The sequence below is a fragment of the uncultured Cedecea sp. genome (genome assembly GCF_947498825.1).
In the GTDB taxonomy this organism is placed as follows: Bacteria; Pseudomonadota; Gammaproteobacteria; order Enterobacterales; family Enterobacteriaceae; genus JGM124.
The window spans coordinates 634386-692056 of sequence record NZ_CANMLV010000001.1 but is presented as its reverse complement, the minus strand read 5'-3'; the positions used below and the strand labels follow the sequence as shown (position 1 = coordinate 692056).

The window sequence follows — 57671 nt, the reverse complement described above, 5'->3', positions numbered from 1 at the left end:
GGCGGGATGTTTGGTGCCATGAGTCTCTACGGTTACACCACAAAACGTGATTTAAGCGGTTTCGGTAATATGCTGTTTATGGCACTTATCGGTATTATTCTTGCTTCACTGGTTAACTTCTGGCTGAAAAGTACTGCACTGATGTGGGCTGTTACTTACATCGGGGTAATTGTATTTGTTGGCCTGACTGCCTACGACACACAGAAACTGAAAAATATCGGTGAGCAAATTGATACGCGTGATACCAGCATGATGCGTAAGTATTCCATTGTTGGTGCGCTGACCTTGTATCTTGACTTTATTAACCTGTTCCTGATGCTGTTGCGTATTTTTGGTAATCGCCGTTAGTCAACGCTACTCTTCACTGGATAAGTGCGAACAATAACTTATCCAGTGAATGATTAATCTGACTGAATATAATGGATTAATAGAGCGCGTAATTTTTTCGTTGTTAATATCGAGATCGCAGATCGCCTCATCCTGCAGTAAAATTCCGGATCGTCTGTATAGCGCGCTGGCGACAGAAATACGTTGACGCTGCTTCCCTGACAGTGTACTGCCCATATCGCCACTCATTCTTTGTACTCTAACAGTCCGTTTTTCTGTTTGAAATAGAGTGGCTCACCGCCATTAAAATTACCTGTTCTTATTTGTTATTAATTAATATGATAAGTCATGTGATGATTGCTTGGGATAATATGATTTCTGATTTAAATACGGAGTGTTGATACAGAAGAGAGTATTTTCTTTTATCATATTATCTCTCTTGTTTATTGTTCTTTGAATACCAGAGAAACTATTCTCGACAGAAGGCGATATATTTATTTTATAAACGCTGAGTTGCAATTTCAGCTGGTTCTTAAAATATATATTTTATAATAATTGGTAAAGTTAAAGCACTCCAATATAGCGAAAGAACAATACGATTTTTGATGTTTATACCAAATTATACCCAGAATAATTCAAGTTGCTTGTAGGTTCCCAGTTCAGCCCGTTGATAAGCACAGATAAACTATGTGATTCGGCGGGCTGTATCATTATTTTGAACTGTTCAAAAACATGACTCGCTTCACGCTTCCATACAATTCCCCGTCGCCCGAAGGGATTCAAGTTGAATTGTTATCTTAGTCACAGACCTTTTACATTTGTAGTGTCATATTTTACATATGTAAACGACTGGTGAACGAGAAGATGAGGGTTTGTGATGTCAGCACAACAAAACAACATCATTGAAATACGCGGCATCAAGAAGCAGTTCGGCACAAACATTGTTTTGCACGAGATTAATTTAGCGCTACAAGGTGGGGAGATACTGGCCTTAATGGGGGCTAATGGTGCAGGAAAATCAACTTTAGTAAAAATTCTCAGTGGTATTTATACTGCCGATCAGGGCGCGATATATATCAATGGTGAAGAGTGCCAAATCAATACACCGCAGGCTGCACGCAAAGCCGGGGTCATCACGGTTCACCAAATTATTAATGACGGTGTTGTGCAGGATCTGACGATTGCAGAAAATCTGTTATTAGACAGATTATGTGATGGGCGCATTCCACATTTTATTAATAAAAAAGCGTTACACCAGCAAGCAAAGGAAGTTGCCGATAACCTCGGATTACATTTTTCGTTAGACCAACCGGTTTCTGAATTAGGACAAGCTGAAAGGCAGTTGGTTTCTATAGCCCGTGCAGTATCGGAAAAGCCCCGGTTATTAATTCTTGATGAACCCACTTCCAGCCTTTCAGACAAAGAGGCTGCAAATCTGTTTCGTGCAGTGAAAAAGCTACGTGAGCAAAATGTGGCCATTATTTATATTTCGCATCGCATGTCAGACTTGCGTGCTTTAGCTTCAAGAATTGCCACATTACGTGAAGGACGCATTGTCGGGTTATTTGAGCAACCTCTTGATTACGATGGCGCAGTTGACTCAATGCTCGGACATGCTGTCGGCGAAATTCGCCATCAATATGTAGCAGGTAATAAAGAAGTCATTAGCCTTAAAGGCGTGCGTTTAACGGAAACCTCACGTCCTTTTGATATGCAATTCAAAACCGGAGAAGTGGTGGTATTAACCGGGTTGCTGTCTTCCGGTTGTACCTCCGTAGTGGAAGGCATTTTTGGTATGCAGCCATTTTACGCGGGTGAAATCCTGCTTAATGGTCAGCCGTGGTCAGCAAAGAACCCGAGACATGCCATTGAAAATGGCATTTTTATGGTGCAGGAAGACAGGGGGAATAATGCGATTATTCCTGACTTTACTATTGAGCAGAATGTCAGTTTACCCTTTCTTGCCAGATTCTGTCGCGGTGGAGTTGTAAACCGTCAACAAGAAAAACACACCGTCGAAGCGGCAATTAAACGGACGCATGTTAAATACACTGATGCCGATGCATTAATGTCAACCTTGTCAGGGGGGAATCAACAAAAAGCCATTATTGCCCGCTGGATGCTAGATGATTGTCAGGCTTTATTATTAAATGAACCGTTCCAGGGGGTCGATATATCCTCACGTCGACAAATTGGTGAGTTATTAAGAAATACTGCGAAAAATAGAGTCACTATTGCTGTCTGTACCGATATAGAAGAAGCATTAGAAATCGCTGACAGAATTATTGTTTTTAACCATAACAATCTCGCTGGAATTCACCGCGTTGATGAAATAGAGATGCCAGTACTTATCAAACAAATAGCAGCTGCACCAGAAAAAGACATCGTTGAATAATAAGCACCTGAAGGAATGGCTAATGAAAAATACACGTGAAATAGCGATTAGATATGGTCTAATCGTATTATTAGTGACGCTTTTTATTATATTTTCACTTGCGGAACCGGCATTTGTCAGCACCATCAATATGATGATTATCCTGCAATCCGTATCGATTGTAGCCATTCTGGCATTAGGTGTGACGGCAACACTGGCTGTTAATGGATTTGATCTTTCTATTGGTTCTACGGCTGCATTTTCGATGATGACCGCCAGTTATGTCATGGTGGTATTTGATGGTGGCACCACACTGGCGATTGTTTCGGCGATAGGTGTTGGGGTGATTGTCGGGTTAATTAACGGTTTCCTGACGGTACAAATGCGTATTCCCGATCTGCTGACTACGCTCGGCATGATGTTCCTGCTATTAGGTCTGCAACTTATTCCGACTGAAGGACGCTCTATTTCTGCGGGTATGACACTCAGCAACGGTGAATCAGCACAAGGTAATTTTACTGAGGCCTTCTTATTTCTTGGGCGCGCGCGTCTGTTTGACATTATTCCGGTGCCCGTTGTCATCATGCTGGTTCTGGCCGTTGTGACTTACTTCTTCCTGGAAAGAACGCGCCATGGCCGTGTGATGTATGCGATTGGTTCTAACGAACAGGCTTCCCGACTGGCAGGGGCCAGAGTCAAATTCTATCGCTACGTTGCTTATGTATTATCCGGAGTATTTGCTTCAATCGGCGGTATTTTGCTGGCCGCGCGTATTGGTCGCGGCGATGTGAGTTCCGGTAACTCACTGTTAATGGATGCGGTTGCGGCAGCGCTGATTGGTTATGCGGTACTGGGGGCCGCGCGACCTAATGCGCAGGGCTCTGCTATCGGTGCGTTGTTTGTCGGAGTACTGCTTAATGGTTTAACGATGTTGAATACGCCTTACTACACCCAGGATTTTATTAAAGGTTTAGTACTGGTTGCTGCACTGATGTTCACCTTTGGTCTATCCAAGAATCGTCGATAATAGAGGACACCATAATGAAAAATATCAAGAAATTTGGTTTGTTATGTACGGTTATGTTGGGCGTAATGAGTTCGGTTGGTGTTCATGCTGAAACTAAAGCCCCCTTTGAGGGGAAACAAAAACGCATCGCTCACGTCAGATATCTGTCACAGGGTGATTTTCCTGAGCTGTATCTGAAAGGGGTTAAGCGTCAGGCTGATGCACTGGGTTTTAAAGTCGATGTTTATGATGCGCGCCAGGATGCAGCACTCCAGCGTAATCAGCTGGAACAAGCCATCATGAAAGGATATGACGGTATTATTCTGCAGCACGGTTTTACCGACTCACTGAAAGACCTGGCTGATACTGCGGTTAAAAATGGTATCAAAGTTGTGGCTTTCGATATCAACGCGCAAAACCCAGCTATTCCACAAATTAACCAGGACGATCAGTTAATTGCTGAGCTCTCTCTTGAGCAAGCGATGAAAGATAATGGCAAGGACTGGAAAGCTGCCTATGTATATGTTCCGGGTATTCCTCCCCTTGACAGAAGGGATGAAGTCTTCACGACGCTGAAAAAGAATAACCCCGGTATTGTTGAAGTTGCCCGTTTCGGTACGATGAGCAACCCGATCCCAAATCAGGTTGCCGATCAGGCAGCAGCGGTTCTGCGTGCGAATCCAGATATTAAAGTGATTTTCTCCCCGTATGATGAGTTTGCCAAAGGCGCCAAGATTGCGGTCGATGAAGCGGGTTTATCCAATAACGTTAAAATCTATAGCGCGGATATCTCTAACTCAGATATTCAGGCGATGCGCGAGCCGGGAAGTGCATGGGTAGCAACGGCCACGACGAACCCGTCAGTGATGGGAGAGGTGAGTGTGCGTGCTTTGGCGATGTTGCTTAAAGGTGAGGATGTTCCTCCATTGGTTACTGTACCACCCGTATTAATTACCCAGGAAACACTGAAAGCTAACGATATTAAAAATATGGATGATTTACTGGCTAAAAATCCGGAATTCTCAAAATCATCTGTTTTAATGCCAGAATGGATGCCACAGCCATAATAAAATATCCGTCATACTTCAAGTTGCTTGGGTGTTGTCGACACCCATGCTGTCGAATCACATAGTGTATCTATGCTCATCGGCGGTCTGAGTTTGGTGACTACAAGCAACTAGAATTATTCAGGATATAAGTGGTCATTCTGAACTGTTTAATTTTTGATGATTAAGTCGAGTGGTATTATGACAAACACTATACCTGATGGCTACATGCCTCAAACATGTGAAACGCTGCCTTACTATTTAAGTGATAAATTACCGCAGGGCCTAATTTTAGGCGGTCAACCTGAAACCTGGACGGTCACTGAGGTGGGAGATGGTAATTTAAATCTGGTATTTATTGTCTCCGGTAGCGAACGAACTATTATCGTCAAACAGGCATTGCCTTATGTTCGTGCTGCAGGAGAAAGCTGGAAACTTTCCATTAATCGGGCATTTTTTGAATATAATGTTTTATTGCAAGAATATAAATATGCCGGACATGCGCTAGTTCCAGAAGTCTATTTTTATGATCCTTTGATGGCCATTTTTGCTATGGAGTATCTGGCCAGCCATATTATTTTAAGAAAAAAACTCATTGCGGGTGAAAAACAACCCCGGCTTGAACAAGAGATAGGCTCTTTCCTGGCAAAAACGTTATTCCATACTTCAGATATTGGTATGGATGCGGCAGAGAAGAAAGCGTTAACCGCAAGCTTTGCTAACAATCATGAGTTATGCAAAATTACAGAAGATTTAATTTTTACTGAGCCCTATTTTGATGCTCCGCGCAATAACTGGACGTCTCCGCAGTTGGACGAGGATGTTCATGCCATTTGGCAGGATGTCGATGTCATTCATATTGCGATGAAATATAAATATAAATTTATGACTGAGGCTCAGGCTCTGTTACACGGAGACTTGCACTCTGGCTCAATTATGGTTTCGACAACGGATAGCAAAGTGATTGATCCCGAATTTGGTTTTATGGGACCAATGGCTTTTGATATTGGTAATTATATCGGCAACCTGTATATGGCCTATTTTGCTCAAGCGGGACTCCAGCCAGATATCCGTTGTCGTCAGGATTATCAGGCATGGCTATTAGAGCAAATTGAACAAACATGGTCGGTATTTGAGCAGGAGTTTCGTCAGCTCTGGAATACCAAGCTGCAGGGTGAAGCTTATCCTCACACCTTGTATCAGCGCCATGACAGCGGGTTATTACAGCGCGCTCAGGATGACTTTTTCAAAACATTATTAGAAGACACTTTGGTCAATGCTGGCCTGGAAATGAACCGCCGTATTATTGGTTTTGCCGGCGTCGCTGATTTTAAAACCATTGCTGATGCAGATCTCAGAGCACAATGTGAACGCTCAGCATTAAAAATGGCTCGGGAATTGATTGTTAATGCCTCTGTGCATACCAATTTTTCACAACTCAAACTTTATGCATCCATGTGTTAAGAGGTATTTATGAAGATTAAAGGAACCCACTACCGTTCAGTCTGGCTTGCAGAGGATGGTTATACGGTTGAAGTCCTCGATCAAACCAAACTGCCTTTTGAGCTGGCAGTCATCCAACTGACAGATTTGCAGCTGGCAGCAACAGCAATTAAAGATATGTGGATCCGTGGTGCTCCTCTGATTGGTGCCGTGGCGGCTTATGGTGTTGCATTGGCGATGAAAGAGGATGCCAGTGATAAAAATCTGCAGCATGCCTATGACACTCTGGTAGTTACCCGCCCGACGGCCATTAACTTGAAATGGGCGTTGGACAGAATTTGTCCTCAGCTCAAAGAATTACCGGAAACTGAACGTCAGGCTGAGGCCTACCGTATTGCCGGTGAAATTGCAGATGAAGATGTTGAACTTTGCAAAAGTATTGGTCGAAATGGTCTGGAAATTATTCGTGCCATTGCCGCCAGTAAGCCAAAAGGTGAGCGAGTAAATATTCTGACCCACTGTAATGCAGGCTGGCTGGCAACGGTTGACTGGGGGACGGCACTTTCACCTGTTTATATGGCACATGAAGAAGGCATTGATATTCATGTCTGGGTGGATGAAACGCGGCCACGTAATCAGGGCGGGTTAACAGCCTTTGAACTGGGATCGCATGGTGTGGCACATACTCTGATTGCAGATAATGCCGGTGGCCATTTAATGCAGCATGGTGAAGTCGATATGTGCATTGTTGGCACCGACAGAACCACTGCCCGTGGTGATGTATGTAATAAGATTGGTACTTATCTGAAGGCGTTAGCAGCCAAAGCAAATAATGTTCCTTTTTATGTGGCGCTGCCGTCTCCGACCATTGATTTTACCGTTTATGATGGGATAAAAGAGATCCCTATTGAAGAACGTAGTGGTGAAGAACAATCCCATGTTTATGGAATTGATGCCTCAGGCAAACGTAGCTGGGTCGATACTGCCCCTTCTGGCACCGTTTGTGGAAATTTTGCTTTTGATGTTACACCGGCAGAATTAATCACCGGTTTGATTACTGAGCGTGGTATCTGTCAGGCGAATGAGTCTGCATTGCGAGCGCTCTTTCCTGAGCATGATTAATTAGTATTGAGGGAGTTTTATCCCTCAATAACTCATCTGATAAGGTTTTTGCCATGAACAGAGCGTGTTTAGCGCAAGAAATCATTGATAGTTGTCTTGAGATGTCACGTTTAGGGCTCAACCAAGGGACTTCCGGAAATATCAGTGCGCGTTACCAGAATGGTATGCTGATAACCCCAAGCGGTGTGGCTTATCATAAATTAACCCCCGAGCAGATTGTATTTGTCAGTTATGAAGGGAAGGCGGAAGCCAATAAAGTTCCTTCAAGCGAGTGGTTATTTCATCTCGCCTGTTATCACGCGCGTCCGGAACTGAATGCTGTGGTACATAACCATGCAGTAAACGCCACCGCTGTTTCAATTTTGAATCAGGATATTCCGGCAATTCATTATATGGTTGCTGTTACTGGCGGTAATACCGTCCCCTGTATTCCTTATGCTACTTTTGGTAGTTCTGAATTGGCTGATAATGTTGAGCATGGAATAAAAACCAGCAAAGCTTTATTGATGCAACACCATGGTATGATTACCATGGAAGTGAATTTAGAGAAAGCGTTATGGCTGGCGAATGAAGTAGAAGTTCTGGCAAATATGTATTTAAAAATACTTTCAGTAACGGATGAGGTGCCGATATTATCTCATTCTGAAATGCGTCGTGTTAACGAAAAATTCAAAACCTATGGTTTAAAGACGGATAGCTGACCAAGATATTTAAAATTTACTCTGGGAAAAAGGATTTCTTATCTGAGAAATCCTTTTTATATAATGACTAAGGCTGACAAGTATTAAGATAATTAGCTGTTGTTTCATCAATAATCAAGTCAGAAACATAGCCACCACGGATTGCGCCGAGCGTTGCGGCAAAGTTTTCCTCACCAATGGCAAGGAATATACGACGCTCAATATTACGTAACTGGGCCAGACTTATCCCTAAAATACGTAAATCCACTTCGGCAGGGATATGATTGCCATCTTTATCATAAAAACGCCCACAAATAACCCCAACGGCACCAAGATCACGATAAGTCTGCATCTCTATTTTAGAGAGGACACCGCTTGAGATCAGTGGATTGCTGTCCTGTACATTACCGACGACAAACAACGCCTTATTACATTTATTCAGCGCGGAAAAATTGGCCTGAATAATAGGTTCTGCCTGTAATTCCGCAGCCAGCGAGGCACTGGAAACAACCGCCGGGACATGCAGGTTCACACAACTGCCGGAAAATTTATTGGCGATCAAGGACGAAGACTCAATCGTTGTAAAATCAGGTTGAGCAGGCATTGAGCCGAGCATCTGTAACACGGTGACATTATTGGAGGGTTTCGGTGACATAATATGCCCCATTCTGTGAATGGTTCTCCCCCAGGCAACGCCCAGGAAATCATTGTCTTCGACAACCTGACTCAAATACATACCACCCGCTCTGGCCAGATGCTCGCGACGGGCGGCATTACCCAGACTACTATTATCCTGCTGGCTGTCAGGAATAATAATGACATTGTATAGATTAAATTTGTTTTTTATATTGATAGCGAGCTCAATAGATGAAAATGACTTGGCATCAAGGCTAATATTCACATAACCTTTTTCACGCGCAGTCTGCAGATATTTTACGACCGTGACTCTTGAGATCCCCATCGCATGGGCAACCTCAGTTTGACTGAGGCCATCCTGATAATAAAGCCATGTAGCATAAAGAATGGGGTCATTATCAAATAAACTACTACTTTTTTTCTCATTCTCGTCCATTGCTATGTTCCAGTCTGTCGGGATAGATACCATTATTACATTGATAATAATAAACTAATAGCGGCAACTGTATTTATCATTTTGTACATCGCACAATAAATTTCAGGTGTCATTGTTATGTTAAAAAGTAATAAATTATCATCATCAGTGTGCTGTTCTGCTTCAAATTATTGGTTTTTTGCTGGCGGGTACTTGTTGAAGCAGATATTTCAGGTGTTTTGGTTGTCTCTGTTTTACATCTGCAATGAAGCCTCATTATAGAGTGGCCGTCGCCTTACCCGCCATATCAGGGATGCGGCATGCTCTGGATTTGTGGAAAAACGCTCATACCAAGCAGAGTCGGCAGAGGGTTACCTGGTCAAACTGATTCAGTGGTTCGCCAGTTCGAAAAACTGTCATTGCTGCGGTCACAAGATGCCAGAAATGCCGCTAAAGGTGCGGGAATGGAAGTGTTCCGGCTGTAATGCCAGTCATGATCAGGATATCAACGCGGCGATCAGTTGTAGACTGAAAATCACGTGAAAAAGATAATTAAAAGAGAGGTTGCGTTGACAGATTGAATCTACAATTGTGGGGTGCAGCAAATACGAAGACATTCCGAATAAAAAATCGTCATTATGACTTGACAATTATCATTATTAAGTAGTAAATGATTCAAATAACTTATCACCAAACTGTTCAATCCTGGAATAGAGGCTGTTCGCTTTTATCCACGTATAGCGTCGTTCATATATTATTAATTAAATACCGATGAGAATGATGCGAATATTGTTTTTATCAATATATATTTTCAATAAACAAGCATAGACGGTTTTCTTGTAGGAAACATAACTCATTGTTATTAAATATAAGTGAGTGATTATATTGTTGTTTAGCATATGACTATATTTATTATAGTTCACCATGTCATTTTGATATGTATATTATGAGGAGTGAATTATGGTTATTGGTATAATAAGTGATATTCATCAAAACTCCGATGAAGACAGAATGGTCTTGCATAAATCAATTACTAATATTGTTGGCCATGGTGCAACAGGACTACTGATGGGGGGGGATATTGGTGATTACCATCACGACAGGCAGAAGGCTTTTGCTACTTTCATGAATGAATTTCCATCAAAATATCATGCTAACTTACTATTAATGCTAGGGAATCATGATGTAAGAACAGGAGCCAAAGCTGATAAATCCTTAGACCCAGATTTAATTGAATTATATCATTCATATCTTAAACAATGCGGGATTGTATATCAGGAAGGGACTATGTGTATTGACGCATGGATTGAAGGATATCATTTCCTGCTTTTAAATACCGATCTCGGCCTTAGAGAAAAAATGGAGTTAAATGAAGAATCCATGATTTTTTTGAGGGAGAAACTTGCTGAAAAAGCGGAGAGTGGTAAACCTATATTTGTCATGACTCATCAAGCTTTCAACTCGACTCACTGGAGAGCGGGGCTGTTCGGTGGTTTTGGCGATCAAGATGAAGAGTTAAAGGAAATATTTTTAGCATATCCGCAAATAGTCATGTTAAATGGACATATTCATAATGGTTTTGGTGTTATTGAATCAATACAAAGACCTTTTGGAACATTAATCGAAATACCTAGTTTAACCAGAGGCGAAAATGGTATAACTAAAAAAGGGACAGGCTATTTGTTAAAAATACACAATGATAGATTGGTGTTTAATGCATGGAATTTTTATGAAAATACTCCTTTGCCTGAACACGATAGTACAATATTATTACCGACCCTGTCTGTGCTTGCAAAGGGCATATCCCATGTTGTAGGTGAAGAAACAAAAAAAATATTCCTCAAAGCTAATGTCTTAATGAATAAAAAATACGAAAATGATATTCCAAGTAAAGATAGCACGTATGGTTCTCAGGAGTACTACGGTATCGAAAAAATTTATGGGAAAACAACATGGAATGAAATTAACGCCCTGAGAAATAAAATCGTTAAAATGAATACAGATAACAAAGTTATTTACCATACTCTTGAGTTTGAAAATGCTACAACAATAACAGCTAAAATGATAAATGATGCCGTGAAAAAATATCGCTATGTTGAAATAGTTATGCGTAATGCTTTATGGTCAGAAAAAATTTATATGCCATCAGTTGTTATGACTACTCAACGAGTTAGAATATTCACAATGGCTGGATATAATAGTACGGTGTTTGTTGACGGGAAAGAAATTCGTCTCGTTAAAGGGGACGAAATTATTTTCGTCGCTACAGGATTCTGGCGTTCATAAAAATAAAAGATCTCTGTATCTGACAGTAAGAGGCACCCGTTAGTTAATCGGAAAAATTGCATGATGGGGATTTAATTCAATATTGATATAGCGACCAGTGAAACATTTCTAATGTAAGCGAGCATCTCGGTTATCCAGGAAAAGCATTATGCCCATCATCCTTTAAGTTGTTCTGGCCTTAGTGGTATCCATGTTGCCCAAAAGTGATTTAAATTTTTAGGAGAATGATGATAAATCCGGATCGACAAAATGTGTGGAAATGAGTGAAATTTGTTCTTCAGAGGGTGCGCGATGCCATATTTTTCACTTTTTTGGTAAATAAAATGTAATTTTTGTCACAAAAAGGACGTATACGGATGATTTTTCCGTACACTCGCGTACTCTGAATAGCAGTAAGAAAGAACGCAGGAGAGAGAATATGAAGTGGCAACAACGGATACGAGTGACTACCGGGTTAAGTTGCTGGCAGATTATGCTGCATCTTGCCGTTATCGGTGCGTTGCTAGTTGGCTGGAAAACGGCCTCCCTGATCCCCGTCGGGATTGGTTTGTGTCTGCTTTACATCTTTACTGTCATTTTGATGTTTGCCTTTCAGCATTTTCGTAGTGGTATGCTACGAGATATCGGTGATTTTCTCGAAGAGTTAACCACCACTTGGTATTTTGGCACAGCCTTGATAGCTCTTTGGTTGCTGTCACGTGTGGTACACAGCCCTTTATTACTGAGTATCGCAGGTCTGGCAATGATAGCGGGTCCCGCTATTTACTCCTTGGTCCATAAAGAAAAATCAGGCAATTTTTCGTCGAAACAGCCAGTACGCCGCTGAACCCGTTGTGGCCGCTATTACCAATAGTGGCCACAAGCTATTCCAGATAATTCCAAAATCTGCATCCTTTAAATAAATTTGCTTAGTGATGTCTGTGAAATGCCGAATAGGATTTACCCAGGTGATATCCTGTAACCAGACCGGCATATTCTCAACGGGCGAAACATATCCTGATAACAGGATTGCTGGCATCATAAACACAAATACCCCAATAAAGGCCTGTTGCTGAGTTGAACAGAGCGTTGAGATCAGCAGTCCAAATCCCACCAGTGAAAAACCATAGACAATCATGGTGAAGTAGAACAGTAGCAGTGAACCTGAGAAGGGGATCTGATAACCCCAAATGCCTGCCGCCAGGACGATGGTTGCCTGAGCCAGCGCCACCACTTGAGCTGGAACCGCTTTGCCAATAAAAATCTGCCAGGTCGCCAGCGGCGAGACAATCAATTGGTCCATCGTACCCTGCTCACGTTCGCGGGCAACTGAAAGCGAGGTGACAATTAAAATACCAATGGTGGTTATCAGGGCAATTAAAGAAGGCACCACAAACCATTTATAGTCCAGATTCGGGTTATACCAGTTACGAACGATTAACTCACTATTATTTATTTTCGGCTGACCAGCCACTAACTCCTGCTGATAATTTTTGACTATCTGTTGTAGATAATTAGCCGCTATTTGAGCGCTGTTTGAGTTACGTCCATCCAGCAAGATATTTAATGTAGTGGGGCGCAATTGTGTCAGATTACCGGAAAAATGCTCTGGAAAACGGATAACCAACAGTGCTTTCTGATTATCAATTACAGGCCCAATCTCGGCACTGCTCCTTAATAATAGTACTTCGCTGAACGCACTCGCCTTAGCAATGCGCTGGGTGAGTTCAACAGAATGGTTGCCATTATCTTCGTCAAAGATAGCGATGGTGGCATTTGTCATTTCGAGCGTTGCGGCAAAAGGAAAGATGATGACCTGAACCAGCACAGGAATAATCAGCAACGCACGTGTCTGAGGTTCGCGCAACAGCGATTGTAGTTCTTTACGGATTAAGGTCCATAAACGATAAAACATCTCTTCTCCTACTCGAGCCGACGCTTAGTGATTAAAGCTGTCAGGCCGATAAATAGCACTGCGGCAGCCATCAGGAACAGAGTATTCACCAGCATTATTGAGACGATATTTCCGGCCAGAAACAGACTCTGTAAGGTACTGACAAAATAACGGGCAGGAATAATATAGGTTACTGCGCGAATAATAGCGGGCATACTGTCTATCTGAAAAATAAAACCCGATAGCATAATGGCAGGCAAGAAAGCCGCATTTAGCGCGACTTGGGCAGCATTAAATTGGTTACGTGTCAGGGTTGAAATTAACAGCCCCATTCCCAGGGTGCTGAGTAAAAACAGACTACTGATGACAAACAGTAATAACAGCGATCCGCGCCAGGGAACATCAAGAATAAATACGGTGACGACCATACACAGCGTCATCGCCAGCATACCCAGGACGAAGTAAGGCAGTAATTTACACAGTAATAACTCGGTACGGGTTATCTGTGTGGAAAGCAGGGCTTCCATCGTTCCACGTTCCCATTCCCGGGCGATAACCAGTGAAGTTAAAATAGCGCCGATAACCGTCATAATAATCGTGATGGCGCCGGGTATAATAAAATGGCGGCTGATCGCGGCAGGATTAAACCAGTAGCGAGTTTGTACCTCAATAAGAGGCTCAAAGACTTCTCCTCTGTTTTCTGCGCGTTGTTGCAACCAGATTTGCCAGATCCCCTCCATATAACCTTGAATAAAGTTAGCGGTATTGGGTTCGCTTCCATCGGTGATTATCTGGATAGGGGCGGTATCGCCCGGACGCGCCATTTTCTGATTAAAGTCAGGAGGAATAACCACAAGGCCACGGATTTTTCCGGCTTGCATTAGCTGAGTCAGTTGCTGACGATTATCACTGATAGTGGGTTGAATAAACGGCGAAGCGCTGATGGTATGGGTAAAATCAAAGGCATCGCCATTTTGTTGTTCTACCAGCACGCCAACATGCAGGCGGCTGGAATCAAGATTAATACCATAGCTGAAGATAAACAGCAGAAGTAGAGGGATCACGACAGCAATCAGCCAACTGCTCGGGTCACGAATGATCTGTCGGGTCTCTTTGATGCAAAGCGCACGGACCCGCCGCCATGATAGCAGAGGATTATGATGGCTCACGGCTGTGCTCCTTATCCCACTGATCGATAAGCCCGATAAATACCTGTTCCATCGTCGGATCGGGGGTTATCCTGTCTGCAATCTGATGTTTCAGCGCATCTGGAGTGCCGGTCGCGATCAGCTTACCGTGATAAACCAGACCAATACGATCGCAATACTCGGCCTCATCCATAAAGTGAGTCGTCACCATTACGGTAACGCCTTTGTTCACCATACTATTAATATGCAGCCAGAATTCACGGCGGGTAACAGGGTCGACTCCTGATGTAGGTTCATCAAGAAACAGAATATCGGGTTCATGCATCATCGAACAAGCAAGAGCCAGACGCTGTTTAAATCCCAGAGGCAGAGAATCTGTGACGCTATTGACTATGTCATGTAAGGCAAAGGCCTTACACATATTCTCAATTTGCGCAGTCTGTTTTTTACCACGAAGGCCATAGATACCTGAAAAAAAACGCAGGTTTTGCATTACGGTTAAATTACCGTACAGGGAAAATTTTTGCGCCATATAGCCCAGATGTTGACGTGCTTTTCCGGAGCTTTTTTTTAAGTCCATTCCCAGTACTTGCGCATCCCCTGAGCTGGGTACCATTAATCCGCACATCATTTTAAAGGTTGTCGATTTACCCGCACCATTAGGCCCCAACAAACCAAAGATCTCCCCTCGCTTAACGGCAAAAGAGACACGATCGGTGGCGGTAAAATCACCAAATTTTTTGCTCAGCGTTCTGGCTTCAATTACTGTTTCATCAGGGTTGTGTGGCAGGGGGCGTAGCATATTCCCCAGTGCGGACTCGACAAGTGCCATCCCCCCGAGTAAATCGATAAAGGCATCTTCAAAGCGTGGCGTTGTTTCAGTGATATGCAATCCGGGTAAATCAATAGCGTGAGAAAATGTGTCAATGGCGGTATTTTTGGCCAGCATTAAACGTACCGCATGACCTTGAATCACGGCATCCGAAACTTGATCCAGTTTCAGTAAACGCTGCATCAATTGACGATTATTTTCAGCGGGATGGCTGACCAGTAATGACCGACCAGTCACTTTCTGAGTCAGCTCCTGTGGCGCGCCCTGGTAAAGTAGTTTACCGCCATTCATTAAGAGAATTTCCCGGCACTGTTCCGCTTCGTCAAGATAAGAAGTACTCCACAGAATAAGCATGCCTTCATCGGCCAGTTCGTGCACCATTTGCCATAATTCGCGTCGGGAGATGGGATCCACGCCTACGCCAGGCTCATCAAGTAGCAGGACTTTAGGTTGTCCCACCAGGGTACAGGCCAGACCGAGTTTCTGTTTCATTCCGCCGGACAACTTGCCTGCCAGCCGTTCTGTAAAGGGTTTCAGTGAGGTAAATTTTAGCAGTCGCTGAAAGGTTGCTTCCCGGACCTCATCTGCGACATCGCGTAATTCTGCGTACAGCGTCAGGTTTTCCATCACAGTCAGGTCTTCATAGAGACCAAACTTTTGTGGCATATAACCAAGAATAGCGTGCAGGGCGCGATCGTTTTTTATGGGATCGAAACCGGCAACGGCTATCTCACCGGAAGAGGGGGCGAGTAAACCGGCCAGCATGCGCATTAACGTGGTTTTTCCTGCACCGTCCGGTCCTACCAGCCCGGTAACACCTCCGGCATTAATTTCACAGTCGAGACTGTAAACCGCGGGATGCTCAAGTGAGGGGAAATTTTTGACCACCCTCTGCAAACGAATCAGCCTGTCAGTGCTGACCATGGGAAGCACCATCGTCAAAGGTTAAGGTCACGGGCATACCCTGACGTAAAATATCATCGGCATCCGTGACAATGATGCGCAGACGATACACCAGGTCAGTACGCAAGTCCGGCGTTTCCACCGTTTTTGGCGTAAATTCAGCGGTAGGTGAAACAAAACCGACTTTGCCTCGATAGGGTTTATCAGGACGACTATCGGTATAGATAAGTACCTCTCGACCGGGTTGTACTTGGCCAAGACTGGCTTCATTTACATAAGCGCGTATCCATACCGGACGCGTCAGAGCCACAGTCAGAACAGTGTTACCCGCATTCAGTAGGGTGCCAGGCTCAACGCTGCGAACCAGAATAGTGCCATCAGAGGGGGCAAGTAGTGTTGTATCTTGTAAATTAAGCTGGGCCTGTGCCAGTTGAGCTTTAGCCTGTTGAAGAGCAGCCTGGGCCTGGGCGATTTCTTGCGGTCGATTACCGCTGCGGTACTGATGTAGTTTATCTTTTGCGGCCGCTAATGTGGCTCGGGCTTGTTCACTGGCGACGCGTGCATTCTGTAAATCATTGGCAGATACTGCATGTGTTGCCCACATAGCTTGTTGACGCTGATAAAAGCTTTGCGCGTAGTCATATGCAGATTGGGCGCTATCGACCTGGGCTGCAACTTGAGCAATTTCTTCGTCACGATAACCTGCAATAATCAAGTCATATTGTGCCTGAGCAGCATCAACATTGGCTTGTGCCTGATGAACGGCAATCTGAAACGGGGCATCATCCAGCAGCCCTAAAGGCTCACCTGACTTGATAATATCGCCTTCATCGACATTCAGGGCAGCCAGACGTCCCGTAACCCGAAAACTCGTATTGACGCTACGAATATCAACATTACCGTACAGAGTGAGATGAGATGTTTGCTGGCTCTGATACATTTTCCAGCCGCCAAAAACGGCTGCCAGAATAATGACTATAACGATAATGGCAACAAGCATTTTTTTACTGTTCATCACAGCTTCCTTGAGCAGAGCGATAACTGAAGTCTTTTTTGGCTGATACCTCAGAAGTCATACGTGATTCATCGTTAAAGAGCGATTTGTTCCGTATTGTTTGGCATCGATAGTTTATCGTTGATTATTTCTACTGTATTCAGTGCGTCACGAGATGTCCTATAAGAACGTTTAGCACGGTATAAGAGGTTAAATATGCCGCTATCTTTTTTATGGCGACTTATTAAAAATCAAGAAATTGATTCATTAAGCGTAAGTTTATTTATGATGTCTGTCCAATCCATTTAATGCTTCTTTTGCTGACAATAATGGGATGAGAATATATGCGGAAGATCACAAAAAATGTTATGCTGCCCGCAGTCGGCACCGTGGTTTGTGTCCCTTTCTTTCGCCAGCGTAAAGCTGGTGCTTGATGTTCCCCCTGGAAACTACACCGTATAAGCGGTCAGGGCGGTTCTGGAGTTCCTATGTCTTTTGATTCTCTCGGCCTGAATGCCGATATTTTGCGTGCCGTGAAAGAGCAGGGCTATAACGAGCCTACGCCAATTCAACGTCAGGCAATTCCGGTGGTATTGGCAGGTCGTGATTTGATGGCCAGTGCTCAAACGGGTACGGGTAAAACGGCAGGTTTTACACTTCCGTTATTGCAGCGCCTGCTGGATAGCACGCCGCAACAGAAGGGACGCCGTCCGGTGCGTGCTCTGATCCTCACTCCGACGCGTGAGCTGGCGGCTCAAGTGGGTGAGAACGTGCGTGAATACAGTCAGTATTTAAATATTCGCTCACTGGTGGTCTTCGGGGGTGTGAGTATTAATCCACAAATGATGAAGCTACGTGGTGGGGTTGATGTGCTGGTCGCGACTCCGGGTCGTTTACTGGATCTTGAACATCAGAACGCCGTAAAACTCGACAGCGTTGAGATTCTGGTACTGGATGAAGCTGACCGTATGCTCGATATGGGCTTTATTCACGATATCCGCCGTGTGCTGGCAAAACTACCGGCTCGCCGTCAGAACTTACTGTTTTCGGCAACCTTCTCTGATGAGATCAAGTCTCTGGCAGAGAAACTGCTACACAACCCGGAAGAAGTTGAAGTTGCCCGTCGTAACACGGCCTCTGAGCAAATTACCCAGCATGTGCATTTTGTTGATAAAAAGCGTAAGCGGGAACTGTTATCACAGATGATTGGTACAGGCAACTGGCAGCAAGTGCTGGTCTTTACCCGAACCAAACATGGCGCTAACCATCTGGTTGAGCAGTTGAAGCATGATGGTATTACTGCAGCCGCTATTCACGGTAATAAGAGCCAGGGGGCACGTACCCGTGCTCTTGCGGATTTTAAAAATGGCGCTATCCGTGTGCTCGTGGCAACCGATATTGCGGCTCGTGGTCTGGACATTGAAGAGCTACCTCATGTCGTTAACTATGAGCTGCCGAATGTGCCAGAAGACTATGTGCACCGTATCGGCCGTACCGGACGTGCGGCAGCGACAGGTGAGGCACTCTCTTTAGTCTGTGTCGATGAGCACAAATTACTGCGTGATATCGAACGTTTATTGAAGCGCGAAATTCCACGCATGGCTTTGCCTGGTTATGATGTTGACCCGTCTATTGCGGCCGAACCTATCGTCAATGGCCGTCAGCAACGTGGTGGTGGCGGTCGTGGTCAGGGTGGACGCGGAGGCCCTCAAGGCGGACAACCTCGTCGTAGCGCTAATGGCAATACGGGGTCAGAGCGTCAGCATGCCCCGCGCCGTAGTAACCAGAGCGACGGCGGAGCAAAACCTGCAGGGGGCAACACACGTCGTCGCGCACCTCGCAAACCTGCTTCTGCTTGATATAAAATAAGTTTTACCATTATTCAGGGGAGCCTCTCTGGCTCCTCTGACTGCTAACCACAAAGAAGGATAAAACGTGTCTTTTCCTTTTTTGTGGTTAGCAGATGAAAATCAATAAATTGATTTTCTTGGTTTTTATTAGGTAGCCTCTGTTTATTCAGAGATAACCTAAGGTTTATTATTATCCTCAGGAGCCTTTCAGGCTCTTCTTTTCTGGAATAAATTCATGCGTGTACTGCTGGCGCCAATGGAAGGTGTTCTTGACTCGCTGGTGCGGGAATTGTTGACGGAGGTGAATGATTATGACCTCTGTATTACCGAATTTTTACGCGTCGTTGATCAACTTTTGCCTGCGAAATCCTTTCTGAAATTATGTCCTGAACTTCATCATGCCAGCCGGACACCTTCCGGAACCCTGGTACGTGTTCAACTATTGGGGCAACATCCCCAATGGCTGGCAGAGAATGCTGCACGTGCTGTGGAACTGGGATCCTGGGGCGTTGACTTAAATTGTGGTTGTCCGTCAAAACTGGTCAATGGTAGTGGTGGTGGTGCGACTCTGCTTAAAGATCCGGAACTGATTTATCAGGGAGCCAAAGCTATGCGTGCCGCAGTACCGGCGGAGTTACCGGTGACGGTCAAAATTCGGCTTGGCTGGGACAGCGGGGCGCGTCAATTTGAAATCGCCGATGCTGTACAACAGGCGGGAGCCAGCGAGCTGGTTGTCCACGGGCGTACTAAGGAAGACGGATATAAAGCAGAGCGAATCAACTGGGCAGCGATCGGTGATATTCGCCAACGCTTGTCGATTCCTGTCGTGGCGAACGGTGAAATATGGGACTGGCAAAGTGCCCAGGACTGTATGGCAGCGACCGGTTGCGATTCAGTGATGATTGGCCGGGGCGCGCTTAACGTTCCAAATTTAAGCCGGGTAATAAAATACCATGAACCCCCTATGCCGTGGCCGGAGGTCGTGAAATTACTGCAAAAGTATGTGCACTTAGAAAAGCAGGGCGATACAGGTATGTATCATGTGGCACGTATCAAACAGTGGCTAGGCTATTTGCGTAAAGAGTATAGCGAAGCGACTGAGTTATTTGGCGAAATTAGAACACTCAAACGCGCCGCTGATATTGCTCAGGTTATTGGAAAGTTATAACGATACTGCCGTCGCTGAAACCAGCTGCTGAATAGTCTCAGCCAGCCACATCAGGGGAGTATCACTATTGTGGCGCTGATGCCAGAGTAAAGCGACTTCCAGTTCCGGAATATCAAGTGGCAGTGGGCTGCTTTGCAGGGCATAGCGTTGCTGCCATTGACTCGCTAATGCCGAGGGAAGCGTAGCCATCAGCGGCATTTGTTGTACTAAGCCCGGGAGGGAAGCAAAGTGGGCGGTGGTGTAATCGATCTGGCGAGTTTTGCCTTGTTTGTCCAGTGTTCGGTCTAACAGACTGCTGGTTGCCTCCCGGTTGCTGAGCTGAATATGCGGCCAGGCGACATAATCTTCAAGGGTTAATGGCGAGGTGACATGGACGTGTTGCGGATCCCAGAGTACTTGATAGGGCATATTGATGAGATGTTTTTTCTCAAGCCAGCGAGCACTGTGCTGCGTAACACTGAGAGCCATATCCAGTTCTCCCCCTTCCAGTTGTTGCATATCGGTCAGCGGTGTACTGGTGACCACATGGATATGCAGACCGGGAGCGGTTTGTTTGAGTGCGGGCAGTAACGTTGGCATTAGCCACATTTCCAGCCAGTCGCTCATCCCAAGCGTAATGCTGGTGGTTGTCGATCCTGGACTGAATTCACTGGACTGAAATAAAGTGCTTTGTAGCTGTTCAAGCAGAGGCATTAATTCACGGTGTAGTTCGCAGGCTCGAGCGGTCGGTTGCATACGGTGGCCACTACGAATAAATAACGGATCGTCGAACATTTCTCGCAGGCGTGCTAACGCCCCACTGACGGCAGGCTGCCCAAGGTGCAATTTATCTGCAGCCAAGGAGACACTCTGTTCACGAAACAGCACTGTAAATGCAATCAGCAAATTTAAATCAATTTTACGAAAATCATGTTCTTTAATGGTCATTTATGCTCCTGCTTGATGCCCCTTATTCTACACTGTTTCTTTTGTGTCAGTAAGCATCTGGAGGGCACATTCTGTTTTTTCGACAAATAATCACTGTAGTCCGCTTTTCCTTGCGTGTAAGTTTTGTTGCAGTAAAGAATATCGGTAATAATTATAATTCTGTATATAATTAATTTTTTATATATTTGTTTTCACTGTGTAATTAATTGATGTATTTAAATTAAGTGATGTTTTTCCTGACTTTGTGACGGATGTCTTTATTTTTGCATCTAAAAACATTAGACTCAATAATAGTTTGACGTTCAGTCTTCCCATTGTTCAACGTTAGTTTGTCTGTCTTCTTTTTCGGGATGTAAAAACACGCATTATTATAGCCAAGCGGCTGTCATTTTGTAATGATGCTATATATAACGGTGTAATTAATTTCTCTTCTTTTTTTATTAGATGAATTTTTCTGGAGATTAAAATGAAGTCACTAATTATGAGTAATATTAATGAATTTATTTTACCTAAAACACTTACAAATCTAAAAAACGAATCACATATTATGCCACAGGGAGATCCCTCAGTAGGATATCCTCAAATTTGTTTACGCTGTAATCGGAAACCTGAACCTACAGATTTAGACGCTATTTGTGATATTGCTGATGAGGCTGCATCTGCCTATCCTGATGACAAAAATGCCAGAGCCAGGGCAGTAGTCAAAGCATTAAATCAGATTTTGGGTGGCGGGAATCTGGGGCATGCATGGATTATCGTTTTTGAAAACCAAAATGTGACTAATGAAAATAGCCATAGATATGGATACCATGAGGGCTATGGTTTTACTAAAAATAAAAGTAACGATCGCCCAGAGCGAGGATTTGCTTATCAGTTCTGTTTAAAAATAATGCCAGAGCAATTTGCCTATCTTGAAAATGAAATAATCCCCGCGTTAAATGAAGAAAGTAGCGAAATAGCTAAGAATTTTAATATGTCTCCAGGTGTCGGGCAGCAAGGTGTATATACTCCGGTCACGAATTGTACATGGTTTGCGGGAAATGTATGGAACAGAACGATGAATCAATCAATAGAATTTAAACAACCATTTTCAGGTAAATATCATGCCGATGATTGGGGCATTGACTATCTGTATAACGTCAATGATGTTGCAGACCCTGGGTATCTTTCAATGAAAATGCAAAGGGAGATATCTAAAAACAATGATTTTATAAACCTGAATTTCATAAATAATAAAAAAATAACAGAGCATCAAATTAGTGAGGCGTTAGAAAAAAACAGTTACATTCATATTGGGCTCTGTAACGGAAACTGGTCTCCAAATATTTATATACCAGATGTCGCTCCATTTGATAATGCAACCATTTATATAACAAGTGAAGCAGACTATGAATCAAAAATACATACAGTTGATCACGTTCATATTATATCGAAAAATCAAGACCTCATTTTATTAGGTCGGGCTACTGAACGATGGCTGGTTATCTTTTAATGATTCACTATGAGCCTCTGAACTTCAGTCGACAATTTTTTATCATCATCGCTGGAGTTCAGATTAAAACATGGCTCGTTATGTACATCACGTTCCTGTTATTAACGCTTTTTGTTACGTGATTTAAACCACAATCGGATCGCAATCACAAACACCAAAGCAATAATGACCCAAACGGCATACTTTAAGTGACCGTCTAAATATTCAAGCCACGGATAAATAATTTCTCCGCCAAGATAACCTAAGCTAACAAACAGTGACGCCCAGACGATGGCTCCGATAATATTTAATGCGATAAAGATACCAGGAGTGAGCCGACTGGCACCAATGATGACCGGGCCGACAATACGAAAACCGTACATAAACCGGCAGCCGATCACAAATAAGTAAGGATGACGTCGTATGAGTGCCTGTGCTTGCTCTATTTTATCCTGATAGCGAGGAAAGCGTGCCAGAATAGACTGACCAAAATAGCGCCCAATAAAAAACAGAACCTGGTCCCCCACCATACCGCCAAACGCTGCTGCTGCAATCACTAAGGGAAGTGTCAGTAGCCCCTGATGAGCGGCCACGCCACCCAGAAGTGTGATGGTTTCGCCTTCAGCAATACTGCCGATAATAACGGCAAGGTAGCCATACTGTGTAATAAGTCCATTGATATCCATGGAACCAGAGAGTCTCCATCAGCGAAAGAGTATTCGTGATTATAGCTTACCCACCTCCTGCCACCGCGGCAACACTGATTAAAAAATTACCGCAAATATTCTATTCAGATACAAAGAGATACAAAATAGCCTCTGATTTACAAAGTGGGTTTAATGATTAGCTGGCGATGTTACTTGCTGTCAGAGTATTATTTCTTTCGCACCGCCAGGGGGACGTCATTTCGGCGAATACACAAGCGCGGGCCGTTACTTTGAACATTTTCACAGAAGTGTCACCATGCCGAAAAAAATCCGTTTATCTTTGCTTAGTCTGGCCCTCATGATGACTGTGCCTTTTACCTCGCAGGTAGAAGCCGCTAAAGCCACTGTCCAGAAAGCGGTTCTTGAGCAAGAAATTGCTTCAGGTAGCGCGATGATTATCGATTTAGAGACCCATAAGGTCTTATATTCCAGCCATCCGGATAATGTACGTCCTATTGCTTCTATTACCAAACTGATGACGGTAATGGTTGTGCTTGATGCCGGATTACCGATGAATGAAAAGCTTAAGGTGGATATTAGTCAGACCCCCGAAATGAAAGGAGTTTATTCCCGAGTGCGCCTTAATAGCGAACTCAGCCGCAAAGATATGATGTTATTGACGTTGATGTCGTCAGAAAACCGGGCTGCCGCAAGCCTTGCCCACCACTACCCGGGGGGCTACAAAGCGTTTATCCGGGCGATGAATACTAAAGCAAAAAGCCTGGGTATGACGAAGACGCGTTTTGTTGAGCCGACAGGTTTATCAGTCAATAACGTTTCGACCGCCCGTGACCTGACTAAACTCCTGATGGCTTCAAAATCCTACCCACTGCTCGGGACTCTCAGCACCACGAAAGAAGATACTGCAACGTTCAGTAATCCGGCTTACTCGTTGCCTTTCCGTAATACCAATCATCTGATGTTTCGTGAAAACTGGAAAATTCAGCTGACTAAAACCGGTTTCACTAATAATGCCGGTCACTGTCTGGTTATGCGTACCATGATTAATAATCGTCCGGTGGCGCTGGTGGTACTGGATGCATTTGGTAAACAGACGCATTTTGCCGATGCCAGCCGTTTGCGTACCTGGCTTGAAACCGGAAAAGTGACTCCGGTCCCGCAGGAAGCGCTGAATTATAAACGCGCAAAAAGTTTACAAACAGCGAGTAATTAGTTATCGATTATTAATGCCATCAGTTATTGACGCAAAAAAGTGCGGGAGGGTCAAATGACCTTCCCGCACAGAACATTCTTGTCGATAATAATTAATGCGTAGGCTTTGAGACTGTCGCTTCGCTTTCATGAGAATGTGAGCAACCACATTCTGCCCAGCCTTTATATTTGCTGGTTTTTCCGATACCCGGATTCATGCTATTGGTCGGATCGTTACTCTGATAGAACTGCACTAGTGCCTCGGGGGCCTGATACAAATGTCCGACGTTATGTTCCGCAGGATACTGTGCTCCGCGCTGATTCAATAATTCAAGCATCTGCGCCTTTAACTCGTGAACATCGACTCCTTTTTTAACAATGTAATCCTGATGGAATACATGGCACATAAAGTGTCCGTAATAGAGGCTATGGCTAATTTTATCACTGATTTCAGGCGGCAACTGTTCCAGCCATTCAGTATCATTACGACGCAGGGCAATATCCAGGGCCAGGATATCTTCGACTTCATCGGCATGGACTGCATGATAACGAATCGCAGCGCCAGCCGCGGCAAAGCGGTGTAGAAATGCTTTAGCCCCTTCTTGTGCTGTACAGACAAAAAAGCCGCCCTCAGCCTGTTGAAAATAGTGATTTAGCCAGTCGCGAGCTTCCTGAATACCTTCACCTGACATCTTCAACAATAAGTGGTGCTCGTACTGATCCCGGTATTGTTTCATCCGCATAGGTAAGTGTGCCGGGAACAGGGAGCAAAGGCGCTGCATGAAGCGATCGGTGAAATAGGGCTTCACAAAGGGCACTTTCTCCAGTAACGCATCGGTACGGCCTTTCAGATTAAAAAACAACGGCATTTTGTCCGTGCCGAGTTTATCTATCATCATAAACGTATCTTTACCGTAGACCGCGGCAATATCGTAAATATCACGATGCATATATTCGCCCGCGACCGGTAAATGCTTAAAGTTCGCCAGGATATGACGGCGGAGCTCAGTCAGAACATTCGGATTGTTGGTTCCGATATAAAAGACTTCATTTTGTTTTTCGCTGGGGAAGGTATCCAGACGCACAGCAAAAACAGCCAGTTTGCCCGCACAGCCTGAGGCCTCAAACAGACGACCAGGATCGGCATTAAAACGTGAAGGGGTATCAGCATCGACATCACGTACGCGTTGGGCATATTCACTATCTGAGGCCTGACGACCATCATATTTTACATCTTCGGGCCTGATTCGTTCATCGTCGAGTTTACCGAGGATCTGCTCCGGAGTGGTGCCTAAATCGATCCCCAGATGGTTAACCAGCGTTAGGTTGCCTTGTTCGTTAATCCGCGCATAGAGCGCCATCTCGGTATAGGCCGGTCCACGTTGCACCAAAGAGCCACCGGAGTTATTACATACTCCGCCAATCACTGAAGCGCCAATACAGGAGGAGCCAATGACCGAATGTGGCTCACGACCTAAGGGTTTCAGTGCTTTTTCAAGCTGGTACAGACTGCTTCCAGGGAAAGCAAGTACCTGCTTTCCTTCATCCAGTAACTGCAATTTATCCAGACGACGCGTGCTGATAATCACGATTTCACGATCGTAGTCATTACCGTTGGGTGTCGAGCCTTCTGTCAGACCGGTATTGGCCGCTTGCATCAAAATAATTTTATCCGCTGCCACACAGAGACTCAGCACACGCCATAATTCAAGTAATGATCCTGGGAAAACTACTGCCAGAGCATCACCTTGTCCGGATCGGAAGCCTTTACGATAACGGGCTGTTTTATCTGGGCTGGTCAATACATGTTGAGAACCAAGCTGACTGGTAAGGTCTTTTATCAATGTCTTATTATCAATAGTATTTTGAACAGACATGTCCACTCCTTGTGGGGCATAAATTATTGCTGTTTAGCATAGCGCTGAAAAAACTTGATGCAATGCCAAATCATATCTAAAACAACAGAGAGTCGGAGCATTATCCTTCTTCCTGTGTCGGCAATGTGGCAAACTGCAGATCCTAACGTAGCATGGATAGAAGAGAATAAATTCGATGAAATGGCTCTGTTCTGTAGGTATTGCAGTAAGTCTGGCTCTGCAGCCAGCTCTGGCCAATGAGATGTTTACCCAGCATCCACTCACCCCTGAAGCGCGTGATGCTTTTGTGACAGATTTACTTAAGCAAATGACGCTGGATGAAAAAATTGGCCAGCTACGCTTGATAAGCGTTGGCCCAGGTACGCCGAAAGAGGCGATTCGCGAAATGATCAAGGTGGGGCAGGTCGGAGCTATTTTCAATACTGTTACGCGCCAGGATATTCGTGTTATGCAGGATCAAGTGATGGAACTCAGTCGCCTGAAAATCCCCCTGTTTTTTGCCTATGATGTTCTGCATGGTCAGCGTACCGTCTTTCCAATCAGCCTTGGGCTGGCCTCGTCTTTTAACCTTGATGCAGTCAGTACCGTTGGGCGCATATCCGCTTATGAAGCGGCAGATGATGGGCTGAATATGACCTGGGCACCGATGGTTGATGTTTCCCGTGATCCTCGCTGGGGCCGTGTCTCTGAAGGATTTGGTGAGGATACTTACCTGACTTCGGTGATGGGCAGTACGATGGTTAAAGCGATGCAGGGTAAAAGCCCGGCAGACCGCCACTCGGTGATGACCAGCGTGAAACACTTTGCTGCTTACGGTGCCGTAGAAGGGGGTAAAGAGTACAACAGCGTTGATATGAGTATGCAGAGTTTATTTAATGACTATCTGCCGCCTTTCAAAGCAGCCCTGGATGCGGGGAGTGGGGGCGTGATGGTGGCGCTTAACGCTCTGAATGGAACGCCTGCAGCCGCAGACACTTGGTTACTGAAAGAAATTTTGCGTGATGACTGGAAGTTTACCGGTATTACTATTTCCGATCACGGAGCGATTAAAGAGCTGATTAAACATGGCGTAGCCAGTGATCCTAAAGATGCGGTGCGTGTCGCGCTGAAAGCTGGTGTGAACATGAGCATGAGCGATGAGTATTACAGCCAATACTTGCCCGAACTAGTGAAGAGCGGCGAAGTTTCAATGGCCGATCTTGACGACGCGACGCGACACGTTCTGAATGTGAAATACGATATGGGACTGTTTAACGATCCCTACAGCCACTTGGGACCTGTTGGCTCAGACCCGGTTGATACCAACGCGGAAAGTCGTCTTCATCGCACTGAAGCACGCAGCGTAGCCCGGGAAAGTATGGTGTTACTGAAAAATCAGCAACAAACCCTGCCGCTAAATAAAAACACCACCGTTGCAGTGATAGGGGCGTTAGCTGACAGTAAACGAGATGCGATGGGTAGCTGGTCTGCTGCGGGCGTAGCTGCTCAATCCGTGACGGTATTAGAGGGCATTAAAAATGCTATCGGACCTAAGGGGACTGTGCTGTATGCCAAAGGTTCGAATGTCACCAATGATAAAGCAATTGTTGAGTTTCTGAATCAATACGAGCCTGCGGTTGTCGTTGACCCGCGTTCAGAGCAGGAAATGATTGATGAAGCTCTTGAAGTGGCAAAAAAATCGGACGTGATTGTTGCAGTGGTAGGGGAAGCCCAGGGCATGGCGCATGAAGCTTCCAGCCGTACCGATCTGACTTTACCCCTTAGCCAGCGTAATTTAATTGCTGCACTGAAAACCACGGGTAAACCGCTGGTACTGGTGCTGATGAATGGACGTCCACTGGCACTGGTGAATGAAGACAAGCAAGCAGATGCCATGCTGGAAACTTGGTACAGTGGTACCGAAGGTGGTAATGCCATTGCCGATGTGCTGTTCGGTGACTATAACCCATCGGGAAAACTGCCGATGTCGTTCCCGCGTTCAGTAGGGCAAGTTCCTACTTATTATAATCACTTAAATACTGGCCGACCTTTCAATCCTGAAAAACCGAATAAGTATACTTCACGTTATTTTGATGAAACCACAGGGCCGCTGTATCCATTTGGTTACGGTTTGAGCTATACCACTTTTACGCTGTCTGATGTGAAAATGTCTTCTCCGGTTATGAAGGCTGACGGTAGCGTGGAGGCGAGTGTAACCGTAACTAACTCGGGTAAACTTGAAGGCGCCACCGTAGTGCAGATGTATTTGCAGGATGTGACTGCTTCAATGAGCCGTCCGGTTAAAGAACTGAAAGGTTTTACCAAAGTCACATTGAAGCCGGGCGAAAGCCAGACGGTCAATTTCCCGATTGATGTCAATGCGCTGAAATTCTGGAACGCCAAAATGAAGTATGTCGCAGAGCCGGGCAAATTTAACGTCTTTGTTGGTCTGGATTCTGAGCAAGTGAAACAGGGGGAATTTACTTTAGAGTAAGTTTCTGACAAGCCATACCGTTGAGTATGGCTTGTCTCTTGTATCCGTCATACTTCAGTTTTCTTGGCTGTTGCCTGAGTCCGGACAGCGGAATCACACAGTCTCTCTGTGCTCATCGCCTGCCGAAGCTTTACGCCTGGGAGCAACGTGAATTATTTTGGGTATCAGCAGGTAAAAGCTGGGGGAATTTACGGTAAATGGAGGTTTATCACCCTGCCGGAGGTTTTAAACTGTACGCACAATGATGATATAGCCAGCCAGCATAACTCCACTGATCCCGCCCAGAGCCATAACAACCATTCCACTTACCAGCACAATTTTTGACAATTTCATTTTTTACTCCATCGCTTGATGCCGCGATTATAAAGGGAAATTGGGGGATAAATGAACCTTTTAATGCTTAAACAGGGTGTGTACCCGTCATACTTCAAGTTACTTGGGTGCTGCGTGCGTGAGGCGCACTGAATTGCACGCCTCATTCAGGTGGGAATTAATTATCAAAATACCAGTAGCCCTGATTAATCAGGGCGGTGAGTTCGCGAATAAATTGCAGGTCGTCCAGCGCATCTCCCAGTTCTTTATGGGTGAGGCGGGTAAAGCGGCATAAGGCACTGGCGGCTTTCTGGTGGCTGATTTCCAGCGGTTCACTGTTAACAAAACAGGCGCTATCAATTTCCAGTACGCGTAATCCACTCAGGCGGATAAGCACGTTGCCTTGGCGTAAAACGGTGGCGACTTCACTTGCGGTGTAAGGCGGCTCAGCGGCAGCAATATCCAGTTCATGGCGAGGAGTCGTAATAAAGCTTCCGAACCACTGATTAAAGGCTTCGGGCTGTTGTATTAAACCTGTCATCATACTGCGTATTTTATCCACTTCACTGACTTCTATGCGGCCGGGATTAGGGCGAAGCGTGAGTTCAGGGTCCGCATAGTGCTCGCCGCCAAAATCATTCTCTAGCACATAGTCGGCAAAACTGCTTATTAAGTCCCGGCTGTTTGGGCCACGAAAACCGACTGAATAGTTGAGTGAAGTCTGATGGCTATAACCATCGTGCGGAAAACCTGGTGGAATATAGAGAATATCGCCAGGTGCTAAATCATCATCAATAATCGGTGTGAAAGGGTCAACATGCAGCAAAGCAGGGTGCGGGCAAAACTGTCTCATTGGCAGTTTATCACCCACGCGCCAGCGGCGACTTCCCATTCCCTGAATGATAAAAACATCATAATTGTCAATATGAGGACCGACACCACCGCCAGGTACGGAGAAGGAGATCATCAGATCATCAAGACGCCAGTCAGGCAGTGTACGGAAAGGTTTTAGTAGTTCAGCTGCGGGCATATGCCAGTGGTTTACTGCCTGAACCAGCAACGACCAGTGACTCTCACCCAGATTTTCAAAATCTTCAAATGGTCCGTGACTGGCGTGCCATTTACCTTCGGTAAAGCTGACCAGACGACTATCGATTTCATTTTCCATCGCCAGGCCTGCAAGTTCATCAGGACTAATAGGATCGATAAAACCAGGTAAGGCATTTTTAAGAATAACCGGCTTCTTTTGCCAGTAAGTGGCCAAAAATTCAGTCCAGTCGATATTTAATTGATAGTCCACCGTGAGTCACCTGTATAACCGTTATACTTCAAGTTGCTCAGGCGGCTAATGAAGACGGCGCGATAAGCGACTCGAATTATTTGGGAAAATAAAAGAGAAACAATTATAACGGCAGAAAGACAGGCCCTGCCTTGTCATGGGTCAAGCGGGTTATAATCTGTGGGGAGTTCTCAACTTATGGTCAGCATAAAAAAAGCTACAGCCAAGCCACAAAAAATGAAACAATAGTGGTTGTTTATACAGTAAATGTGGTGTTCATGGCTTTGTCGTCCGCGCAGAAAGCGCAAATCGGTGCCTGGTATAAGGGCTTACAACAGCAAATAGCGGATTTTATTCCACGGGCTCCCCAACGCCAAATGATAGCCGAAGTGGCTAAAACACTTGCAGGAGATGAAGGGCGTCATTTGGCTATTGAGGCACCAACCGGGGTGGGTAAAACCTTCTCTTATCTGATTCCGGGGATTGCAGTGGCGCGGTCGGAGCAAAAAAAGCTGGTGGTGAGTACTGCGAACGTTGCGCTGCAAGATCAAATCTTCAGTAAAGATCTGCCCTTGCTACGAAAAATTATTCCGGATTTAAAGTTTACTGCTGCGTTTGGACGCGGCCGTTATGTTTGTCCGAGGAATCTTTCTGCACTGGCGACCGATAATCAAACCCAGAGCGACTTACTGGCATTTCTTGAAGATGAACTCGCCCCGAGCAGTAAAGAAGAGCAACAGCGCTGCGCGAAACTACAAGTCAGCCTTGATAACTCTAAATGGGATGGGTTGCGCGATCATACTGATGAAATCATCAGCGATGAGCTGTGGCGTAAACTGAGTACTGACAAAGCTAGCTGCTTAGGACGCAATTGCCACTGGTATAAATTTTGCCCATTCTTCCTGGCGCGCAGGGAAATTGATGATGCTGAAGTCATCGTTGCTAATCATGCATTAGTGATGGCGGCGCTGGAAAGTGATGCAGTATTGCCAGAAGCGAAAAATATGTTGCTGGTACTCGACGAAGGGCACCACCTGGCGGATGTCGCGCGCGATGCATTAGAGATGAGTGCGGAAATCACCGTCAGCCACAGTCTGCTGCAACTGGACTTGTTCAGTAAACTGGTTGAAACCTGTATGACACAGTTTCGTCCGAAAACGCCCCCTCCATTGGCGCGAGCCGATCGCCTGGTACTCCATTGCGAAGAAGTTAATGAACTTATAAAAGCATTTAATACCTGTGTATCGGCTTGGCTGCCTGAAGGACAGATCGGAGAATATCGCTTTGAAATGGGATTGCTGCCCGAACAAATGATGGATATTTGTCTGCGGCTGGCAAAGTTGATGGAAGGGCTACGGAGCTTGTCTGAAGCACTGCTTAATGATTTAAGTGAGAAAACGGCCCAGCACGATATTGTTCGTTTATATCGTGCTCTGTTACAGATGAATCGGGCACTGGGGTATTTTGAAGCGCAAAGTAAACTCTGGAAACTGGCTTCGATGGAGCAGGCTTCCGGCGCACCCGTGACAAAATGGCTGACCCGTGAACAATGGGACGGGCAGTTCCATCTTATTTTTCATTGCGTCGGGATCCGCGTGAGTAGTCAGCTGGAAAAACTACTCTGGCGGAAAGTTCCCCATGTCGTTATCACTTCAGCCACACTTCGCTCTCTCAACCGTTTTGATCGCTTACAGGAGATGAGTGGTCTGAGCGAAAAGGCCGGAGACCGTTTTATTGCACTCGACTCGCCGTTTAACCATGTTGAGCAGGGTAAAATCGTTATTCCTCAAATGCGATTTGAGCCCGTGATGGCCAATGAAGCCGAGCATATCGCTGAAATGGCAGCATTTTTTCGTGCTGAACTGGTGAAAGGGGAACATAAAGCGATGCTGGTATTGTTTGCCAGTGGGCGTGCGATGCAGCAGTTTTTAACCTATGTAACTGACCTGCGCCTGATGCTATTGGTCCAGGGCGATCAGCCTCGTTACAGGTTGGTTGAATTACACCGTAAGCGTATCGAGCAAGGAGAGACCAGTGTCTTGATCGGATTGCAATCTTTTGCTGAGGGTCTGGATTTAAAAGGCAAGTTACTCACTCAGGTACATATCCATAAAATAGCTTTTCCTCCGATAGACAGCCCGGTTGTTCTGACGGAAGGTGAGTGGCTGAAAAGTCTTAACCGTTATCCTTTTGAAGTACAAAGCTTACCCAGTGCCTCTTTTAACTTAATACAGCAAGTAGGGCGTTTAATTCGTAGTCATGCCTGTTATGGTGAGATAGTTATTTATGACAGCCGTTTGCTCAGTAAACGCTATGGTGAGAGGTTACTGGCAGCACTGCCTGTTTTCCCTGTGACGCAGCCAGCTGTTCCTGAATCTAAACTGATGACGACGATACCTGAACCCAAAAGACGGGATCGACGTAAAAATGTAGGCAAAAAATAATAAGGAGAGTCTGCATGGACTATCGCAAAATTATTAAAGAAGTCGGTCGCGGGAAAAATCATGCCAGAGATCTTGATTATGCTACAGCACATGAACTCTATGGCAAGATGCTTAGCGGCGAAGTCCCTGATCTTGAATTAGGGGGGATCTTAATTGCTCTGCGTATCAAAGGGGAAGGTGAAGAAGAACTACGGGGCTTTTATGATGCCATGCAACAGCAGGTTATCCGTTTAACTCCACCTGTGGGCAAGCTGATGCCTGTTGTTATACCATCCTATAACGGAGCACGTAAGCAAGCTAATTTGACGCCATTACTAGCGATGCTACTGAGTAGGTTAGGCTATCCGGTGGTTGTACATGGTATCAGCGTAGATCAAACTCGGGTCTTGACCGAAACGGTATTTACTTTGTTAGGCATCCATCCGGTTCAGTATGCAGGCCAGGCTCAGGCCCAGCTTGAATCAAAGCATCCAGTGTATATTCCTGTCGGGGCCTTTTGCCCGCCACTGGAAAAGCAGCTGGCACTTCGCTGGCAAATGGGGGTGCGTAATAGCGCCCATACGTTGGCGAAATTAGCGACGCCGTTTGCGGAGGATTCCGCATTACGTTTGTCCAGTGTCTCGCATCCTGAATATTTAGCCAAAGTCGGGACTTTTTTCTCGGATATTGGCGGACGTGCATTAGTGATGCATGGCACCGAAGGGGAAGTCTATGCTAATCCATTGCGTTGCCCGCAAATTGCGCTGGTCGATAAGCATGGGACACGGATCTTGAGTGAAAGGCAGCAAAGTATTACTGATAATGAAGTTGCCTTACCAGAAAGCAAAGATCCGGAAGTGACCGCGCGCTGGATTGAACGTTGTCTGGCTGGCGTGGAAGCCGTCCCGGAATCATTGAAAATTCAAATAGCTTGCTGTTTACTGGCGACAGGAGAAGTCGACACGCTTGAGCAAGGCCTGCTCAGATTGGGCGATATTCTCTAAGCATAAAAATACTTTCTGACTGAGAGTATCAGGCGGTTTGAGTGATTGAGATAAAAAGAAAAAACCACCGTGAATATTCACGGTGGTTTTTTTGTCAAACTCAGTTTTTAAGGCTGAGAGGATAAAGCCAGCCTCAAAGAAGATGCTTTATTACTTATAGATAACCGCAGTTCCGCTCATTTTACCGGCGGTATTAGCAGAGGTAATAGAGTAAGAGGTTGCGCCTGCAGCTTCAGCTTTAGCAGCCAGTTTGGCTTCCAAAGAATCCAGAGTTGAAGCTCCGGTTACCGCAACACTGCCCATACGCTGTAAGTTGTGAGCTTCAACAGAGGTTACTGGTTGGGCAACGGCCATTGCACCAAAAGAGACAACAGAAAGAACCAGGGCAGCTGCTGTATATTTAATCGTTTTCATGAAGTGTTCCTTTTATTTTAATTTAAATTTAGTGACGTTATTTCCGTCGATGTAATAATGATGACACTAAATGTTTTCTGATAAAATAAAATTTATTTGAACGCCTGATTCAAATTTTTTGATTTCAAGATAACTTGTTGATATGTATCAAATATATATGTAATAATATATTTCGTGAATATAATAATGACATGATATTACACTTCTATACTTGGCAGGGTTATTTATTTACTTCTGATTCAGGTTTGTTGTTTTATATATTATGCGGGTGTGTTGGGGTGGTTTTTTAACAGAATTATCTGATTGCTTCTTAGGCTGTTAATTGATAATGATTTGAATAAAGAATAAGAAATCTGTGGGTCTTAACCACGGTGATATTTTGACAATGCTAAGTCAGTCGGGGCATTGCGTTGTTTAAATAAAAAAAAGCCCATATTCATCATAAATACGGGCAAAAAGGTAACAAGGGTATTATCAGGGTGTAGCGGATTTTAACGTTGCTGTAAGTTGCGATCTTAAAGGTAGACCATGACTTACGTACCAATCACAGAGTACATTTTCGCGACTTAATCAAAAAAGAAAGCGCATCGTTTATGTTTTCCAGGCTGTTTTTAACTCAGGTGACCGTGTTTTCGTCGATGGAGTAATCTTGACATTTAATGATAAAATAAGAAATTGAATATATTTGATGTATTCTTTCAGTTTTTTGATTAAACCTAACGATTTGACAGTTAATGGTTTTTTATCGTTCTTAGTCTGAAAGGTAAATCAATGAGTAAGATGTTTAATCAATAAAACGATCATGATGGAGGTGGGTAAAAAGACAATGGAATACTTCAAGGCAAGTAACTCTGAAGACTACAGAGAAGAGTCGTCTTAAAGAAGAGAACTTATTGCGGGTAGATAGCGGTAGTGTTCCCAGTCTGCCTGCGTACAGGTCGCTGTTGTATCCGAAAAGTGATTGAATATACCTTTACCCGGTGCAAGCAGAAAGAATCAGATTAATCGCTATCGATTTAACGATCTTCATTATTCATTTTTTTGACAGATAATCATGCTGGTTTTTGTGTGTGGAATCAAATTATTACTGCATTTCATCTGTTGATGTATTATATGTCCGATATTCTGATTCAGTTTTTTTGATGGTCTCAGGTGATTATTTTTTGGAGTATTTTCTAGTAAAATAAAAGGTGATAGAGTATTTGCGTAGAGATTTATCTCACCAAATAGATCTCTATTAAGCTTACTCGTAATATGACGTGAAATTCTATGAACTGCGCGTATTGTCAGCGAATATCTGTAGGATAAATTAAAGTTTTTATCCCTGAGTTAGATAATATATTAAAGTGTATGCGTAACGATATTCGTATTGCAGAAACATTCAGTTTATCAGAATGGTGCGATGTTTAGTTGGGCATGATTCGCTATCCAGGCATCATAATATTCTGTATTGTAAGTATTAAGTTTAAAAGAGAAAGCAGTAACGTATTTTCATTAAGTGATGTGTGCTAAATACAAGGAATAGTTAATATGACTAACAGAGAGAAACAAATATTAAAACTATTAAAAAAGAATACATTAATTAAGCAGCAAGAGATAGCTGAAGCATTAGGTATCAGTCGTTCAGCTGTTGCCGGGCATATTATGAGACTGATAAATAAAGGTCATATTAAAGGCAGAGGCTACATCCTTGCTGAGAGCAACTATTAAAAGGTAGCAATAAATAAAGTCAATACACCTGTCTGTCGTTGTCTTTATGCTAAAAGTTATTCGGGGGAAGACAAGTATTGACTGAACCTGTAAACAGGAACGACGATTTACGATTTTACCAGAAACCCCAAGAAATACGCAGTTATCTACCTCTATACCCAAAATAATTCGAGTGGCTTGTAGGCGCCCCGCCCAGCCCGTCGATGAGCATAGATAAACTCTGTGATTCGGCGGGCTGAACGCAGGCAACCCCAGTCAACTTGAAGTATGACGGGTATATATCATCCCGGAAGATCGTTATTAATGCTATTTAGAGGTTATCTGAATGAGCGCAATCTGCAACTCGAATTATTTTGGGTATTTACCCGGACTACAGAGCAGAGTATCTTACGCGCCCACACTAGGAGAAGCTTTAATGAAAACCCCTGTTGCGACTAAACCCGGTTTACACCCTCGAAATCGTCACCGAAATCGTTATGATTTTGCTGAGTTAACACACATAAGCCCGGCGTTGAGCGCTTTTTTACGTCAGGGGCCTCATGGTGAGTCCACGATTGACTTCGCATGCCCGCAATCGGTTAAGGCGCTTAACCAGGCACTGTTAGCCTACTTCTATAAGGTCACTACATGGGATATTCCAGAGGGTTTCCTGTGTCCACCTGTTCCTGGGCGTGCCGATTATATTCACCATCTGGCAGACTTACTGGCAGATGATAATGCAGGAGTCATTCCTTCTGAGGCTTCAGTGCTGGATATTGGTGTTGGAGCTAACTGTATTTATCCGCTTATTGGTCAGCATGAGTATGGCTGGCGTTTTACTGGTTCAGAGACAGATGGTGCAGCGTTGCGCAGTGCTGCACGTATTCTGGAGGCTAACCCAACATTACAGCGAATGATCCGTTTGCGTCGTCAGAAAGATAACCGGCAAATTTTTACGGGCATTATTCATAAAAATGAATTCTTTGATGCGACTCTGTGTAATCCACCCTTTCATGATTCTGAACAAAATGCACATCAGGAAAATGAGCGCAAAAGACGCAATCTGGGACAGAGTTCTGATGTCAGTCTGAATTTTGGCGGTCGTCAGCACGAACTGTGGTGCGAAGGGGGAGAAGTTGCTTTTGTGAGCAAGATGATTAATGAAAGTCGGGCTTTTGGATCTCAGGTGCGCTGGTTCACCTCACTTGTCTCCAAAGGAGAACATTTACCCGTACTTTATCGGGTGATGCAGGAGGCTGGCGTTGTTAAGGTTGTCAAAAAAGAGATGGCACAGGGACATAAGCAGAGCCGTTTTATTGCCTGGAGTTTTTTGAATGATGAACAGCGTGCTCGCTGGGTTAAACGGCGAGTCGCATCTTGATTCATTCAGTTTGAAAAGGAAGAGCGAGTCATCAGACTCGCTCTTCTTAGCACGTTATACTACATGCAATAAGAATTCACGCAGACGAGCACTGGGTGGATTATCGATCAGCTGTTGCGGATCGCCATCTTCTGCAATTCGGCCTTTATCAATAAAGATCAGTCGAGAAGCAACTTTAGCGGCAAAACCGACTTCGTGAGTGACAATAACCATTGTCATTCCTTCTTCCGCCAAATCCTGCATCACTTTCAATACTTCATGGCGCAGCTCTGGATCAAGTGCTGAGGTTGGCTCATCAAACAACATCATTTTCGGTTTAACAGCCAGGGCGCGAGCAATAGCAACACGTTGCTGTTGTCCGCCTGACAGTTCAGAAGGATAGTGATGCGCACGTTCAGCGAGGCCAACTTTAGCCAATAATTCTTTCGCCAGTTTATCAGCCTCTGCTTTTGTCATACCACGAACACGCAGGGGACCAAAGGCGACGTTTTCCAGGGCCGTCAAATGAGGGAACAGATAAAACTGTTGGAAAACCATTCCCGCTTCCTGGCGGATCAAGCGATCGTCAACTTTTGGATCATTAACTTTCAGCCCATCGACGATTAAATCGCCACTGGTTATCTCTTCCAGTTTATTGATACAACGTAGTAGGGTCGATTTACCTGAACCACTCGGGCCGATAATCACGACAACCTCGCCTTTATTAATATTCAGGTCGATGTTGTGTAGCACCTGTGTTTGACCGAAGTGCTTAGAGACATTTTTAAATTCAATCACAGGATTTTCATCCTTCCTTCAAGGCGACGCAGCACGAAGCTCAACATCAACGTAATAATCAGATAGAAGACCGCAACGGCACTCCAAATCTCCAGTGCACGGAAATTACCGGCAATAATTTCCTGCCCTTGACGGGTCAGTTCTGCTACACCAATAACGATAAACAGTGACGTATCTTTGATACTGATAATCCATTGGTTTCCCAAGGGGGGCAGCATACGACGCAACGCCAGCGGCATAATTACATGGCGAATGGTTTCGCGTTTAGACAGACCTAAAGCCAACCCTGCTTCCTGAAAACCTTTGTGGATTGAGAGTACCGCGCCACGGGTAATTTCTGCAATATAGGCACCAGAATTGATCATAATGGTGACCACCGCTGCACTGATGGGGTCGATACGCAAGTCAGTAAATGCCATAGGAAGGGCGAAATAGATAAACATGACCTGCACAACAATAGGTGTGCCGCGAATGACTTCAATAAATACGAGAGCGATATGGTTGGTTATCCAGCCACCATAAATACGCGCAAAGCCCGCGATCAGGCCGATTACTAAGCCGCCACATAACCCAAGGATCGAGATCCATAGAGTCATTTTGGCGCCTTCAAACAAAAGGGGAATGGCAGGCCAAATAGCGCTCCAATCAAACTGCATGATATATTCCTGTTCTTTACCGTGGTTCAAATGATAAGGGGCGAAGACCGCCCCTTAGGTGCTACTTAATAAATTATTGTTATTTTGGTTCGGTACCAAACCATTTTTTATAAATTTCGTTATACGTTCCGTTCTCTTTCAGTTTTTTCAGAGCGGCGTTGATTTTTACACGCAGGTCATCGCTGCCCTTCGGCAGAGCAATACCATACTGTTGGGCTTCCAGGGAATCACCGACAGTTTTAAACTTGCCTTGGCCTGCAGTCTGAATGAAATAGAGAATGTTCGGTGTATCATGCAGAACGGCATCAGCACGGTTGGTGCCGAGCTCCATATAGGCATTATCGATGTTCGGGAACTGACGCAGATCTTTAGTTTTGATATTTGCTTTAGCATAATCTACTGAACCCGTACCACTTTTTACAGCCACAACTTTTCCGTCCAGATCCGCAACGCTTTTTACGTCATTGTTGTCTGCTTTAACCATCACAAGTAAGCCACTTTTGTAGTAGCCGTCAGAAAAATCGATAGCTTTTTGGCGCTCAGGAGTAATGGTGATCCCTGCCAGCGCGACGTCAACGTTTTTAGTTTGCAGGGCAGGAATGATGCCGCTGAAATCCATAGGTTTCAGGTCATAATCTACTTTTAGTTCTTTAGCGATAGCGTCCCATAAGTCGATATCAAAACCGACATATTTATCACCTTGTTTAAACTCGAAAGGAACAAATGCGGTATCAGTCGCAACGACCAATTTCTTGTCAGCAGCATGGGAAGAGACTGCAAAGGCAAGAGTGAGTGCAGCCAGAGACACTTTTAAAATCGACTTCATAGCATATCCTTTATTAATCACGGGGCTATCCCCCCTACATAAGCCTGCACACCATGAAATATTCGTGCCAGATTTACAACTTGCTGTTTTGCAAGGATGTGAATTTGTAACATTGTACTATACAGGTTGCAAGTTCATGATGACGCACTGAAATGGTGCTTTATCTTGGTGCAATAAACTAGATATTCCGATGGAAACTAGTTTTACCGCGAAATGAGGGAGGAAAACAATCCATATTTGACGTTTTTATGAGGTCTCAATTACAAATCGGCAACATTTGTTAGGCTGATTGCGTTATTCGTGCACTTTTTTTGTGCATCCCTCTTCTATGAAGAAGAGGGAATCATTGAGTAAAGATTTACGACTATTCAATATTTGATTCAATGAACCACAGGAATTTATCAAGGTCACGTGAAGCTGCGGTGAAAATATCAGCAGTATCTTCATCTGTTGCTTCAGAAATCGCTGCACGGATCCCGTTAGCAACGATAGCGTAACGATCTGCCAGCTCTTTAAGGTGATCCTGAACGGTATGAATTTCTAATGGATAACTTTTCAGTGAGGTTTTTGAATTAATTACCTGAGAAGTACCCAGTGCGACGCCACCAAGCTGAACGGCACGCTCCGCCATGATATCCAAGTGCTCAACCAGCGCGCTACGGAATCCATCGAGCATTTCATGGACGGCAATAAAGTTGCCGCCGCGCATATTCCAGTGTGCTTGCTTGGTAATCAGCGATAAATCGATGAAAAGAGCAACCTGGTGATTAAGCTGCTCAATAGCCACTTTCTTGTCGCTATCTTTGACATCATTGCGGGTATATAGCAGGGGAGTCGATTTATTTTTTACCAGTTTAGCGGTGCCCATAATTTCTTGTCCTCTAGGTTACATCTACATGAATAAATTTAACAAGAACAAGTATAGCCGCTGAAATTGATTTGCTAAGATGATTTGTCCTATTAAATAAATAGTTTTTTTTGATGAGGGTTAAAATTACGCAGGTTTCCTCATAACCTGTTGATATTTTTTGATTTGATTCAGAGGTTTGTTATTGTTAATAAAAGTAACTGCAATTTTCAGTTATTTTTATATCCATTGAAAATCATTGCAATATGTTTCTTTATAATATGTCAGCCCTGAACAGATAGGTTTTGGGCTGACGAGCTCTTAAGAAAATAATAATTGAAAATGAATGTCATTCTCAATGATATTATATATTCACTCTTTTCTTAAATTTATTCTTTGACATCGATTCGCGTAACTTTTGGTTCAGGTTTTATGGTGAGGGTTGAGCCTGCTGACGCCACGATAATAAAGAACAGAGCGATCCACTGAACAAGGGTTAGATGCTCACCTAAAAAAATGATTCCCGAGAGTGCTGCCAGTGCAGGTTCCACACTCATCAGTGTGCCAAAAGTTCGTGTTGGAAGGCGCGTCAGCGCAATCATTTCCAGCGAGTAAGGTAAGGCCGTAGAGAGTATTGCAATGGTAAGTCCGATGGGAAGTACTGCCCAACTCAATATGCTGCTACTGGCTTCCAGCGCACCAAGAGGCACAAAAATGATTGCAGCAATCAAAGAACCAGCAGCAACGGTCGCAGGACCGTGTTCCGTTCCTGCTTTTTGCCCGGCAATAATATAAATTGCCCAGCAAGCGCCTGCACCTAAAGCGTAGGCAGCTCCAGCTAAATCGACATGTGTAATATCCTTACCGAGTGGAAGAAGAAACCACAGACCGACAACAGCTAAAATCACCCAAATAAAATCCACGGTCCGACGAGAGGCAAATAAGGCCACGGCTAACGGCCCGGTAAATTCCAGTGCGACAGCCACGCCTAAAGGGATCGTTTTGAGAGATAAATAGAACAGATAATTCATCGAACCGAGTGCCAGACCATAAAAGAATAGCGGTAAACGCTGCTCTGGGCTAAATCGAAGACGCCATGGTTTGAAGATAATAACCAGAATAAGTGTGCCAAGTCCTAGTCGTACTGCTGTCACACCTTGTGGGCCAACCAGCGGGAAAAGAGTTTTGGCCAGTGCGGCGCCGCCCTGAATTGAGATCATGGCGATAAGCAGTACCATAATAGGTAACCAGCGTGGCATTTTGTCAGCAGTAAATTGCATTTTAATCCTGTTCAGGTTGCTACCTGTCTTCGCTCTGTGCCTGCTGATAACCCAATAATTCAGGGTATATCGCTGGCAAAAATAAAGTTGAATCACTTTAAATGATTCATCGATAAAATAATGACATTAATTAATGAGAAATGATGTCATTTAGTCAGATTTATTGCTTTTTTGGTCATATCTCAAACAGTTTCAATTCGGATTCATCTGAATGATAGGTTGGGGGAATTACCTGATAATAAGCAAGGATAACTTAAAAAAGCGCTATAATTTAATAACATAATTGATGGTGGAAACGTTATGTTACATCATTAGCGCCCTTAGACAACATAAATTACGAAGAGTTTCTCAAAAAAGTTTGTTATATTCGTCATTAAGCTTTAATTGGAATTATTTGAGTTTTTGAGGTTGTTATGAAAAAAATCGTATGTCTTTCAGCACTCGCTTTCGCTTTAACTCTTTCTGCAGGCAGCGCTTTGGCAGCTAGCACCGTAACTGGTGGTTATGCTCAGGGCGACATGCAGGGTAAACAAAATAAAGCGAAAGGCTTCAACTTGAAGTATCGTTATGAAAACGAGAGCCCACTGGGTTATATCGCTTCTCTGACCTATATTGAAAAAGACGCTACCCGTGGTGGTGTTTATCAGAAAGGTGAATACTACGGTATGACCGCTGGTCCAGCTTATCGTATCAATGACTGGGTAAGCGCTTACGGTGTTATCGGTGTGGGTCAAGGTAAATTCCAGACAGTTGAAGATGTCTTCTACCGCCGTTCACATAGCGACGTAGGTTTTTCCTATGGCGCTGGTTTACAGTTCAACCCAATCGAAAACGTAGCTTTGGACTTCTCTTATGAGCAGAGCCGCATTCGCCACGTTGACGTGGGCACCTGGATTGTTGGTGCAGGTTACCACTTCTAATTCATCTTTACTGATGATGTGAAGATCCGCAATTATGCGGTGAATAAAAAACGCCCTGTGAGCTTTGCTGACAGGGCGTTTTTTTAGCCTAAAAATCAGCTAACTAAGTATAGATTTAACGCTTTGTTGGTAAATCAGGTAAGGTGACTGGCAGGTGTTTTCTGTCATTATCAGATAAGCCAGATATTATACGGATGGTTAACGTCAGCTAAATTGTGCAGAGTCATTAGGTTGTGCGCGTCCAAATTGACGGCAGACAGTGAAGGATTTACAGAAACAGAGCAGAATGATGCGGCAACAACCATTGCGGAGAACTGAGTGAAGGGAGTTAAAAACCCGTCGGGCTAAAGCTCTGCCCGACGTTATGCTTTTTCTTCGTCCTGCTGACGTGTGTTTTTGTTGCCCAGATAGTTGCAGATAGCGGTTAGCAACATCAGTCTGTTCTGGAATGGTGAGTTAGTAAACATACGCAAATGTCTCTTTAGTGTGTTCATAAGTGCCCCCGTAATAAATTGTGGGCTGGTTTTATCCGATAGTAATAACCGGATAAAAAGTACGACTGCAATACATACAGATATAGCATGAGCTATACTTTATAGCTATGGCTATTTTGGGTTTTTTTGTAGATATGCGATGCTGGTTTACAATGATGGCTTGTGTCGTCATACGACGATATTGAAGTGACTGGAAGAGGAAGCATTATGAGCCGTAGGGCAGGGCAAAAAAATAACGAAAAAGTTATGCCATTACCCAATATTGAGGAGCATGTTGAGGGCTTCCGGCAAGTACGTGAGGCTCATCGTCGTGAATTGATTGATGATTACGTTGAGCTCATTTCGGATTTAATCCATGAAGTGGGAGAGGTTCGTCAGGTTGATATGGCCGCTCGTCTCGGAGTGTCGCAACCGACAGTCGCCAAGATGTTGAAACGACTGGCTACTGCCGGTTTGATCGAGCAGATCCCATGGAGAGGTGTTTTCTTGACACCGGAAGGTGAAAAACTGGCACAGCAAAGCCGGGAGCGTCATCGTATTGTTGAAAATTTCTTTCTTGCGTTAGGTGTGAGCCCGGAAACCGCTCGTATTGATGCTGAAGGTGTGGAGCACCATGTGAGTGAAGAGACGCTGGAATTATTCCGTAAATTCAGTGCTGAACGAGGCTTGATCTGAGGGCTGGTATTTCTGAAATGCTTCGTTGTGGATACAGACATTCAGAATAGCTTTTGTTGCCATTCTGAATGTCTGATTGAGCGAGAATAAAGTATTATACCCAAAATAATTCGAGTGGCTTGTCGGCGTGAAGTGAGGCCCGTCGATGAGCATAGATAAACGCTGTGATTCGGCGGGCAGGACGCAGGCAACACCCAGGCAACTTGAAGTATGACGGGTATAGTCACGCTGACAGAGTCTAAGATGTAACAGTGGGAAAGGGTTACCTTCGCCATCTAACTCAGAACGACCCACTGATTCGAAACCCATATGCAAATAAAAACCCACCGCTTGTGGATTCTGTTCATTAACGTCTACTTCGCTGAGGGCTTGCCCTGTAATCGCAAACTGTATCAGTAACTTACCAATCCCGGACTTACGGCTTTGCGGCAAGACAAGAGCATTTCAATACGCTCCTCGTGGCAAGCGATAAATCCCCGTGCAATACCGGCGTTATCTACTGCCATCCACAGTGATAACTGCGGCTGAATCTGCTCACGCAGTATAATAATATGGGCTTCAGTTTAAAAATCATGGGTTGCATGTACTGATGCTTCCCAGAGTTCTGCCAGGACAGGCTAATCATCTGCTGTGGCGGGTATTATCCTGACAGGTATTTTCTTTTGTTTTCCGGAATCAATAAAAAGGTGCTTCTTTGTTCAGAATTTTATCAATGATGTTCAGCACGCCTTGCTCATTACAATGGCCAGTCTGATAGCGGGCGATTTGCTTGATTTTTTCCGGCGCATTGTCCATCGCAAAGCTAAACCCAGCCTGTTTTAGCATTTCAATATCATTGCCGCCGTCGCCGAACGTGACGACTTCACTGTCTTTAATGCCCCATCTTTCTTGCAGAATTCGCAAACCATTTGCTTTATGCGCACCGGGAACGATCAAATCAATAGAACCATGACCACTGGTTACCGGAACGACAATGTTGCTAAGTTCGTCCGTCAGAGACGCCATAGTGCCATCCAGTAAGCTGTCTGGTAAGTTAATGGCAAATTTAAATATACAGTCATCAATATCGGAGAAATCATCAACCAGCAATAAACGGTGATAGAAACGAGCTGCAAGTTGTTTGAAATGAGTACTGTAACTATTCAGGGTATATGCACTGTTTTTACCGCAAACAATGACTTCAAGATGTGGTTGTGCGAGCAGATGGCAGATAACGGTCAGAAACTCCTCACGACTGAGTTCTGTATTAAATAAATCCTCGCCTTCGCTAACGACCCATGCCCCATTCTCAGACACGAAAGAGATCTCATCGACGATTTCAGGGAAGAAAGAGGCCAGCTGAAAATACTGGTTCCCGCTGGCAACCACAAAACGAATCCCCTGGGCTTTCATTTCTTGATACTGAGCGGCAAATCTTTCCCGGTTATATTTTTTCTCATCATCGAGAAACGTTCCGTCCATATCTACGGCAATCAGTTTAATACTCATGAGATTTTCCTTTCATCAATAACGGCTGAAGGCTGAGGTTTAGCTACCGCTTTAGCAACCAGTGAGGCGATAACCATCAGACTCAGTACTACAAGCATCGCATAACGTAATCCGTAGTGTTCACCGAGGAAACCCAGCAGAGGAGGCCCGACGAGGAAAGCAATATACCCTGAGGTGGCCACGACGCTGACACGGGTTGCCGCATCCGGCCCGGTATCACCTGCAGCTGAAATGGTTAATGGGAAACCGAGTGAGGTACCTAAGCCCCATAGCAGGACTGAAACACCCGCAAGTAGATCATTATCGACAAAGATAATCATCCCTATACCGAGAATGCCCATGAGGGCACAGGCGCGTACGACTGCAACGCGACTATAGCGATCGATAAACCATCCACCAGTAAAACGACCAATTGTCATGCCCAGAGTGAAACCAAGGTAGATCAGTGAGCCAGAAGTAGGGCTAAATCCATGACCATCAACCATCAGGAGGGGGAGCCAGTCATTGGCTGAACCTTCAGCAAACGCCATCGCCAGAACAATAAAACCAATCAACAATAGCTGAGTATCTTTATAGAACGGGCGATGGAGTACAGTCTCTTTGGCTGTTTTTTCTGCCGGATCATCTTTACCAGTACCATGAGGAACGACAGTCAGTGCAAGAGCAATTGGCACGATGACCAGTAAGCCAATGACTAATAAGTGGGCCCAGGAGATAACATTCCAGGCTGTAAGACTCAGGCCGATAGCAGCGCCAACCAGGGTTCCAAGACTGAAAAAACCGTGCATCATTGGCAAAACCGTTTTTTTCATCAGGCTTTCAATAATTGCCCCTTCGACATTCATGGCAACTTCAGAGGAACCCAAACCAGAACCCAGCAAGGCGAGCCCTAATGCGAACAGTAACGGACTGGCGACAAATAATGCGAGACTCATTACCAGCATACCGATGACCATCAATATCATGCCGCTACGAATAATGGTTCGGGTTCCAAAACGTTTAACCAGCCAACCAGAACACAAGATCCCGCTCATTGAACCTATCGACAAACCGAACAAAACGATACCCATTCCGGAAGTAGAGACATCAAGAGTGTCACGGATAGCCGGTGTTCGGGTCACCCATGATGCGATAACTAAGCCAGGAAGAAAGAAAAAGGTAAATAGAGCCCAGGTGCGCAGTTTTAAGGCTTTTCTCTGCGTTGCTGCCATGAAAGATGACCAGTAAAGAGGATATGTTGCAGTAGATTACCAAGTATGCGTACGTTTGTACATTTGCCAGGACAGGAGGAAGAGTCCTTCTGTCCTGCTGTACTGTTTTTAAATATCAAGGACGTTATTTTATTTATTTGGAGAACAATTATTCTGTTTTTCATTTATCAGACTACAGCAATTTCCCCCGTTGAAGTTTCATAACCAGAAAACAATTCTGTTATTCCTCGGTTAGCGTTACTTGAAAAAATTATCGACGATAGATTGTGATAAAAGAACTATCGAAATTAATTATTTCCCAGCAGTTTTTTCCCTGTTCCTGTGCTATGGGAAAAAAATCATATGGCGGAAGAACTCTCAAAGTGAATATCTCTTTTTGCAAGGATGCTTACATAACGAGTAGGAATTAAAAAGAGAGAGTAAAAAGGCTGCTCATGCAGCCTGGTTGGGAATGTTGTCTATTGTATAATGCGTCTCAACATTGTCGCAGAATAAGAGCCAGGAGCAGTTATCTCTGAGGTAATTATGATTTTCTGCCCGTTATCTGAGAGTTCTATTGGCAGGCCTCTGCTAAGCGATTTCCAGGTTGATTCGGGGAGGTGCGGAAATCGAATGACTCTCACTGTTCCATAATCAACGATTAAATCTAAGTTGCTGAAAGAATGTTCGCTTTTTAACACAGGTATAAATATCCGGACACTCCCATTTTCAAGCTTAACATTTGTTATTTCAATTCTTTTTTGATCATAGAGATTATTATCATTTATATATGTCGCAACCACAAAAACTTGGCTGGAAGGATATTTAAACAACTCATCTGACTGGAAGTCAACATACCCTATATTTGGAGATGTTAGAGTAGACTCGTAAGACATACTTTTGAGGTTTGAAAAGAAAGGCCTATTTAGACAACCGGTTAAGACGCAAGCGATTGTTATTAATAACGTATACTTCACTATTTTCAATTTTTCTTCCTTTTTATAGTGAATTATCATGTGACAGAGGCTCGTTTATCATACAACATTATGGCTTGGCTGAGTTCCCTGAATGTTCAACATTAAATAAATATAAACAGATGGCGTAAAAAGCGCGTATGCAGTCTGTTTATATCAGATCATAGTTTGGATATAGTCTGAGAAATCCCTCTCAGGACTTGGTGATCACCTTAATCTGATCACAGGGGAAAATGCACGGTAATGCCACAGATTCTGTTCGTGGAAAGGTAGGCTGGAAGGAATACTGTGCGCGAATGCTGCTTTTTCTGGGCATTAAGTGTTTTTACCCAAGCTAAATATTTTTTCTGTTTTGAAAAAACCTTCAGATGATCCCTCACTGCTCTCCCTGTCAACGGTGACGGTCGTGCCGTGTTGCCATACGGAGTCGTACTATAATAGCTGACGCTATCCTGAAAGAGCGCAATAGCCCCAGCCCTGACAGACCGCTGCGCTGAATCCATTTAACCGATTATAAATGGGAGGAATAACAGGCAATAAAAAACCCACCAACCTTGAACCGAATGGGCGGGGTTGATGGGCTCCACAAATTGGGGAAATCAAAGAAAAGCAGTGGCATTAATTATGACTGGCAATCTGGTAAAAAGTTCGCCAGATAAATAAAAAATGTCTGATTATTTGTATCATCCGGGCCAGATGACCACTGCCAATGTTCCTGCCTGCGCCAGCAGTAGGTTAGCGATAGCCTAAGTGCCTGGCATGGCCGCTTATCTACGACATACCTCTGATATTTTTTGAACGATAAAGGAACGGAGTCTGTATACACAGAAACAGATGAGAAACGAAAGGGGAAGTACAGGTGAGTCAACTGCGAGTTGACTCACCTGTACCCGTCATGATTCAAGGAGCAGAGGCCGCTTGAATGATGGCGGGTATAGCGGATTATGCTTCTTTGTACAAAGAGAGATGCTCTTTCGCGTAGGCTTCGAAGTCAGTGAAGCCGCCGATATGTTTTTCATCCAGGAAAATCTGTGGCACGGTTTCAACCGGTTTGCCGACAGTTTTCTCAAGATCGGCCTTTGTGATGCCTTCAGCATGAATATCAATATAACGGAAACTAAAATCATCGCGATCCGCGGTCAGTTTCTCAGCAAGTTCTTTAGCACGAACACAATACGGACAACCCGGACGACCAAAAATTACAGCAAACATATTTCTTCCTCTATTTATTAGCCGATACGGAGCGGCAGATGGACTCTATGATGCCGTCTGGTAAGCCATTTGCCAAGAAGGCTTTGCCTGTTAGTTTGATACCCACAGGCTATCTTAATGACCAGAGCATAGACAGTGACGGTATTATCCTATCACTCGACCTGCTGTTCACTATTGATCCCGAAAGGGGAGAAGGTAGACTAACTGGATATTTGCAGGCTGCATCATCAGGAAAAATCATGACGCCGACTATCGACTTACTCTGTGCCCACCGTTCTATCCGCCGTTTTCAGCCGAGGATTGTCACTGACTCACAACGCGCAGCTATCCTGGCCAGTGCCCAGGCAGCTTCCAGCTCCAGCTTTCTGCAATGCAGTTCAGTGATTCGCATCACTGATCCTGAACTCCGTGCGGCGCTGGTTCCGTTGACCGGAGGGCAGCAACATGTTGCTAATGCTGCTGAGTTTTGGGTATTTTGTGCCGATTTTCAGCGTAATTTCGAGATTTGCCCACAGGCTGAGCCGGGGCTTGCAGAGCAACTGTTGATTGGTGTTGTTGATACGGCGATTCTGGCACAAAATGCGGTTATCGCGGCAGAGTCACTGGGATTGGGAGCGGTTTATATCGGAGGTATTCGTAACAATATTGAAGCGGTGGGCGAACTCCTCAAGATACCAAAACACGTGCTGCCCCTGTTTGGCCTTTGCCTGGGATGGCCTGCTGAACAACCGGATAGCAAGCCGCGCATGCCAGTAGAAATGCTGGTTCATGAAAATCAGTATCAGCCGTTAAATCACCGGCAACTGGAAAAATATGATGCGCTACTTGCTGATTATTATCAGCAGCGTACGACGAATACGCGGCAGGACAACTGGAGTGAACATATCAAACGTACGCTGGTAAAAGAGAGTCGTCCTTTCATTCTTGATTATCTCCATCGCCAGGGCTGGGCAACCCGCTAATCATGGTTTTTACCGCCAGATAACCTATCGATACAATTTCCCTATCAATCGCGTCAGGAAACAGTATTGGTTTCCTCTGTCGTTATATCGTTATAACTGCCTAAGTTATAACGATAATCTAAAAAGGGCCGAATGATGACAAATACTGCTTTTGATAACTCGCCATTTTATGCTGCGGACATTATCCGCTCACGTCTTAATGGCCTGGTTCCTCGGGTTGCATTTATCCTCGGTTCAGGCCTGGGTGAACTGGCAGAAAAAATCGAACAACCTGTTGTTTTCTCGTACGATGAACTGCCAGGCTTCCCAGTCAGTACCGTACATGGTCATGCTGGTGAGCTGGTCGTTGGTACCCTGGCGGGAGTGCCTGTAGCCTGTATGAAAGGTCGCGGCCATTTCTATGAAGGTCGCGGTATGTCAGTGATGACCAGTGCTATCCGCACTTTTAAGCTGCTCGGGTGTGAAATACTGTTCTCTACCAATGCTGCTGGTTCTTTACGTCCGGAAGTTGAACCTGGTAGCCTTGTTGCGCTGAATGATCATATCAATACCATGCCTGGTACACCGACCGTGGGTCTTAACGACGAACGTTTCGGTGAACGCTTTTTCTCCCTCGCAAACGCTTACGATGCCGATTATCGCCACATTTTGCAGCAAGTTGCCGCTGAAGAGAAATTTCCTCTGCATGAGGGGGTCTTTGTTTCTTACCCTGGACCTAACTTTGAAACTGCCGCAGAGATCCGCATGATGCAAATTATCGGAGGTCATGTGGTTGGAATGTCAGTGGTGCCGGAAGTGATCAGTGCCCGTCATTGTGGATTAAAAGTGGTGGCAGTATCGGCTATCACCAATCTTGCGGAAGGTCTGGGCGATATTCAGCTTTCTCATGAGCAAACGCTGAAAGCGGCGGCGTTATCGCGCCAGAACTTTATCAACCTGATTTGCGGTTTCCTCCGTAAGCTTTCCTGAACCTGACTTGACTATCCGAGGGTAACATCCGTGGCGACTAAGCTTCGTTTGAGAGTTATGCTGTTCTTGCAGTATTTTATATGGGGTGCCTGGCTGGTTACCCTCGGTTCTTACATGATTAATACCCTTGGGTTCCGGGGGGCTGATGTAGGAATGGTTTACAGTACCAAAGGATTAGCGGCACTGTTTATGCCTGCGCTGGTGGGGATCATTGCCGATAAATGGCTGGCAGCAAATCGCGTGTATGCATTGTGTCATCTGGTTTGTGCCGCCACCTTGGTTTGGGCTGCCAGTATTAACCAACCTGACCTGATGTTCTGGGCAATGCTGGGTAATGCGCTGGCTTTTATGCCGACCATTGCGTTGTCCAATACCATTTCCTATGCCTGTCTGGCAAAAGCCGGGCTGGATACCGTGACTAACTTCCCGCCAGTACGGGTATTTGGTACTGTCGGCTTTATTGCCGCGATGTGGACAGTCAGTCTGTTTAAGATTGAACTGAGCAATATACAGCTTTATCTGGCCGCCAGTGCTTCAGGTTTACTGGCTTTGTATGCACTGACATTACCGACAGTCGAAGTAGTGAAACAACAAGTTTCCCGTGGCTGGGTAAGTCGTATGGGGCTGGATGCGTTTGTATTGTTTAAGAAACCACGCATGGCCGTGTTTTTTATGTTTGCATTACTGCTGGGGGCCGTACTGCAAATTACTAATACCTTTGGCAATCCTTTCCTGCATGATTTTGCGCGCCAGCCGCAATTTGCCGATAGTTTTGTGGTGCAATATCCTTCATTACTGTTGTCCGTCTCGCAAATATCTGAAGTGCTGTTTATTCTGACTATCCCATTCTTCCTGCGTCGCTATGGTATTAAGAAAGTGATGCTGATCAGTATGATTGCCTGGGTACTGCGTTTTGCTTTGTTTGCCTGGGGAGACCCGTCAGCGTTTGGCTTCGTGTTACTGCTACTCTCAATGATAGTGTACGGTATGGCGTTTGACTTCTTTAATATCTCAGGCTCAGTGTTTGTGGAAAAAGAAGTGGACCCGAGTATTCGTGCCAGTGCCCAGGGATTGTTTATGACCATGGTTAATGGCGTCGGCGCTTATTTCGGTGCTATTTTCAGTGGCTATATTGTCGACTACTTTACTTACGATGGTGTCAGAGACTGGAATACTATCTGGTTAGTATTTGCCGGTTATGCTCTGGTACTGGCGGTCATTTTTCAGTTATCTTTCCGTGATAATCATGTAAAAGAGACTGATTCTTCGAACAGGGCGACACTCTAGGTCGTTAAAGCTTACAACAACTGTTTAGAATGGTAATTTATGGGGCTTGCTAATAGAGGAGTCCCATGAAAAATTCCCAGCGCATCTATCGTATCGATTTCAAATTGTTGCGTTATTTCCAGGCGGTAGCCGAAGAACTCCATTTTGGTAAAGCGGCGACCAGACTCAATATGTCTCAGCCTCCTCTCAGCTTTCATATCAAAGAGCTTGAATCTCAGCTTGGTACGCTGCTGTTTGTTCGTCATTCCCGGCATGTGGCGCTGACCTATGCAGGGGAAGTGCTGCTGGAAGAAACTCGACAGTTACTGGAAAATGCCAATCTGGCGTTAGCCAGAGTAGAAAAAATTGGTCGTGGTGAGGGAGGGCGTGTTCATCTTGGTATTGTCGGCACGGCTATCTGGGGAGGGTTACGTCTTGGTTTACAGCAATTCATTGCTGACTATCCGGCTATCAATATTACCTTTTGTGAAAAATCACCTGGCGATCAGTTAGTGCTACTGGAACGTAAAGAGATTGATGCGGGTATCTGGCGTATGGAAACCTCGCCTCCGGGTGGATTACAGAGCGAAAGATTGCATGAAGCCACTTTTATGGTCGCCCTGCCTGAAAATCATCCTCTGGCCCGGCAAGAGACTATCGATATCACTCAGCTGAGAAAGGAAGCTTTTGTCACTATGACGGCCGTTCACTCTGACTGGACGTTTCTGCAGCGAGTCTGTCGTGAAGCCGGATTTACACCTCGTGTGGTCAGAGAAGCTGTCGAACCACAAACGGTATTGGCCTTAGTCAGTATTGGTTTTGGTTTAACGATTATTGCTGATAGCTATGCACAAATGAGCTGGCCTGGAGTGGTATTTCGTCGTCCCACGCACCCGATCCCGGCCGATCTCTATGCGGTATTCGATCCGAGACATCTGACCTCGACAACACAACAATTAATCGCTGCTCTGAAATCTTCATCCAGGACATCAGCGGGTCGTTGAAAGCCGATGAGGGTGATATGATACCGCTACATTCATATTGATTCTGTTACGCAGAGGTACAGATTGAAGATCGCTATTTTGTCCCGGGATGGAACACTTTATTCGTGTAGGCGATTACGCGAAGCGGCGATACGGCGTGGTCATTTAGTGGATGTCATCGACCCGCTTTCTTGTTATATGAATATCGACCCGGCAGCCCCCTCTGTACATTATAAAGGGCAGCAGTTACCGCATTACCATGCAGTCATACCACGCATTGGTTCTGCGGTGACGTTCTACGGTACAGCGGTATTACGCCAGTTTGAAATGCTCGGCAGCTATCCACTCAATGAGTCGGTCGCGATCACTCGGGCCCGGGATAAGCTACGTTCGTTACAATTACTGGCCAGACAAGGACTGGATCTCCCGGTGACCGGTTTTGCCCATTCTCCGGATGATACCAACGATCTGATCAACCGTGTCGGAGGTGCGCCACTGGTGGTTAAACTGGTGGAGGGTACCCAGGGAATTGGTGTCGTGCTGGCGGAAACACGACAAGCCGCAGAAAGTGTGATTGATGCTTTCCGGGGACTTAATGCTCATATCCTGGTTCAGGAATATATTAAAGAAGCCGAGGGGCGGGATATCCGTTGTCTGGTGATAGGCAACAGGGTCGTCGCGGCGATTGAACGGCAGGCAAAGCCGGGCGATTTTCGGTCTAATTTACATCGTGGTGGTACTGCTCGCCCGGTGACAATTACGGCAAAGGAAAGAGACGTTGCTCTGAGAGCCACCAGTGCCTTAGGCCTGGAGATTGCCGGAGTGGATATTTTACGGGCCAACCGCGGACCATTGGTGATGGAAGTTAATGCTTCACCAGGGCTTGAAGGCGTCGAAAAAACCAGCGGGATCGATATTGCCAGGTTAATGATCGAATGGGTAGAGCAACAAGCACAACCTGATTACCGTCTTAAAACGGGTGGATAAGAAGCAAAGTCTGCTTATTCATAGCAAGAACAGCTATTTTTGCGTACCATACTGAGCAAATTATTATACAGGTCATGAGGTTCTTGCGGTTATGGATTCACTTGTTATTCCGACTCTGGATATATTGCGTCGCTGGCTGGATGAAAACGCTATGAGTTTCTTTGAATGTGATACCTGCCAGGCATTACATTTACCCCACATGCAGAATTTTGATGGGATATATGACGCAAAAATCGATCTCCTCGATAATATCGTCCTGTTCTCTGCTCTGGCAGAAGTTAAACCTTCAGCGTTGTTACCTCTGGCGGCCGATCTTTCAGCGATTAATGCCAGCTCTTTGACAGTTAAAGCATTCCTGGATATTCAGGATGATAACTTGCCTAAACTTGTGGTTTGTCAGTCGTTGAATGCCTCTGTGGGTATCACGCGTGAGCAGTTTGCTGCCTTTATCAAACAAAGCGAAGAGCAAATTTCGATGGTTATCCTTGAGGCTTGTGCTAACCAGTTGCTGTTTGTAGCGGAGGAAGAGGGGAGCGATCCTGAGGCTAAAATACACTTTCTGCATTAATGCGCGTCATCATTGCTGTTTGCGCTGATTCTGTGTGATAAATCGTAAAAATAGTAGTTAACCTGTTTATTTAATCAAGTAAGACGATATTCATCTTAAAAATAGTACAAAACTGTCTTTTTAGTCGTTAATATTCAGAACATTCTGCCTGCCGTGCTGTCTTCTTACTTGCAGACAGACAAGGTTAAGGAGCTGAGTTCATGGACATGATTAAAAAACAGCGTTGCCCACATGCCAAACTGAATACTCCGACATTTGTTCTGATTGCCGCCATCGGAATAATTACCACGCGTTGTCTCGATTTGGTGCTGCTATTTAATATGCTCGGTTTTTCCGGAATCATGGAATTTTTGTACCGTGGTATGCAAACCTGGGCATTACGGCTGATATTTTTCGGTAGTATCATTATGCTAGTGACCGAATGTTATTGTGCTGTTGCTATCATCAGAGGTACTCACTGGGGGCGTTGGATATTTTTACTGACTCAGGTTATTGCCGTGAGTTATTTATGGACAGCATCTTTAGGTTTTGGTTATCCGGAACTATTTAGCATTGCCGGTGAAACCCAGCATGAAATTCTCCGCTCTCTGTTTATTCAGAAATTACCGGACTTACTGGTTCTCTTTTTATTGTTTATCCCGCAAAGTAGTCGGCTTTTTTTCAGGCGCTAATATGTACACAATGCTACAATCTGCGCCCTCGCTTTTCTTCAGGGTTTTATTATGGATTGCGCGCTTTACGACGCGGACCGCTGTCGCTCCTGCCAGTGGCTTAAACAACCGATAGCTGACCAGCTCTCCGGGAAGATGGACAATCTTCAGCAGTTATTGCAGGGTATTGCAGTTAAGCAGTGGTGTCTGCCTGTCAGCGGGGCTGAACAGGCATTCCGTAACAAAGCCAAAATGGTGGTGAGTGGCAGTGTCGAAAAGCCACTACTGGGTATGTTACATCGTAATGGTGTCCCTGAGGACTTGACGGACTGTCCGCTTTATCCGCCTTCATTCACCCCAGTATTTGATGCCCTGAAGCCTTTTATAGCCCGGGCAGGATTAACTCCCTATAACGTCGCCCGTAAGCGGGGGGAATTAAAATACATTCTGATCACGGAGAGCCAGTTAGATGGCGGTATTATGCTGCGCTTTGTTCTGCGATCCGAGGCCAAAATCGACGCTTTACGTCGTGTATTACCTGAATTACGGGCCCGGTTACCTCAGTTAAAAGTGATTTCAGCTAATATTCAACCGGTGCATATGGCGATTATGGAAGGGAAACAAGAGATCCCCTTAACAGATGAGCAGGCGCTGGAAGAGATGTTTAATCACGTGCCGTTGTTTATTCGGCCACAAAGCTTTTTCCAGACCAACCCGCAAGTTGCTTCAGCACTGTATGCCGCCGCCAGAGACTGGGTCAGGGCGTTGCCGGTTAAGCATATGTGGGATTTGTTTTGCGGTGTTGGAGGTTTCGGGTTGCACTGTGCGACACCCGATATGAAACTGACTGGAATAGAAATCGCTCCGCAGGCTATTGCTTGTGCTCAGCGTTCTGCAGCACTGCTGGGACTTAGCAATATTCAGTTTCAGGCGCTGGACTCAACCGCGTTTGCTCTGGCACAGCAAGATATTCCCGATCTGGTGCTGGTGAATCCTCCCCGGCGAGGTATAGGACCTGCTCTTTGTGACTATTTAAGTGCAATGCAGCCAGCATTTATTGTTTATTCCAGCTGTAATGCCGAAACCATGGCGCGGGATATTGCTATGCTGCCGGACTACCAGCTTGAGAGAGTTCAGCTTTTTGATATGTTCCCTCATACCGCGCATTATGAAGTTCTGACGCTGCTGATTCGGCGTAGCGAGGCCTGATGAAGTGCATACCCGAGCGGGTATGCACTTATCAGTGTGATGTATTTATTGTGGGAACCACTTCTCACTGATTTTCTGATAAGTACCATCAGCTTTAATGGCTGCCAGAGCGGCGTTGAGCTTGCCCAGTAGCTCAGGGTTATCCTGACGAACCGCGATACCCATACCAGCACCGAAGTATTCAGGATCGGCAGTATGCTCACCTACAGGACCCAATTCGGGGCTGGTTTTTAACCACTCATTGACCGCAGCAGTATCACCAAATACCCCATCAATACGGCCATTTTTCAGGTCAAGAAAAGCATTTTGATAGCTGTCATAAGAGACAGTTTTTACTTCCGGATGTTTATCCTGGATATATTTCTGGTGAGTTGAACCATTTTCCATCCCGATACGCTTGCCTTTTAAGTCGGCAAAAGAGCTGTAAAGGCCTTTTTTAGCGATGACGACCGCAGAGTTATCATAGTACGGGTTGGTGAAAGCCACTTGCTTCGCGCGTTCAGCGGTGATGTCCATACCTGAAATAACCGCATCATATTTGCGGAATTTAAGAGAGGTAATCAGACTGTCGAAAGCATGGTTATTAAAGGTACAGTCTGCTTTCATCTGTGTGCATAAAGCTTTAGCCAGGTCGATATCAAAACCGACGATTTGATTATTCGCGTCCAGAGACTCAAAAGGAGGATAAGTTGCTGAGGATGCAAAGTTGATTTTGTCAGCGGCGCTAGCATTGACGGCAACTGTGGCGAACAGGGCGGCTAACAGTAACTTCTTCATTGGGATGGCTCCAGTAGCGATATATAATTATAAATTGCCGTTACCGGCATAAGATAACCATGCCATTAAATGAATTTATATGCAATATGGATGTATTATTATTTGGTTTGGAGTGAAAAAAAACGAGGCTGAATCCTCGTTTTTTCGTCAATATTGTGCGTTAGTTACGACGTTCAAATGCCAGCGCCCGACGTTCAATTAAACGCATCATCAGCGTCAGTAAGCCATTGACTATCAGATAGACAATACCTGCTGCGCCAAATACAGAAACATCATAAGTTCTGCCGTACAGCTGCTGAGCATAGCCCATCACTTCCATCAGTGTAATGGTATAAGCCAGTGAGGTACTTTTGAACACCAAGACCACTTCGTTAGAGTAAGAAGAAAGTGCACGTTTAAAGGCATAAGGTAACAAAATAGCCAGCGTATCTTTTTTACTCATCCCTAAAGCACTGCAAGACTGCCACTGGCCTTCGGGAATAGCACGAATAGCGCCGTGAAACAGCAGTGTAGTATAAGCCGCACTGTTGAGTGACAGGGCGATTAATGCACACAGCCAAGGCTCGGACAACAGACCCCAAATCAACGGATAGTGCTGAAGTGAGGGAAATTGTCCCGGTCCGTAGTAGATCAAGAAGATTTGTACCAGCAATGGGGTGCCGGTAAACAGTGTAATATAGCCACGCACCAGCAGACTCAGTACCGGTGTTTTTAATGTCAGAATAACGGTAAAAACCAATGACATCAGT

The 57671-nt window shown here is 44.9% G+C and carries 51 protein-coding genes and 1 pseudogene (2 of these 52 cut by a window edge); 29 read left to right on the top strand and 23 right to left on the bottom strand.

Translation table 11 applies throughout. The annotated features are described in order from the left end of the window. The 7 genes from Q1A40_RS03230 to Q1A40_RS03200 form a co-directional block, all read left to right on the top strand. Window positions 1-348 carry the 3' portion of a Bax inhibitor-1/YccA family protein gene (locus tag Q1A40_RS03230; protein WP_299997695.1) on the top strand. Its footprint begins 363 nt before the window's first position, so 348 of the gene's 711 nt are visible here — the last part of the coding sequence; its start codon lies beyond the left edge, outside the window; the stop codon is at window positions 346-348. Between the two features lie 856 nt (window positions 349-1204). Continuing rightward, window positions 1205-2722, top strand: coding sequence for a sugar ABC transporter ATP-binding protein (locus Q1A40_RS03225; RefSeq protein WP_299997692.1), 1518 nt, complete (start codon window positions 1205-1207; stop codon window positions 2720-2722). Between the two features lie 22 nt (window positions 2723-2744). Then, window positions 2745-3728 (top strand): ABC transporter permease, encoded by a 984-nt coding sequence (locus Q1A40_RS03220; RefSeq protein ID WP_299997690.1) that lies wholly within the window; start codon window positions 2745-2747, stop codon window positions 3726-3728. A 14-nt stretch (window positions 3729-3742) separates the two neighbouring features. Beyond that, window positions 3743-4774 carry a substrate-binding domain-containing protein gene (locus Q1A40_RS03215; protein ID WP_299997687.1) on the top strand — a complete coding sequence of 344 codons (1032 nt, stop codon included), beginning with the start codon at window positions 3743-3745 and terminating at the stop codon, window positions 4772-4774. A 180-nt stretch (window positions 4775-4954) separates the two neighbouring features. Beyond that, on the top strand, window positions 4955-6217 hold the full coding sequence (mtnK, locus tag Q1A40_RS03210; RefSeq protein WP_299997685.1) for an S-methyl-5-thioribose kinase: 1263 nt from the start codon (window positions 4955-4957) through the stop codon (window positions 6215-6217). 9 nt (window positions 6218-6226) lie between these two features. Next, on the top strand, window positions 6227-7318 hold the full coding sequence (gene mtnA, locus Q1A40_RS03205; RefSeq protein WP_299997682.1) for an S-methyl-5-thioribose-1-phosphate isomerase: 1092 nt from the start codon (window positions 6227-6229) through the stop codon (window positions 7316-7318). 53 nt (window positions 7319-7371) lie between these two features. After that, window positions 7372-8019 carry an L-fuculose-phosphate aldolase gene (locus Q1A40_RS03200; RefSeq protein ID WP_299997679.1) on the top strand — a complete coding sequence of 216 codons (648 nt, stop codon included), beginning with the start codon at window positions 7372-7374 and terminating at the stop codon, window positions 8017-8019. Between the two features lie 67 nt (window positions 8020-8086). On the opposite strand, the gene Q1A40_RS03195 is transcribed toward Q1A40_RS03200, so the two are convergent. Continuing rightward, a complete protein-coding gene (locus tag Q1A40_RS03195; RefSeq protein ID WP_299997676.1) occupies window positions 8087-9070 on the bottom strand; it encodes a sugar-binding transcriptional regulator in 984 nt (327 codons plus the stop codon). Window positions 9071-9382: 312 nt separating this feature from the next. On the opposite strand from Q1A40_RS03195, the gene Q1A40_RS03190 reads away from it, so the two are divergent. The 3 genes from Q1A40_RS03190 to Q1A40_RS03180 all read left to right on the top strand — a co-directional run bounded on the left by Q1A40_RS03190 (window position 9383) and on the right by Q1A40_RS03180 (window position 12161). After that, window positions 9383-9592, top strand: a complete 210-nt coding sequence (locus Q1A40_RS03190; protein ID WP_299997674.1) for a zinc ribbon domain-containing protein — start codon at window positions 9383-9385, stop codon at window positions 9590-9592. A gap of 417 nt (window positions 9593-10009) precedes the next feature. After that, complete coding sequence (locus Q1A40_RS03185; protein ID WP_299997671.1) at window positions 10010-11335, top strand: metallophosphoesterase; 1326 nt, start codon at window positions 10010-10012, stop codon at window positions 11333-11335. A gap of 418 nt (window positions 11336-11753) precedes the next feature. Next, on the top strand, window positions 11754-12161 hold the full coding sequence (locus Q1A40_RS03180) for a YbhQ family protein (RefSeq protein ID WP_299997668.1): 408 nt from the start codon (window positions 11754-11756) through the stop codon (window positions 12159-12161). Here Q1A40_RS03180 and Q1A40_RS03175 read toward each other — a convergent pair. From Q1A40_RS03175 to hlyD, 4 genes are read right to left on the bottom strand one after another with little or no spacing between them, the layout of a single operon-like run. Beyond that, the gene (locus Q1A40_RS03175) at window positions 12123-13229 is read right to left on the bottom strand and encodes an ABC transporter permease (RefSeq protein WP_299997665.1); all 1107 of its coding nucleotides are present in this window, start codon (window positions 13227-13229) and stop codon (window positions 12123-12125) included. The genes Q1A40_RS03180 and Q1A40_RS03175 overlap by 39 nt on opposite strands. 8 nt (window positions 13230-13237) lie before the next feature. Then, a complete protein-coding gene (locus tag Q1A40_RS03170) occupies window positions 13238-14377 on the bottom strand; it encodes an ABC transporter permease (protein WP_299997662.1) in 1140 nt (379 codons plus the stop codon). Then, the gene (locus tag Q1A40_RS03165; RefSeq protein WP_299997660.1) at window positions 14364-16112 is read right to left on the bottom strand and encodes an ATP-binding cassette domain-containing protein; all 1749 of its coding nucleotides are present in this window, start codon (window positions 16110-16112) and stop codon (window positions 14364-14366) included. The genes Q1A40_RS03170 and Q1A40_RS03165 overlap by 14 nt, the downstream gene beginning before the upstream one ends. Beyond that, entirely contained in the window at window positions 16099-17106 is a 1008-nt protein-coding gene (hlyD, locus tag Q1A40_RS03160) for a secretion protein HlyD (RefSeq protein ID WP_299997658.1), read from the bottom strand. Before hlyD ends, Q1A40_RS03165 begins: the two co-directional genes overlap by 14 nt. Window positions 17107-17573: 467 nt before the next feature. On the opposite strand from hlyD, the gene rhlE reads away from it, so the two are divergent. Then, on the top strand, window positions 17574-18944 hold the full coding sequence (gene rhlE / locus Q1A40_RS03155) for an ATP-dependent RNA helicase RhlE (RefSeq protein WP_299997655.1): 1371 nt from the start codon (window positions 17574-17576) through the stop codon (window positions 18942-18944). 226 nt (window positions 18945-19170) lie between these two features. Further along, on the top strand, window positions 19171-20103 hold the full coding sequence (gene dusC, locus Q1A40_RS03150) for a tRNA dihydrouridine(16) synthase DusC (RefSeq protein WP_299997652.1): 933 nt from the start codon (window positions 19171-19173) through the stop codon (window positions 20101-20103). On the opposite strand, the gene Q1A40_RS03145 is transcribed toward dusC, so the two are convergent. Then, complete coding sequence (locus Q1A40_RS03145; RefSeq protein WP_299997649.1) at window positions 20098-21030, bottom strand: LysR family transcriptional regulator; 933 nt, start codon at window positions 21028-21030, stop codon at window positions 20098-20100. The two genes, dusC and Q1A40_RS03145, sit on opposite strands and share 6 nt — an antisense overlap. A 466-nt stretch (window positions 21031-21496) precedes the next feature. Between Q1A40_RS03145 and Q1A40_RS03140 the strand changes: the two genes are divergently transcribed. After that, on the top strand, window positions 21497-22522 hold the full coding sequence (locus Q1A40_RS03140; protein WP_299997646.1) for a hypothetical protein: 1026 nt from the start codon (window positions 21497-21499) through the stop codon (window positions 22520-22522). A gap of 101 nt (window positions 22523-22623) precedes the next feature. On the opposite strand, the gene Q1A40_RS03135 is transcribed toward Q1A40_RS03140, so the two are convergent. After that, complete coding sequence (locus Q1A40_RS03135; RefSeq protein ID WP_299997643.1) at window positions 22624-23187, bottom strand: DedA family protein; 564 nt, start codon at window positions 23185-23187, stop codon at window positions 22624-22626. A 277-nt stretch (window positions 23188-23464) separates the two neighbouring features. Here Q1A40_RS03135 and pbpG point away from each other — a divergent pair, with 277 nt between their 5' ends. Further along, window positions 23465-24382: a D-alanyl-D-alanine endopeptidase gene (pbpG, locus tag Q1A40_RS03130; protein ID WP_299997640.1), complete on the top strand. Its 918-nt coding sequence runs from the start codon at window positions 23465-23467 to the stop codon at window positions 24380-24382. Between the two features lie 91 nt (window positions 24383-24473). Here pbpG and dld read toward each other — a convergent pair whose 3' ends face one another. Continuing rightward, entirely contained in the window at window positions 24474-26237 is a 1764-nt protein-coding gene (gene dld / locus Q1A40_RS03125) for a D-lactate dehydrogenase (protein WP_299997637.1), read from the bottom strand. Window positions 26238-26412: 175 nt separating this feature from the next. On the opposite strand from dld, the gene bglX reads away from it, so the two are divergent. Continuing rightward, the gene (bglX, locus tag Q1A40_RS03120) at window positions 26413-28710 is read left to right on the top strand and encodes a beta-glucosidase BglX (RefSeq protein ID WP_299997634.1); all 2298 of its coding nucleotides are present in this window, start codon (window positions 26413-26415) and stop codon (window positions 28708-28710) included. Between the two features lie 225 nt (window positions 28711-28935). Here the strand turns inward: bglX and Q1A40_RS03115 are convergent, their stop codons facing one another. After that, window positions 28936-29043, bottom strand: coding sequence for a hypothetical protein (locus Q1A40_RS03115; protein ID WP_299997631.1), 108 nt, complete (start codon window positions 29041-29043; stop codon window positions 28936-28938). A gap of 157 nt (window positions 29044-29200) precedes the next feature. Further along, window positions 29201-30322 carry a cupin domain-containing protein gene (locus Q1A40_RS03110; protein ID WP_299997628.1) on the bottom strand — a complete coding sequence of 374 codons (1122 nt, stop codon included), beginning with the start codon at window positions 30320-30322 and terminating at the stop codon, window positions 29201-29203. Window positions 30323-30579: 257 nt separating this feature from the next. Here Q1A40_RS03110 and dinG point away from each other — a divergent pair, with 257 nt between their 5' ends. Further along, on the top strand, window positions 30580-32745 hold the full coding sequence (dinG, locus tag Q1A40_RS03105; RefSeq protein ID WP_299997625.1) for an ATP-dependent DNA helicase DinG: 2166 nt from the start codon (window positions 30580-30582) through the stop codon (window positions 32743-32745). 14 nt (window positions 32746-32759) lie between these two features. After that, entirely contained in the window at window positions 32760-33728 is a 969-nt protein-coding gene (ybiB, locus tag Q1A40_RS03100; RefSeq protein ID WP_299997623.1) for a DNA-binding protein YbiB, read from the top strand. A gap of 150 nt (window positions 33729-33878) precedes the next feature. On the opposite strand, the gene Q1A40_RS03095 is transcribed toward ybiB, so the two are convergent. Then, window positions 33879-34142, bottom strand: a complete 264-nt coding sequence (locus Q1A40_RS03095) for a YdgH/BhsA/McbA-like domain containing protein (RefSeq protein WP_299997620.1) — start codon at window positions 34140-34142, stop codon at window positions 33879-33881. A 1530-nt stretch (window positions 34143-35672) separates the two neighbouring features. On the opposite strand from Q1A40_RS03095, the pseudogene Q1A40_RS03090 reads away from it, so the two are divergent. Together Q1A40_RS03090 and rlmF are read left to right on the top strand one after the other, a co-directional pair. Beyond that, window positions 35673-35849 (top strand): annotated as a pseudogene (locus Q1A40_RS03090) (winged helix-turn-helix transcriptional regulator); the annotation flags it as partial. Window positions 35850-36267: 418 nt separating this feature from the next. Then, entirely contained in the window at window positions 36268-37212 is a 945-nt protein-coding gene (gene rlmF, locus Q1A40_RS03085) for a 23S rRNA (adenine(1618)-N(6))-methyltransferase RlmF (RefSeq protein WP_299997617.1), read from the top strand. A 54-nt stretch (window positions 37213-37266) separates the two neighbouring features. On the opposite strand, the gene glnQ is transcribed toward rlmF, so the two are convergent. The 5 genes from glnQ to rhtA all read right to left on the bottom strand — a co-directional run bounded on the left by glnQ (window position 37267) and on the right by rhtA (window position 41598). Beyond that, window positions 37267-37989 (bottom strand): glutamine ABC transporter ATP-binding protein GlnQ, encoded by a 723-nt coding sequence (gene glnQ / locus Q1A40_RS03080; RefSeq protein ID WP_299997614.1) that lies wholly within the window; start codon window positions 37987-37989, stop codon window positions 37267-37269. Further along, the gene (gene glnP / locus Q1A40_RS03075; RefSeq protein WP_299997611.1) at window positions 37986-38645 is read right to left on the bottom strand and encodes a glutamine ABC transporter permease GlnP; all 660 of its coding nucleotides are present in this window, start codon (window positions 38643-38645) and stop codon (window positions 37986-37988) included. The genes glnQ and glnP overlap by 4 nt, the downstream gene beginning before the upstream one ends. A 79-nt stretch (window positions 38646-38724) precedes the next feature. Beyond that, on the bottom strand, window positions 38725-39471 hold the full coding sequence (glnH, locus tag Q1A40_RS03070) for a glutamine ABC transporter substrate-binding protein GlnH (RefSeq protein ID WP_299997608.1): 747 nt from the start codon (window positions 39469-39471) through the stop codon (window positions 38725-38727). A 364-nt stretch (window positions 39472-39835) separates the two neighbouring features. Continuing rightward, a complete protein-coding gene (gene dps / locus Q1A40_RS03065; protein ID WP_299997605.1) occupies window positions 39836-40339 on the bottom strand; it encodes a DNA starvation/stationary phase protection protein Dps in 504 nt (167 codons plus the stop codon). Window positions 40340-40707: 368 nt separating this feature from the next. Next, window positions 40708-41598 carry a threonine/homoserine exporter RhtA gene (rhtA, locus tag Q1A40_RS03060; RefSeq protein WP_299997602.1) on the bottom strand — a complete coding sequence of 297 codons (891 nt, stop codon included), beginning with the start codon at window positions 41596-41598 and terminating at the stop codon, window positions 40708-40710. Between the two features lie 413 nt (window positions 41599-42011). On the opposite strand from rhtA, the gene ompX reads away from it, so the two are divergent. Next, window positions 42012-42518, top strand: coding sequence for an outer membrane protein OmpX (ompX, locus tag Q1A40_RS03055; RefSeq protein ID WP_299997599.1), 507 nt, complete (start codon window positions 42012-42014; stop codon window positions 42516-42518). Between the two features lie 362 nt (window positions 42519-42880). Here the strand turns inward: ompX and mntS are convergent, their stop codons facing one another. Beyond that, window positions 42881-43012 carry a manganase accumulation protein MntS gene (mntS, locus tag Q1A40_RS03050; protein ID WP_299997596.1) on the bottom strand — a complete coding sequence of 44 codons (132 nt, stop codon included), beginning with the start codon at window positions 43010-43012 and terminating at the stop codon, window positions 42881-42883. A 207-nt stretch (window positions 43013-43219) separates the two neighbouring features. Here mntS and mntR point away from each other — a divergent pair, with 207 nt between their 5' ends. Beyond that, window positions 43220-43687, top strand: a complete 468-nt coding sequence (gene mntR / locus Q1A40_RS03045; protein WP_299997593.1) for a manganese-binding transcriptional regulator MntR — start codon at window positions 43220-43222, stop codon at window positions 43685-43687. Here the strand turns inward: mntR and Q1A40_RS23155 are convergent. The 4 genes from Q1A40_RS23155 to Q1A40_RS03025 form a co-directional block, all read right to left on the bottom strand. Next, window positions 43649-44119: a GNAT family N-acetyltransferase gene (locus Q1A40_RS23155; RefSeq protein WP_367275724.1), complete on the bottom strand. Its 471-nt coding sequence runs from the start codon at window positions 44117-44119 to the stop codon at window positions 43649-43651. The two genes, mntR and Q1A40_RS23155, sit on opposite strands and share 39 nt — an antisense overlap. 243 nt (window positions 44120-44362) lie before the next feature. Continuing rightward, window positions 44363-45175 carry a Cof-type HAD-IIB family hydrolase gene (locus tag Q1A40_RS03035; RefSeq protein ID WP_299997590.1) on the bottom strand — a complete coding sequence of 271 codons (813 nt, stop codon included), beginning with the start codon at window positions 45173-45175 and terminating at the stop codon, window positions 44363-44365. Then, the gene (locus Q1A40_RS03030; protein WP_299997587.1) at window positions 45172-46386 is read right to left on the bottom strand and encodes an MFS transporter; all 1215 of its coding nucleotides are present in this window, start codon (window positions 46384-46386) and stop codon (window positions 45172-45174) included. Before Q1A40_RS03030 ends, Q1A40_RS03035 begins: the two co-directional genes overlap by 4 nt. A gap of 1895 nt (window positions 46387-48281) precedes the next feature. Beyond that, window positions 48282-48551, bottom strand: coding sequence for a GrxA family glutaredoxin (locus Q1A40_RS03025; protein WP_299997584.1), 270 nt, complete (start codon window positions 48549-48551; stop codon window positions 48282-48284). A gap of 239 nt (window positions 48552-48790) precedes the next feature. Here Q1A40_RS03025 and nfsA point away from each other — a divergent pair, with 239 nt between their 5' ends. From nfsA to rlmC, 8 genes are all read left to right on the top strand, one after another. After that, window positions 48791-49513, top strand: a complete 723-nt coding sequence (nfsA, locus tag Q1A40_RS03020; RefSeq protein WP_299997911.1) for an oxygen-insensitive NADPH nitroreductase — start codon at window positions 48791-48793, stop codon at window positions 49511-49513. 135 nt (window positions 49514-49648) lie between these two features. Further along, window positions 49649-50482, top strand: coding sequence for a xanthosine phosphorylase (xapA, locus tag Q1A40_RS03015; protein WP_299997908.1), 834 nt, complete (start codon window positions 49649-49651; stop codon window positions 50480-50482). A 30-nt stretch (window positions 50483-50512) separates the two neighbouring features. Beyond that, window positions 50513-51769 (top strand): nucleoside permease, encoded by a 1257-nt coding sequence (locus Q1A40_RS03010; protein ID WP_299997581.1) that lies wholly within the window; start codon window positions 50513-50515, stop codon window positions 51767-51769. Window positions 51770-51834: 65 nt separating this feature from the next. Then, window positions 51835-52752, top strand: coding sequence for a LysR family transcriptional regulator (locus tag Q1A40_RS03005; protein ID WP_299997578.1), 918 nt, complete (start codon window positions 51835-51837; stop codon window positions 52750-52752). Between the two features lie 63 nt (window positions 52753-52815). Beyond that, a complete protein-coding gene (rimK, locus tag Q1A40_RS03000) occupies window positions 52816-53718 on the top strand; it encodes a 30S ribosomal protein S6--L-glutamate ligase (RefSeq protein WP_299997575.1) in 903 nt (300 codons plus the stop codon). A gap of 91 nt (window positions 53719-53809) precedes the next feature. After that, complete coding sequence (locus Q1A40_RS02995) at window positions 53810-54286, top strand: YbjN domain-containing protein (RefSeq protein WP_299997572.1); 477 nt, start codon at window positions 53810-53812, stop codon at window positions 54284-54286. A gap of 200 nt (window positions 54287-54486) precedes the next feature. After that, on the top strand, window positions 54487-54957 hold the full coding sequence (locus Q1A40_RS02990; RefSeq protein WP_299997569.1) for a YbjO family protein: 471 nt from the start codon (window positions 54487-54489) through the stop codon (window positions 54955-54957). 51 nt (window positions 54958-55008) lie between these two features. Further along, window positions 55009-56145: a 23S rRNA (uracil(747)-C(5))-methyltransferase RlmC gene (rlmC, locus tag Q1A40_RS02985; RefSeq protein ID WP_299997566.1), complete on the top strand. Its 1137-nt coding sequence runs from the start codon at window positions 55009-55011 to the stop codon at window positions 56143-56145. Between the two features lie 45 nt (window positions 56146-56190). Here rlmC and Q1A40_RS02980 read toward each other — a convergent pair whose 3' ends face one another. Both Q1A40_RS02980 and artM read right to left on the bottom strand, forming a co-directional pair. Then, window positions 56191-56922 carry an arginine ABC transporter substrate-binding protein gene (locus tag Q1A40_RS02980; protein WP_299997562.1) on the bottom strand — a complete coding sequence of 244 codons (732 nt, stop codon included), beginning with the start codon at window positions 56920-56922 and terminating at the stop codon, window positions 56191-56193. Window positions 56923-57082: 160 nt separating this feature from the next. Continuing rightward, window positions 57083-57671, bottom strand: partial view of an arginine ABC transporter permease ArtM gene (gene artM, locus Q1A40_RS02975; RefSeq protein WP_299997560.1) — the 3' portion only. 80 nt of this gene lie beyond the right edge of the window; 589 of the gene's 669 nt are visible here — the last part of the coding sequence; its start codon lies beyond the right edge, outside the window; it ends in the stop codon at window positions 57083-57085.

Coding starts and splice junctions, on each gene's coding strand:
- Q1A40_RS03225 (WP_299997692.1), top strand. CDS start 1,205: ATGTCAGCACAACAAAACAACATCATTGAAATACGCGGCATCAAGAAG.
- Q1A40_RS03220 (WP_299997690.1), top strand. CDS start 2,745: ATGAAAAATACACGTGAAATAGCGATTAGATATGGTCTAATCGTATTA.
- Q1A40_RS03215 (WP_299997687.1), top strand. CDS start 3,743: ATGAAAAATATCAAGAAATTTGGTTTGTTATGTACGGTTATGTTGGGC.
- mtnK (WP_299997685.1), top strand. CDS start 4,955: ATGACAAACACTATACCTGATGGCTACATGCCTCAAACATGTGAAACG.
- mtnA (WP_299997682.1), top strand. CDS start 6,227: ATGAAGATTAAAGGAACCCACTACCGTTCAGTCTGGCTTGCAGAGGAT.
- Q1A40_RS03200 (WP_299997679.1), top strand. CDS start 7,372: ATGAACAGAGCGTGTTTAGCGCAAGAAATCATTGATAGTTGTCTTGAG.
- Q1A40_RS03195 (WP_299997676.1), bottom strand. CDS start 9,070: ATGGACGAGAATGAGAAAAAAAGTAGTAGTTTATTTGATAATGACCCC.
- Q1A40_RS03185 (WP_299997671.1), top strand. CDS start 10,010: ATGGTTATTGGTATAATAAGTGATATTCATCAAAACTCCGATGAAGAC.
- Q1A40_RS03180 (WP_299997668.1), top strand. CDS start 11,754: ATGAAGTGGCAACAACGGATACGAGTGACTACCGGGTTAAGTTGCTGG.
- Q1A40_RS03175 (WP_299997665.1), bottom strand. CDS start 13,229: ATGTTTTATCGTTTATGGACCTTAATCCGTAAAGAACTACAATCGCTG.
- Q1A40_RS03165 (WP_299997660.1), bottom strand. CDS start 16,112: ATGGTCAGCACTGACAGGCTGATTCGTTTGCAGAGGGTGGTCAAAAAT.
- hlyD (WP_299997658.1), bottom strand. CDS start 17,106: ATGAACAGTAAAAAAATGCTTGTTGCCATTATCGTTATAGTCATTATT.
- rhlE (WP_299997655.1), top strand. CDS start 17,574: ATGTCTTTTGATTCTCTCGGCCTGAATGCCGATATTTTGCGTGCCGTG.
- dusC (WP_299997652.1), top strand. CDS start 19,171: ATGCGTGTACTGCTGGCGCCAATGGAAGGTGTTCTTGACTCGCTGGTG.
- Q1A40_RS03145 (WP_299997649.1), bottom strand. CDS start 21,030: ATGACCATTAAAGAACATGATTTTCGTAAAATTGATTTAAATTTGCTG.
- Q1A40_RS03140 (WP_299997646.1), top strand. CDS start 21,497: ATGAAGTCACTAATTATGAGTAATATTAATGAATTTATTTTACCTAAA.
- Q1A40_RS03135 (WP_299997643.1), bottom strand. CDS start 23,187: ATGGATATCAATGGACTTATTACACAGTATGGCTACCTTGCCGTTATT.
- pbpG (WP_299997640.1), top strand. CDS start 23,465: ATGCCGAAAAAAATCCGTTTATCTTTGCTTAGTCTGGCCCTCATGATG.
- dld (WP_299997637.1), bottom strand. CDS start 26,237: ATGTCTGTTCAAAATACTATTGATAATAAGACATTGATAAAAGACCTT.
- bglX (WP_299997634.1), top strand. CDS start 26,413: ATGAAATGGCTCTGTTCTGTAGGTATTGCAGTAAGTCTGGCTCTGCAG.
- Q1A40_RS03115 (WP_299997631.1), bottom strand. CDS start 29,043: ATGAAATTGTCAAAAATTGTGCTGGTAAGTGGAATGGTTGTTATGGCT.
- dinG (WP_299997625.1), top strand. CDS start 30,580: ATGGCTTTGTCGTCCGCGCAGAAAGCGCAAATCGGTGCCTGGTATAAG.
- ybiB (WP_299997623.1), top strand. CDS start 32,760: ATGGACTATCGCAAAATTATTAAAGAAGTCGGTCGCGGGAAAAATCAT.
- Q1A40_RS03095 (WP_299997620.1), bottom strand. CDS start 34,142: ATGAAAACGATTAAATATACAGCAGCTGCCCTGGTTCTTTCTGTTGTC.
- rlmF (WP_299997617.1), top strand. CDS start 36,268: ATGAAAACCCCTGTTGCGACTAAACCCGGTTTACACCCTCGAAATCGT.
- glnP (WP_299997611.1), bottom strand. CDS start 38,645: ATGCAGTTTGATTGGAGCGCTATTTGGCCTGCCATTCCCCTTTTGTTT.
- glnH (WP_299997608.1), bottom strand. CDS start 39,471: ATGAAGTCGATTTTAAAAGTGTCTCTGGCTGCACTCACTCTTGCCTTT.
- dps (WP_299997605.1), bottom strand. CDS start 40,339: ATGGGCACCGCTAAACTGGTAAAAAATAAATCGACTCCCCTGCTATAT.
- rhtA (WP_299997602.1), bottom strand. CDS start 41,598: ATGCAATTTACTGCTGACAAAATGCCACGCTGGTTACCTATTATGGTA.
- ompX (WP_299997599.1), top strand. CDS start 42,012: ATGAAAAAAATCGTATGTCTTTCAGCACTCGCTTTCGCTTTAACTCTT.
- mntS (WP_299997596.1), bottom strand. CDS start 43,012: ATGAACACACTAAAGAGACATTTGCGTATGTTTACTAACTCACCATTC.
- mntR (WP_299997593.1), top strand. CDS start 43,220: ATGAGCCGTAGGGCAGGGCAAAAAAATAACGAAAAAGTTATGCCATTA.
- Q1A40_RS03035 (WP_299997590.1), bottom strand. CDS start 45,175: ATGAGTATTAAACTGATTGCCGTAGATATGGACGGAACGTTTCTCGAT.
- Q1A40_RS03030 (WP_299997587.1), bottom strand. CDS start 46,386: ATGGCAGCAACGCAGAGAAAAGCCTTAAAACTGCGCACCTGGGCTCTA.
- Q1A40_RS03025 (WP_299997584.1), bottom strand. CDS start 48,551: ATGTTTGCTGTAATTTTTGGTCGTCCGGGTTGTCCGTATTGTGTTCGT.
- nfsA (WP_299997911.1), top strand. CDS start 48,791: ATGACGCCGACTATCGACTTACTCTGTGCCCACCGTTCTATCCGCCGT.
- xapA (WP_299997908.1), top strand. CDS start 49,649: ATGACAAATACTGCTTTTGATAACTCGCCATTTTATGCTGCGGACATT.
- Q1A40_RS03005 (WP_299997578.1), top strand. CDS start 51,835: ATGAAAAATTCCCAGCGCATCTATCGTATCGATTTCAAATTGTTGCGT.
- Q1A40_RS02995 (WP_299997572.1), top strand. CDS start 53,810: ATGGATTCACTTGTTATTCCGACTCTGGATATATTGCGTCGCTGGCTG.
- Q1A40_RS02990 (WP_299997569.1), top strand. CDS start 54,487: ATGGACATGATTAAAAAACAGCGTTGCCCACATGCCAAACTGAATACT.
- rlmC (WP_299997566.1), top strand. CDS start 55,009: ATGGATTGCGCGCTTTACGACGCGGACCGCTGTCGCTCCTGCCAGTGG.
- Q1A40_RS02980 (WP_299997562.1), bottom strand. CDS start 56,922: ATGAAGAAGTTACTGTTAGCCGCCCTGTTCGCCACAGTTGCCGTCAAT.